Annotated in this window: 60 protein-coding genes, 1 tRNA gene and 2 pseudogenes (2 of these 63 running past the window's edge); 26 read left to right on the top strand and 37 right to left on the bottom strand. The window is 68.3% G+C overall.

The annotated features are described in order from the left end of the window. The 3 genes from ABFX45_RS25230 to ABFX45_RS25220 all read left to right on the top strand — a co-directional run. A protein-coding gene (locus tag ABFX45_RS25230; protein ID WP_346132485.1) for a mechanosensitive ion channel family protein crosses the window boundary here: on the top strand, positions 1–242 show its end. It extends 589 nt beyond the left edge of the window; 242 of the gene's 831 nt are visible here — the last part of the coding sequence; its start codon lies beyond the left edge, outside the window; the stop codon is at positions 240–242. A 139-nt stretch (positions 243–381) separates the two neighbouring features. Next, the gene (locus ABFX45_RS25225) at positions 382–765 is read left to right on the top strand and encodes a globin (protein ID WP_346132333.1); all 384 of its coding nucleotides are present in this window, start codon (positions 382–384) and stop codon (positions 763–765) included. A 57-nt stretch (positions 766–822) separates the two neighbouring features. Continuing rightward, complete coding sequence (locus ABFX45_RS25220) at positions 823–2415, top strand: glycoside hydrolase family 13 protein (protein ID WP_109640785.1); 1593 nt, start codon at positions 823–825, stop codon at positions 2413–2415. Positions 2416–2586: 171 nt separating this feature from the next. On the opposite strand, the pseudogene ABFX45_RS25215 reads toward ABFX45_RS25220, so the two are convergent. The 7 genes and pseudogenes from ABFX45_RS25215 to ssb all read right to left on the bottom strand — a co-directional run bounded on the left by ABFX45_RS25215 (position 2587) and on the right by ssb (position 16510). Then, positions 2587–3431 (bottom strand): annotated as a pseudogene (locus ABFX45_RS25215) (low temperature requirement protein A). Positions 3432–3547: 116 nt separating this feature from the next. Then, positions 3548–4174 (bottom strand): DUF8010 domain-containing protein, encoded by a 627-nt coding sequence (locus ABFX45_RS25210; RefSeq protein WP_109640878.1) that lies wholly within the window; start codon positions 4172–4174, stop codon positions 3548–3550. After that, positions 4167–4598 (bottom strand): acyl-CoA thioesterase, encoded by a 432-nt coding sequence (locus ABFX45_RS25205; protein ID WP_109640782.1) that lies wholly within the window; start codon positions 4596–4598, stop codon positions 4167–4169. Before ABFX45_RS25205 ends, ABFX45_RS25210 begins: the two co-directional genes overlap by 8 nt. Before the next feature lie 140 nt (positions 4599–4738). Further along, positions 4739–9679, bottom strand: a complete 4941-nt coding sequence (locus tag ABFX45_RS25200) for an NAD-glutamate dehydrogenase (RefSeq protein ID WP_346132330.1) — start codon at positions 9677–9679, stop codon at positions 4739–4741. 437 nt (positions 9680–10116) lie between these two features. Beyond that, positions 10117–14136, bottom strand: a complete 4020-nt coding sequence (locus ABFX45_RS25195; RefSeq protein WP_346132328.1) for an ATP-binding protein — start codon at positions 14134–14136, stop codon at positions 10117–10119. 18 nt (positions 14137–14154) lie between these two features. Continuing rightward, positions 14155–15831, bottom strand: coding sequence for an energy-dependent translational throttle protein EttA (gene ettA, locus ABFX45_RS25190; RefSeq protein WP_109640779.1), 1677 nt, complete (start codon positions 15829–15831; stop codon positions 14155–14157). A gap of 265 nt (positions 15832–16096) precedes the next feature. Beyond that, the gene (ssb, locus tag ABFX45_RS25185; RefSeq protein ID WP_112228353.1) at positions 16097–16510 is read right to left on the bottom strand and encodes a single-stranded DNA-binding protein; all 414 of its coding nucleotides are present in this window, start codon (positions 16508–16510) and stop codon (positions 16097–16099) included. 237 nt (positions 16511–16747) lie between these two features. Between ssb and ABFX45_RS25180 the strand changes: the two genes are divergently transcribed. Genes ABFX45_RS25180 through ABFX45_RS25170 form a run of 3 tightly spaced genes read left to right on the top strand, consistent with a single transcriptional unit; the run spans position 16748 to position 19078 of the window. After that, complete coding sequence (locus ABFX45_RS25180) at positions 16748–17356, top strand: TetR/AcrR family transcriptional regulator (protein ID WP_109640877.1); 609 nt, start codon at positions 16748–16750, stop codon at positions 17354–17356. Beyond that, positions 17349–18272, top strand: a complete 924-nt coding sequence (locus ABFX45_RS25175; RefSeq protein WP_109640777.1) for an ATP-binding cassette domain-containing protein — start codon at positions 17349–17351, stop codon at positions 18270–18272. The genes ABFX45_RS25180 and ABFX45_RS25175 overlap by 8 nt, the downstream gene beginning before the upstream one ends. An 8-nt stretch (positions 18273–18280) precedes the next feature. Then, positions 18281–19078, top strand: a complete 798-nt coding sequence (locus ABFX45_RS25170) for an ABC transporter permease (RefSeq protein WP_112228355.1) — start codon at positions 18281–18283, stop codon at positions 19076–19078. On the opposite strand, the gene ABFX45_RS25165 is transcribed toward ABFX45_RS25170, so the two are convergent. Continuing rightward, the gene (locus tag ABFX45_RS25165; protein WP_346132324.1) at positions 19075–21006 is read right to left on the bottom strand and encodes a bifunctional copper resistance protein CopD/cytochrome c oxidase assembly protein; all 1932 of its coding nucleotides are present in this window, start codon (positions 21004–21006) and stop codon (positions 19075–19077) included. The genes ABFX45_RS25170 and ABFX45_RS25165 overlap by 4 nt on opposite strands. A gap of 35 nt (positions 21007–21041) precedes the next feature. Here ABFX45_RS25165 and ABFX45_RS25160 point away from each other — a divergent pair, with 35 nt between their 5' ends. Beyond that, the gene (locus tag ABFX45_RS25160) at positions 21042–21557 is read left to right on the top strand and encodes a hypothetical protein (RefSeq protein WP_112228357.1); all 516 of its coding nucleotides are present in this window, start codon (positions 21042–21044) and stop codon (positions 21555–21557) included. Here the strand turns inward: ABFX45_RS25160 and ABFX45_RS25155 are convergent. Then, positions 21535–22698: an MFS transporter gene (locus ABFX45_RS25155; RefSeq protein WP_346132321.1), complete on the bottom strand. Its 1164-nt coding sequence runs from the start codon at positions 22696–22698 to the stop codon at positions 21535–21537. The two genes, ABFX45_RS25160 and ABFX45_RS25155, sit on opposite strands and share 23 nt — an antisense overlap. A 73-nt stretch (positions 22699–22771) precedes the next feature. On the opposite strand from ABFX45_RS25155, the gene ABFX45_RS25150 reads away from it, so the two are divergent. Continuing rightward, positions 22772–23851 carry a LacI family DNA-binding transcriptional regulator gene (locus ABFX45_RS25150; protein ID WP_109640773.1) on the top strand — a complete coding sequence of 360 codons (1080 nt, stop codon included), beginning with the start codon at positions 22772–22774 and terminating at the stop codon, positions 23849–23851. Between the two features lie 128 nt (positions 23852–23979). Next, a tRNA-Arg gene (locus ABFX45_RS25145) sits at positions 23980–24052 on the top strand. Between the two features lie 68 nt (positions 24053–24120). Here ABFX45_RS25145 and ABFX45_RS25140 read toward each other — a convergent pair. The 14 genes from ABFX45_RS25140 to ABFX45_RS25075 all read right to left on the bottom strand — a co-directional run bounded on the left by ABFX45_RS25140 (position 24121) and on the right by ABFX45_RS25075 (position 31883). Continuing rightward, on the bottom strand, positions 24121–25275 hold the full coding sequence (locus ABFX45_RS25140) for a site-specific integrase (RefSeq protein ID WP_346132318.1): 1155 nt from the start codon (positions 25273–25275) through the stop codon (positions 24121–24123). Between the two features lies 1 nt (position 25276). Continuing rightward, complete coding sequence (locus tag ABFX45_RS25135; protein ID WP_428834185.1) at positions 25277–25456, bottom strand: helix-turn-helix transcriptional regulator; 180 nt, start codon at positions 25454–25456, stop codon at positions 25277–25279. After that, complete coding sequence (locus ABFX45_RS25130) at positions 25453–26793, bottom strand: replication initiator (RefSeq protein ID WP_346132316.1); 1341 nt, start codon at positions 26791–26793, stop codon at positions 25453–25455. Before ABFX45_RS25130 ends, ABFX45_RS25135 begins: the two co-directional genes overlap by 4 nt. 105 nt (positions 26794–26898) lie before the next feature. Further along, the gene (locus tag ABFX45_RS25125; RefSeq protein ID WP_346132314.1) at positions 26899–27729 is read right to left on the bottom strand and encodes a hypothetical protein; all 831 of its coding nucleotides are present in this window, start codon (positions 27727–27729) and stop codon (positions 26899–26901) included. Positions 27730–27735: 6 nt separating this feature from the next. After that, the gene (locus tag ABFX45_RS25120; protein ID WP_346132312.1) at positions 27736–27954 is read right to left on the bottom strand and encodes a hypothetical protein; all 219 of its coding nucleotides are present in this window, start codon (positions 27952–27954) and stop codon (positions 27736–27738) included. 4 nt (positions 27955–27958) lie between these two features. Next, complete coding sequence (locus ABFX45_RS25115; RefSeq protein WP_346132310.1) at positions 27959–28174, bottom strand: hypothetical protein; 216 nt, start codon at positions 28172–28174, stop codon at positions 27959–27961. 5 nt (positions 28175–28179) lie between these two features. Continuing rightward, the gene (locus ABFX45_RS25110; protein WP_346132308.1) at positions 28180–28398 is read right to left on the bottom strand and encodes a hypothetical protein; all 219 of its coding nucleotides are present in this window, start codon (positions 28396–28398) and stop codon (positions 28180–28182) included. Then, positions 28395–28814, bottom strand: a complete 420-nt coding sequence (locus ABFX45_RS25105) for a hypothetical protein (protein WP_346132306.1) — start codon at positions 28812–28814, stop codon at positions 28395–28397. Before ABFX45_RS25105 ends, ABFX45_RS25110 begins: the two co-directional genes overlap by 4 nt. Then, positions 28811–29173: a hypothetical protein gene (locus tag ABFX45_RS25100; protein WP_346132304.1), complete on the bottom strand. Its 363-nt coding sequence runs from the start codon at positions 29171–29173 to the stop codon at positions 28811–28813. The genes ABFX45_RS25105 and ABFX45_RS25100 overlap by 4 nt, the downstream gene beginning before the upstream one ends. Next, positions 29170–29385 carry a hypothetical protein gene (locus ABFX45_RS25095; protein ID WP_346132302.1) on the bottom strand — a complete coding sequence of 72 codons (216 nt, stop codon included), beginning with the start codon at positions 29383–29385 and terminating at the stop codon, positions 29170–29172. Before ABFX45_RS25095 ends, ABFX45_RS25100 begins: the two co-directional genes overlap by 4 nt. A 1-nt stretch (position 29386) precedes the next feature. Continuing rightward, positions 29387–30748, bottom strand: coding sequence for an FtsK/SpoIIIE domain-containing protein (locus ABFX45_RS25090; RefSeq protein WP_346132300.1), 1362 nt, complete (start codon positions 30746–30748; stop codon positions 29387–29389). A gap of 89 nt (positions 30749–30837) precedes the next feature. Next, on the bottom strand, positions 30838–31026 hold the full coding sequence (locus ABFX45_RS25085; protein WP_346132299.1) for a hypothetical protein: 189 nt from the start codon (positions 31024–31026) through the stop codon (positions 30838–30840). Position 31027: 1 nt separating this feature from the next. Then, a complete protein-coding gene (locus ABFX45_RS25080) occupies positions 31028–31300 on the bottom strand; it encodes a hypothetical protein (protein WP_346132297.1) in 273 nt (90 codons plus the stop codon). A gap of 250 nt (positions 31301–31550) precedes the next feature. Further along, a complete protein-coding gene (locus ABFX45_RS25075) occupies positions 31551–31883 on the bottom strand; it encodes a hypothetical protein (RefSeq protein ID WP_346132295.1) in 333 nt (110 codons plus the stop codon). 112 nt (positions 31884–31995) lie between these two features. Here ABFX45_RS25075 and ABFX45_RS25070 point away from each other — a divergent pair, with 112 nt between their 5' ends. The 4 genes from ABFX45_RS25070 to ABFX45_RS25055 all read left to right on the top strand — a co-directional run bounded on the left by ABFX45_RS25070 (position 31996) and on the right by ABFX45_RS25055 (position 34691). Continuing rightward, complete coding sequence (locus ABFX45_RS25070) at positions 31996–32346, top strand: GntR family transcriptional regulator (protein ID WP_346132293.1); 351 nt, start codon at positions 31996–31998, stop codon at positions 32344–32346. Between the two features lie 202 nt (positions 32347–32548). Continuing rightward, positions 32549–33766 carry a helix-turn-helix domain-containing protein gene (locus tag ABFX45_RS25065; RefSeq protein ID WP_346132291.1) on the top strand — a complete coding sequence of 406 codons (1218 nt, stop codon included), beginning with the start codon at positions 32549–32551 and terminating at the stop codon, positions 33764–33766. 18 nt (positions 33767–33784) lie between these two features. Then, positions 33785–34270 (top strand): NUDIX domain-containing protein, encoded by a 486-nt coding sequence (locus tag ABFX45_RS25060; protein WP_346132289.1) that lies wholly within the window; start codon positions 33785–33787, stop codon positions 34268–34270. Continuing rightward, the gene (locus ABFX45_RS25055) at positions 34260–34691 is read left to right on the top strand and encodes an NUDIX hydrolase (RefSeq protein ID WP_346132287.1); all 432 of its coding nucleotides are present in this window, start codon (positions 34260–34262) and stop codon (positions 34689–34691) included. The genes ABFX45_RS25060 and ABFX45_RS25055 overlap by 11 nt, the downstream gene beginning before the upstream one ends. A 179-nt stretch (positions 34692–34870) precedes the next feature. Here ABFX45_RS25055 and ABFX45_RS25050 read toward each other — a convergent pair whose 3' ends face one another. Then, the gene (locus ABFX45_RS25050) at positions 34871–35374 is read right to left on the bottom strand and encodes a GNAT family N-acetyltransferase (protein WP_346132285.1); all 504 of its coding nucleotides are present in this window, start codon (positions 35372–35374) and stop codon (positions 34871–34873) included. Next, positions 35371–35640, bottom strand: coding sequence for a type II toxin-antitoxin system TacA family antitoxin (locus ABFX45_RS25045; protein ID WP_346132283.1), 270 nt, complete (start codon positions 35638–35640; stop codon positions 35371–35373). Before ABFX45_RS25045 ends, ABFX45_RS25050 begins: the two co-directional genes overlap by 4 nt. A 436-nt stretch (positions 35641–36076) precedes the next feature. Here ABFX45_RS25045 and ABFX45_RS25040 point away from each other — a divergent pair, with 436 nt between their 5' ends. After that, positions 36077–36568, top strand: coding sequence for a hypothetical protein (locus ABFX45_RS25040; RefSeq protein ID WP_346132281.1), 492 nt, complete (start codon positions 36077–36079; stop codon positions 36566–36568). A 150-nt stretch (positions 36569–36718) separates the two neighbouring features. On the opposite strand, the gene ABFX45_RS25035 is transcribed toward ABFX45_RS25040, so the two are convergent. Continuing rightward, entirely contained in the window at positions 36719–37621 is a 903-nt protein-coding gene (locus ABFX45_RS25035; protein ID WP_346132279.1) for a LacI family DNA-binding transcriptional regulator, read from the bottom strand. Positions 37622–37628: 7 nt separating this feature from the next. Between ABFX45_RS25035 and ABFX45_RS25030 the strand changes: the two are divergent. Both ABFX45_RS25030 and ABFX45_RS25025 read left to right on the top strand, forming a co-directional pair. Continuing rightward, positions 37629–38070, top strand: a pseudogene (locus ABFX45_RS25030) (ferredoxin reductase domain-containing protein); the annotation flags it as partial. 34 nt (positions 38071–38104) lie between these two features. After that, on the top strand, positions 38105–38470 hold the full coding sequence (locus ABFX45_RS25025; protein WP_109640757.1) for a hypothetical protein: 366 nt from the start codon (positions 38105–38107) through the stop codon (positions 38468–38470). On the opposite strand, the gene ABFX45_RS25020 is transcribed toward ABFX45_RS25025, so the two are convergent. Beyond that, positions 38467–39267 carry an NAD(P)H-binding protein gene (locus ABFX45_RS25020; protein WP_109640756.1) on the bottom strand — a complete coding sequence of 267 codons (801 nt, stop codon included), beginning with the start codon at positions 39265–39267 and terminating at the stop codon, positions 38467–38469. The two genes, ABFX45_RS25025 and ABFX45_RS25020, sit on opposite strands and share 4 nt — an antisense overlap. Positions 39268–39355: 88 nt before the next feature. Between ABFX45_RS25020 and ABFX45_RS25015 the strand changes: the two genes are divergently transcribed. Next, entirely contained in the window at positions 39356–40117 is a 762-nt protein-coding gene (locus tag ABFX45_RS25015; RefSeq protein ID WP_346132274.1) for an AraC family transcriptional regulator, read from the top strand. Here the strand turns inward: ABFX45_RS25015 and ABFX45_RS25010 are convergent. Continuing rightward, complete coding sequence (locus tag ABFX45_RS25010) at positions 40080–40763, bottom strand: LysR family transcriptional regulator (RefSeq protein ID WP_109640754.1); 684 nt, start codon at positions 40761–40763, stop codon at positions 40080–40082. The genes ABFX45_RS25015 and ABFX45_RS25010 overlap by 38 nt on opposite strands. Before the next feature lie 30 nt (positions 40764–40793). Beyond that, positions 40794–41357, bottom strand: coding sequence for a TetR/AcrR family transcriptional regulator (locus ABFX45_RS25005; RefSeq protein ID WP_109640753.1), 564 nt, complete (start codon positions 41355–41357; stop codon positions 40794–40796). Between the two features lie 86 nt (positions 41358–41443). Here ABFX45_RS25005 and ABFX45_RS25000 point away from each other — a divergent pair, with 86 nt between their 5' ends. Next, positions 41444–42082, top strand: a complete 639-nt coding sequence (locus ABFX45_RS25000) for a class I SAM-dependent methyltransferase (protein WP_346132271.1) — start codon at positions 41444–41446, stop codon at positions 42080–42082. Here ABFX45_RS25000 and ABFX45_RS24995 read toward each other — a convergent pair. After that, positions 42030–42833 carry a DUF3152 domain-containing protein gene (locus tag ABFX45_RS24995; protein WP_346132269.1) on the bottom strand — a complete coding sequence of 268 codons (804 nt, stop codon included), beginning with the start codon at positions 42831–42833 and terminating at the stop codon, positions 42030–42032. The genes ABFX45_RS25000 and ABFX45_RS24995 overlap by 53 nt on opposite strands. Before the next feature lie 79 nt (positions 42834–42912). On the opposite strand from ABFX45_RS24995, the gene ABFX45_RS24990 reads away from it, so the two are divergent. Next, positions 42913–43578: a response regulator transcription factor gene (locus ABFX45_RS24990; RefSeq protein ID WP_109640870.1), complete on the top strand. Its 666-nt coding sequence runs from the start codon at positions 42913–42915 to the stop codon at positions 43576–43578. After that, complete coding sequence (locus ABFX45_RS24985; RefSeq protein WP_346132267.1) at positions 43575–45296, top strand: sensor histidine kinase; 1722 nt, start codon at positions 43575–43577, stop codon at positions 45294–45296. The genes ABFX45_RS24990 and ABFX45_RS24985 overlap by 4 nt, the downstream gene beginning before the upstream one ends. Here the strand turns inward: ABFX45_RS24985 and ABFX45_RS24980 are convergent. Further along, positions 45280–46086 carry an NAD(P)/FAD-dependent oxidoreductase gene (locus ABFX45_RS24980; RefSeq protein WP_109640749.1) on the bottom strand — a complete coding sequence of 269 codons (807 nt, stop codon included), beginning with the start codon at positions 46084–46086 and terminating at the stop codon, positions 45280–45282. The two genes, ABFX45_RS24985 and ABFX45_RS24980, sit on opposite strands and share 17 nt — an antisense overlap. A 50-nt stretch (positions 46087–46136) precedes the next feature. Between ABFX45_RS24980 and ABFX45_RS24975 the strand changes: the two genes are divergently transcribed. Continuing rightward, positions 46137–46697 carry a helix-turn-helix domain-containing protein gene (locus ABFX45_RS24975; RefSeq protein ID WP_109640748.1) on the top strand — a complete coding sequence of 187 codons (561 nt, stop codon included), beginning with the start codon at positions 46137–46139 and terminating at the stop codon, positions 46695–46697. A 7-nt stretch (positions 46698–46704) separates the two neighbouring features. Continuing rightward, positions 46705–46974 carry a DUF2277 domain-containing protein gene (locus tag ABFX45_RS24970; RefSeq protein WP_109640747.1) on the top strand — a complete coding sequence of 90 codons (270 nt, stop codon included), beginning with the start codon at positions 46705–46707 and terminating at the stop codon, positions 46972–46974. Here ABFX45_RS24970 and ABFX45_RS24965 read toward each other — a convergent pair. Continuing rightward, the gene (locus tag ABFX45_RS24965; protein ID WP_109640746.1) at positions 46971–47228 is read right to left on the bottom strand and encodes a hypothetical protein; all 258 of its coding nucleotides are present in this window, start codon (positions 47226–47228) and stop codon (positions 46971–46973) included. The two genes, ABFX45_RS24970 and ABFX45_RS24965, sit on opposite strands and share 4 nt — an antisense overlap. A gap of 314 nt (positions 47229–47542) precedes the next feature. On the opposite strand from ABFX45_RS24965, the gene ABFX45_RS24960 reads away from it, so the two are divergent. After that, positions 47543–48193 (top strand): hypothetical protein, encoded by a 651-nt coding sequence (locus ABFX45_RS24960; RefSeq protein WP_233440129.1) that lies wholly within the window; start codon positions 47543–47545, stop codon positions 48191–48193. A 105-nt stretch (positions 48194–48298) separates the two neighbouring features. Beyond that, on the top strand, positions 48299–49024 hold the full coding sequence (locus ABFX45_RS24955) for a methyltransferase domain-containing protein (protein ID WP_346132263.1): 726 nt from the start codon (positions 48299–48301) through the stop codon (positions 49022–49024). Here ABFX45_RS24955 and ABFX45_RS24950 read toward each other — a convergent pair. Continuing rightward, a complete protein-coding gene (locus tag ABFX45_RS24950; RefSeq protein ID WP_109640868.1) occupies positions 49011–49652 on the bottom strand; it encodes an HNH endonuclease family protein in 642 nt (213 codons plus the stop codon). The two genes, ABFX45_RS24955 and ABFX45_RS24950, sit on opposite strands and share 14 nt — an antisense overlap. 63 nt (positions 49653–49715) lie before the next feature. After that, a complete protein-coding gene (locus ABFX45_RS24945) occupies positions 49716–50663 on the bottom strand; it encodes a methionyl-tRNA formyltransferase (protein WP_109640744.1) in 948 nt (315 codons plus the stop codon). Between the two features lie 92 nt (positions 50664–50755). On the opposite strand from ABFX45_RS24945, the gene ABFX45_RS24940 reads away from it, so the two are divergent. Together ABFX45_RS24940 and ABFX45_RS24935 are read left to right on the top strand one after the other, a co-directional pair. Then, positions 50756–52006, top strand: coding sequence for a lysine N(6)-hydroxylase/L-ornithine N(5)-oxygenase family protein (locus tag ABFX45_RS24940; protein WP_346132480.1), 1251 nt, complete (start codon positions 50756–50758; stop codon positions 52004–52006). Continuing rightward, complete coding sequence (locus ABFX45_RS24935) at positions 52003–53532, top strand: amidohydrolase (RefSeq protein ID WP_346132260.1); 1530 nt, start codon at positions 52003–52005, stop codon at positions 53530–53532. Before ABFX45_RS24940 ends, ABFX45_RS24935 begins: the two co-directional genes overlap by 4 nt. A gap of 1 nt (position 53533) precedes the next feature. Here the strand turns inward: ABFX45_RS24935 and ABFX45_RS24930 are convergent, their stop codons facing one another. The 3 genes in view from ABFX45_RS24930 to ABFX45_RS24920 are tightly spaced (at most 35 nt apart) and all read right to left on the bottom strand, a layout consistent with a single transcriptional unit that may run on beyond the window. Continuing rightward, positions 53534–53845 carry an ArsR/SmtB family transcription factor gene (locus ABFX45_RS24930; RefSeq protein WP_109640742.1) on the bottom strand — a complete coding sequence of 104 codons (312 nt, stop codon included), beginning with the start codon at positions 53843–53845 and terminating at the stop codon, positions 53534–53536. After that, the gene (locus ABFX45_RS24925) at positions 53842–54276 is read right to left on the bottom strand and encodes an SRPBCC family protein (RefSeq protein ID WP_211337656.1); all 435 of its coding nucleotides are present in this window, start codon (positions 54274–54276) and stop codon (positions 53842–53844) included. Before ABFX45_RS24925 ends, ABFX45_RS24930 begins: the two co-directional genes overlap by 4 nt. Before the next feature lie 35 nt (positions 54277–54311). Next, positions 54312–54864, bottom strand: the 3' portion of a protein-coding gene (locus ABFX45_RS24920) for a hypothetical protein (protein WP_109640741.1). Its footprint extends 257 nt past the window's final position; only the last 553 of its 810 coding nucleotides appear in the window; its start codon lies beyond the right edge, outside the window; the stop codon is at positions 54312–54314.

The following is a 54864-nucleotide window of genomic DNA, read 5'->3' as shown; positions in this document are numbered from 1 at the left end:
CGAACCTCGCGGAGGCCACCCAGGTGCTCGAGCGCAAGGTCGCCGAGGTGGCGGAGAAGGATCCGGTCAAGTCGGACATCACGGCCAAGCCCGACGTCCTCGGTGTCGAGAAGTTCACGCCGGACGGCATCACGTTGCGCGTGACCGTGAAGACGCGGCCCGGCCGGCAGTGGGCGGTCCAGCGCAACCTGCGGGCGCAGCTGATGCCCGCGCTGGAGGAGGCCGGCTTCACCGCCAAGTAAGACGCACGCGGCGCCGGGTGAGTTAGAACACCCATTCGAGACGATGATCACTCGGCGTCCTGCCAGCTCACGCCTGTGTGGCGGAACCAATAGCCGGGGCGGCCTGCGGGCGGTGGCTCGCGTGAGTCAGGATGGTTGTGTGGGCAACCCGGTGAGCTTCTTCGAACAGGTCGGTGGCGAGGAGACGTTCCACCGCATCGTGGCGCGCTTCTACAAAGAGGTGAAGGCCGACGACGTCCTGCTGCCCCTGTACCCGGAAGAGGACCTCGGACCTGCGGAGGAGCGCCTGCGACTGTTCCTCATGCAGTACTGGGGCGGCCCCCACACCTACTCGGAGAACCGGGGCCACCCGAGGCTGCGGATGCGTCACGTGCCGTTCAAGATCGGACCGATCGAACGCGACGCGTGGCTGCGCTGCATGCGGATCGCCGTCGACGAGGCAGGGCTCGACGAGGCCCACCGCAAGCAGCTCTGGGACTACCTGGAGATGGCCGCGAACAGCCTGATGAACAGCTGGTCTTGATCGCCCGTCACCCGATCGGTCCCTTTCGCAGCGAGACGAATGGCAGGATGACTCCCCGTGCGACGATCCTCCGACCTCACTCCCGAGATCGCCGAAGAGTCCGCCTGGTGGCGTGACGCCGTCTTCTACCAGGTGTACGTGCGTTCCTTCGCCGACTCCAACGGCGACGGCGTGGGCGACCTCGACGGCATCCGGTCCCGCCTCGGCTACCTGGAACTGCTCGGTGTCGACGCCCTGTGGCTCACCCCGTTCTACCGCTCGCCCATGGCCGACCACGGCTACGACGTCGCGGACCCGCGCGACGTGGACCCGCTGTTCGGCGACCTGGCCGCGTTCGACCGGCTGGTCGCGGACGCGCACGAGCACAACATCCGCGTGACCGTCGACCTGGTCCCGAACCACACGAGCGACCTGCACGAGTGGTTCCAGGAGGCGCTGCAGGCCGGCCCCGGCAGCATGGAGCGTTCGCGCTACATCTTCCGCGAGGGCCGCGGCTTCGACGGCTCCCAGCCGCCGAACAACTGGGTCTCCGTCTTCGGCGGCCCCGCCTGGACCCGCGTGCCCGACGGCCAGTGGTACCTGCACCTCTTCGCGCCCGAGCAGCCCGACCTCAACTGGGACCACCCGGAGGTCCGCGCCGACCTGGAGCACACGCTGCGCTTCTGGCTGGACCGCGGCGTCGACGGCTTCCGCATCGACGTGGCGCACGGCATGGCCAAGCCGGAAGGCCTGCCGGACATGGAGATCCGGGTGCAGGTTCCCGGCGTGCTGTCCGACGACGTCCACGACCCGCGCTTCGACAACGACGGCGTGCACGAGATCCACCGCATGATCCGCAAGGTCATGGACGGCTATCCCGGCACCATGGCGGTCGGCGAGATCTGGGTGAAGGACGACGAGCGCTTCGCCGCCTACGTCCGTCCCGACGAGCTGCACCTGGGCTTCAACTTCCGCCTGGTCGAGGCGGGCTTCGACGCCGACGCGGTCCGTTCCGCGATCGAGCACTCGCTGGGCGCGGTGGCCCTCGCCGGTACGCCCGCCACGTGGACGCTGTCCAACCACGACGTCGTGCGCCACGTGACGCGCTACGGCGGTGGCGCCCTGGGCGAGCAGCGGGCCCGTGCGATGACGCTGGTCGAGCTCGCGCTGCCGGGCGTGATCTACCTCTACAACGGCGAAGAGCTCGGCCTGCCGAACGTGGAGCTGCCGGACTGGGCCCTGCAGGACCCGACCTGGGAGCGTTCCGGCCGCACCGAGCGCGGCCGTGACGGCTGCCGCGTGCCGATCCCGTGGGAGGGCACCACGCCGCCGTTCGGGTTCTCCACGGCCGTCAACACCTGGCTGCCCCAGCCGAACGAGTGGGACCACCTCACGGCGGAAGCTCAGCTGGAGGACCCCGGTTCGATGCTGTCGCTGTACCGCCAGGCGCTCGAGCACCGGAAGTCCAACGCGGCTTTCGCGGGCGACGAGCTGGAGTGGTACGGCGCCCCGGCGGGCTGCTTCGCGTTCCGGCGCAAGGGTGGCGGCCTGATCTGCGCGCTGAACACGTCCGGTGCGTCGGTGCCGCTGCCGCCCGGTCAGGTGCTGCTGTCGTCCGGTCCGATGGACGGCGACCAGCTGCCTCCGGACACGGCGGTCTGGCTGGTCTGAGGCTGACGCCTCGGGTGTGGTCTCACGCCCGAGGCTTGTCCTCCACCGCGAGCAGGACGCCGAACACCAGCACGAGGGTCGCGACCTGCGCGATGGCCAGCCACAGCCCGACCGGCACGGTGGCGAGCGCGGCGATGGCAGCGATGATCCGGAAGCGGTTGGCTCCGATCTTCAGCCGCCACCGGAAGTAGATCTGCCCGGCGAGGAAGAGCGCGGCTCCACCGCCGAGCGCCAGGGCTCCGCTGAGGTGCTCGGTGGCGTGCCCGATGGTCTCTTCACCCCGACGCACACGACGACGATGCCGAGCAGGAGCGGCGCATGCGCCCAGCCGAACGCCGACAGGGCCGCGCGGGCCCGGTCGGACGGCGCCATCGCCGCGAGGCTGTGCTCGGCGCGCAGGTCCTGCTCGCCGCCGAAGTGGCACCACCACAGCTGGTAGGCCAGCGCGAGACCCAGCAACGCCGCCACCACGAGCTCCAGGTTGAGCGGTAGCCCAGCCGCGCCGATGCCGATCGCGATGATCACCACCAGTCCGTGCCGCTCGACGAAGTGGGCCGGCCTGATCCGGAACTCCCCGTGCCGCCGGTTGACGTACGGCGACACGATCATGAGCACGACCGCCGCCGACCAGGCGACCGCTCGCCAGGTGCTGGGCAGGAACCCGCCAGCGAACACCAGGCCCGCGGACCCGAGGTTGAACGGCGCCAGCCGCGCCATGGCCGCTGCCGAGCCCGGCCCGCCCGCCGAGATGAACAACCCGGAGTGCACCAGGTTCACGATCAGGTAGCCGACGCCGAAAGCGATCCCGGCCGCACCGAAGGCGTTCGGAATCGCCAGCGCGATGACCAGGAACCCGCCCATACCCGCGATGAGCAGCAGCCGTCGCACCGTGGTGTTCGGCGGGACGGCGTTCGTGAGCCAGACGTAGCCGAAGTACATCCAGAGGATCACGAACAGCATGATCACGACCTGCGCGAAGCCGAGCGGCGACGTGTCGTCGGCCAGGTCTTGGTCAGCTGCGTGATCGTGAAGACGAAGACCAGGTCGAAGAAGAGCTCCAGCGTCGAGACCTTGTACTCGCGTGCGGTTCGGCGGACACGCGCGACATCGTGCCGCGATCATCCGCTCCGAATCAGACGATCAACGGCAGCATCGAGTGCCGGCGCCGGACCACCGCGCCGTACCTGGCGTCGATCCGCAGCCACGAGTCGGTCGCGGTGACCCGCACGTCGCCCTCCTCGCCGAGAAAACCCATGCCGGACAACGCGAACAGGCACCGCAGCGGAATCTTCACGTCCAACCCGGACCCGCTGACCGTCAGCACCGTCTGGTCCAGCAACGAGGCCGGCGGCGTGCCCTGCGGGCCGGTGTTCTCCCGTGCCACGGCAACGCCCTCGTCCGCGAGCTTCGACACGACCTCGACCGGCAGCCGGTCGACCATGAGCCAGCCCTCCGCGGGCGGCAGGGCCGAGCGCCACATCAGGTCCTTGGCGGGGCCGGGATCGATGCGCTCGTCGCGCATGACCGCGAGGCCCGTCAGCAGCTCCGATCCCGACACCGTGACGTCGGCCGGATTCGCCTGTCCCGCAACGGTTCGCGTGGCGAGCGTGTCGAACGGCGTGGCTACCCACGCGTCGAGCAGTTCTTCGTTGCGGTTGCGCAGCCGCACCACGGTCTGCCCGTCCAACCGCACGGCACGCGCCGCGAACGCTCCGAGATCGTCTCTCTCGGCCGCGTCGGCCAGCACCAGCTCAGGCACCATTACCCCCTGCTCGCCATCCGGCGAGGAAGTCGCGCTCGGCGTCGGTGAGACGACGCGGCCGCGCGGTGGTCACGTTGTAGGGCACCATGAGCGTCTCCGCCTTGGTGACCACGGGACTGTTCGCCTCCCGGCTGCCGCGCACCACGTAGTCGAGGGTGAACGACGCCGACTTCAGGTCCCGCACGGACATCTCGACCACGATGTCCTCGCCGGTGAAGACGATCGGCGCGAGGTAGTCGACGAAGAGCTTCGCCACGACCATCCCCTCCGCCATCTCCTTCACCCCGTGGCGGGCCGCCTCGGTGAACAGCAGCTCGATCCGGGCCTCTTCCAGCAACGTCACGGTGTTCGCGTGGTTGACGTGGCCGAACGCATCCATGTCCGACCAACGCGGTCGCACACCAGTGACGAAGACACCCATGCAGGGACCCTACCCAGCACCACGCCCGCGTCACGAGCCGCCTCCTCGGCGGGCTGTTCGCACGGTGTTCGAGTCCGTGGTGCTCTGATACGCGTCGGGGCGCCGCGGAGGGATCTCCGCAGCGCCCCGTTCCGGCGTCTCTACCTGACCATGCTCCGCACCTGACGTGCGGCGACGGACAGGGTGGCCAGGTCCAGCTGGCGGACCCGGTTGATCTCTTCCAGCGCCCCGCGCGAGCGAGCCAGGCGGGAGGCGTTGGCCTGCTCCCACTTGGCGATCTTCTCGCTCGCCGTGTCGCCCAGGTCGCTCGCCCTCAGCACGTCGAGGGTGATGGCCCGCAGCGACGAGTAGAAGTCGTCGCGGAGAGCCAGGCGGGCCAGGGCGTGCCAGCGGTTGCCGCGCTCCAGGCTCGTCACCGAGTCCAGCATGTGGTCGATGTCGAGGTGGTCGGACAGCGCGAAGTACAGCTCGGCGGTCTCCCGGTGCGAACGCTCCGGGCCCATGCCGGCGGACGGGCCGATCTCGCGTTCGGCCAGCTCGGCGATCTCGGTGACGTCGAGCAGGCCGTACATGTAGAGCAGCGCGGCGACCTTGCGGGCGAGCTCGGCAGGGACGCCCTGCTCGACGAACCCGTCCGCCTTGCCCGCGACCACGTCGTACTCCTTGCCCTGCAACAGGTCCAGGGCGGAGGGGCTGAGCTCGGAGACCACGCCGCGGAAGCGGTTGATCGTCGAGCCCACCGCGAGCGGCTGCGGGCGGTTGGAGAGCAGCCAGCGGGACGCGCGGTCCAGCAGGCGACGCGTCTCCAGCACCATGTTGTCCTGCACGGCCGTCGGCACCACGTTGTCCAGCGCCTGGATCTCACGCCAGATCGCGGGCAGGTCGAAGACCTCGGTGACCACGGCGTAGGCGCGGACCGCGTCGGTCGCCGACGCGCTCATCTCCTCGGCCAGGCGGAACGCGTAGGACACGCCGCCGCCGTCGACCACCTCGTTGACGACCACCGTCGTGATGATCTGCCTCGCCAGCGGGTGGTTCGGGATCGCCGCGCCGAAACGCTCGCGCAGCAGGGTCGGGAAGTAGTCCGGCAGCTTGTTCTTGAACGTGTCGATCGTCGGAATGTCGCTCTGGAGCAGCTCTTCCTTCAGGGTGAGCTTGGTGAACGCGAGCAGCGTCGCGAGCTCCGGCGAGGTGAGGCCGTCGCCGTTCTTCTCCAGCGCCTTGAACTCCGCCACGCTCGGCAGCGCCTCCAGCTCGCGGTTGAGCGCGCCGCGCGCCTCGAGGTCGGCCGTGAGCCGCGCGTGCACCGACAGCATCGGTGCGGCGTGCGCCCGGCTGACGCCGAGAACGTTGTTCTGCGAGTAGTTGTCGGCCAGCACGAGCTCGCCGACCTCGTCGGTCATCTCGCCGAGAACCTGGTTGCGCTGCTGCTGCTCCAGCGATCCCTCCCGGACCAGGTGGTCCAGCAGGATCTTGATGTTGACCTCGTGGTCGGAGCAGTCGACGCCGGCGGAGTTGTCGAGCGCGTCGGTGTTGACCTTGCCGCCGGTGCGCGCGAACTCGATGCGGCCGCGCTGGGTAAGGCCCAGGTTGCCGCCCTCGCCGATGACCTTGACCCGCAGGTCGGCGCCGTTGACGCGGATCGCGTCGTTGGCCTTGTCGCCGACGTCGGCGTGCGACTCGGTCGACGCCTTGACGTACGTGCCGATGCCGCCGTTCCAGAGCAGGTCGACCGGCGCGAGCAGGATCGCCTTCTTCAGCTCCGGCGGGGACAGCTTCACCACGCCTTCCGGCAGTCCCAGCGCGACGCGGGCCTGCTCGGAGATCGGGATCGACTTCGCCGACAGCGGGAAGATGCCGCCGCCCTCGCTGATCAGCGAGCGGTCGTAGTCGTCCCACGACGAACGCGGCACGTTGAACAACCGCACGCGCTCGGCGAACGACGTGGCGGCGACCGGGTTCGGGTCGATGAAGATGTGCCGGTGGTCGAACGCGGCCACGAGCCGGATGTGCTCGGACAGCATCATGCCGTTGCCGAAAACGTCACCGGACATGTCGCCGATGCCGACGACGGTGAACTCCTCGGTCTGCGTGTCCACACCAAGTTCGCGGAACGAGCGCTTCACGCTCTCCCACGCGCCCTTGGCCGTGATGCCCATGGCCTTGTGGTCGTAGCCGATCGAGCCACCGGAGGCGAACGCGTCGCCCAGCCAGAAGCCGTAGCTCTGGCTCACGCCGTTGGCGATGTCGGAGAACGTCGCGGTGCCCTTGTCCGCGGCCACCACCAGGTACGTGTCGTCGCCGTCGTAGCGCACGACCTGCGGCGCGGGCACGACCTCGTTGTTGATCAGGTTGTCGGTGAGGTCGAGCAGTCCGGAGATGAACATCTTGTAGCAGGCGATGCCCTCGGACATGAAGTTCTCGCGGTCGATGCCGGGGTCGCCCGTCGCCGGGATCGGGCGCTTGACGACGAAGCCGCCCTTCGCGCCGACCGGCACGATCACCGCGTTCTTCACGGCCTGCGCCTTGACCAGGCCGAGGATCTCGGTGCGGAAGTCCTCGCGGCGGTCGGACCAGCGCAGACCACCACGCGCGACGCTGCCGAAGCGCAGGTGCACGCCCTCGATCCGCGGCGAGTACACGAAGATCTCGAACTTCGGCCGCGGCGCCGGCAGGTCCGGGATCGCCTGCGGGTCGAGCTTGACCGACAGGTACGGGCGGCCGTTGCCCTCCGCGTCGCGGAAGAAGTAGTTCGTCCGCAGCGTGGCGTTGATCAGCGTGAGCAGGCTGCGCAGGATCCGGTCCGCGTCGAGGCTCGTCACGTCGTCGATCAGCTTGCCGGTCTCGACGACCATCGTCTCGGTGCGGTCGGCGCGCGTGGCGTCGTCGAGCCGCGGGTCGAACCGGGCCTCGAACAACGCGACCAGCGCGATCGCCACGCTCGTGTGGCTGAGCACCGCGTCCTCGATGTAGTCCTGCGAGTACGGCGTGCCGGCCTGGCGCAGGTACTTCGCGTAGGCGCGGAGCATCGCGGCCTGCTGCCAGGTGAGCCCGGCCTGCAGCACCAGCGAGTTGAACCTGTCGACCTCGGCCTCACCGCGCCACACGGCGGCGAACGCGTTCTGGAACCGCTCGCGCACGTTCTCGAGGTCGGCCTCGGACAGCTGGGCCAGCGCGGCCTCGTTGATGCGCAGGCCGAAGTCGTAGATCCAGCACTGCACGCCGTCCTCGCGCGCGATCTCGTACGGCCGCTCGTCGACGACGATCACGCCCATGCGCTGCAGCATCGGCAGCACGTCGGACAGCGTGATGCCCTCACCGGTGACGAACAGCTTGAAGCGCCGCTCCCCCGGCTCGGCGTCCTCGGGCACGTAGAAGACCATGTCGAGGTCGCCCTCGGCGAGCGCCTCGATGCGCCGGTAGTCCTCAAGCCCGGTGCTCGCCGGAAAGTCCTCCTTGTAGGCCTCCGGGAACACCGAGGCGAACCGCTGCCCCTGCTCGGTGGCCGACTCGGCACCGACGCCGTCGTCACCGACGACGGCCTCGACCATGCGGTCGTCCCAGCTGCGCACGGCCTCGGCGAGCTTGTTCTGGATCGCCTGGGTGTCCGGCTCCAGCACGCGGGCCGGATCCGTGTGCACCATGAAGTGCACGCGGGCGAGAGCGGACTCGCCGATGCGCGCGCTGTACTCCAGGTTCAGGCCACCGAGCTCGGCGAGCAGCACCTCCTGCATCGCGAGGCGGCTCGTCGTCGTGTAGCGGTCGCGCGGCAGGTAGACCAGGCACGAGAAGAAGCGCCCGTACGGGTCACGCCGCAGGAACAGCCGCAGCCGCCGCCGTTCCGCGAGCGCGATGACGCCCGTCGTCGTCTGGTAGAGCGTGTCGGCGTCCACCGAGAACAGCTCGGTGCGCGGGTAGTTCTGGATCACCTCGAGCATCCGCTGCCCCGAGTAGGACTGCAGCGGGAAGCCGGCGCGGTGGATCACGTCGCGCACCCGGCGCTCGATCACGGGGATGTCGAGCACGTCCTCGTGCAGCGCCGTGGTGCTGAAGACACCGAGGAACCGGTGCTCACCGGAGACGTTGCCCTCGGCGTCGAACGTCTTCACGCCCACGTAGTAGGGGTAGACGCTGCGGTGCACGCTGCTCTGCGCACTCGCCTGGGTCAGCACCAGCAGCTCGGGGCTGAGCGCCTGCGCGCCGTTGTCCGGCCCTGCGGTGAGGCTGCGCGCCGCGAGGCTGTCCTGCCGCAGCACACCGAGCCCGCTCGCGAGCACGGCCCGCAGCGCGGGTTCGCCGTCCTCCCGCACCAGCTCGTACTGCCGGTAGCCCATGAAGGTGAAATGCCCGTCCGCGAGCCACTTGAGCAGCTTCGCGCCGTCCGTGGTGGCCTCGGACGAGTCCTTCTCGAGCTCGTCGGCCAGCTGCAACGCCGTCGACACCATGCGGTCGGTGTCCTCGACGACCTCGCGGACGTCGTTCAGCACCGTCAGCAGCCGGGTCTCCAGCTCACGCGCCCGATCGGGGTCGGTGATGAGGTCGACCTCGATGTTCATCCACGACTCGGCCAGCGCGTCGGCGGGCGGGTCGGACGGATCGGCGGTCGGCAGCACCTCGGTGCGCTCACCCGTCACCGGGTCACGCCGCACGACGACGATGGGGTGCACGACACGCTGCACCTGCACACCACCACGCGTGAGCTCGGACGCGACCGAGTCCACGAGGTAGGGCATGTCGTCGGTCACGACCTGCACCACGGTGACCGGGCACTGCCACCCGTCGGTGGCCCGTGTCGGGTTCAGAATGCGCACCACGGCGCGTCCGGGAACGCGGCTCTCAGCGACCTGGTAGTTCGATCGCACCGCTCCGACCAGGTCCACCGGGTCGTCGTCGATGACTTCCTCGGCGGGCACGTGCCGGTAGAAGAGGCGGATCAGATCAGCGAGTTCGGGGGCATTGGCGGCGGCCCGTTCGATCAGCTCGTCACGGACCTGCTCAGGACTGGCCGGTCGACTCCCGCCATCCGCGGCGGTTACCGCGGAGACGTCGTCGGTTCGGGTCGGGGCTCCAGTCGAGGTCATCTTCAGGCGACTCCACGCTATCCGGCACCTCTGTGTGCCGGGTCCGCCCCCACCCTAGATGGGACTGGGGCCGTCACCGGCAACGGGAGGGGCACTGACGGACCACTGAATCGTGGGCTGAATCGAGTCACATCATCAGTGGCGACAAGGCGTTCCGCATGCTGGACCACCCGTCCACGGCGACAGCGGCGGGCGGCCCACGTCGATCCTCCGGATCATGGGCCCGGCGGCCTCTTCCTGGCCGCCGGACCGAGAAACTCACACGCCCGGCCGCACCCGGCCACCCGACCAGCGGGTAGGCCCCGGCACTCCGGGTGCACATCTCCCGGCTCCGGCATCACGTGCCTGCCGGAATCACACGTCCGGCTGGAAATGTGCTTCCGCTTCCGGCCGCGCCCGTTCCAGCAGATCTCGGAAACTCGACGACCGAATGCGGATCACGTACCTGGCAGGGTCCACCCCGCGGGCCCGTCCGGCCGGACGGGACGGATGGGACCGGTGGTCTCGTTGTCCGGCGTGGCACCCACGGGGACGATCGGACCGGTCTTCTCCTGCTCTGATTCCGGCCGCTCAGCACCGAAGGGTGTTTCCGGGCCGGGCTGGGCAGCGGGTTCCGCCGAGGGCTGCTGCGGAAGGAAGTACGCCGGAGCGTCCGCAGGTTGTAAGACGGGCTGCTGCGACGCCCCCGGCCGGAACACGGAGTCGCTGGGCTGCGCCGCGCCGAACTGGCCGGGGCTGTAGAGCGAGTCCACACCGGGCTGCTCGGTTTCGGGCCGTTGTGCCGAGTAAGGCTGGTCCGGCACGTCGGATTGCCCGGCGTCCGACCACTTCGAGGCGCTCAGGTCGGAGGCATCGAGCTGCTCCTCGTCGGACCGGCGGCCGGTTTCGTAGGCGACGAGCGCTTCGGCGAGCAGGTCGGCGAGGCTGAGGTCGCTCGGCTTGCGGCGACTGCTGGGACGGCCCGATCGGGTGCCGGACTCGTCCTTCTCCGTGGCCGGCTCGCCGTCGGCCGGCGTGGTGAGGCCGGACTCGGCTGCCGCCTCGCTGTGCGTGGCGGTGCCGGGCTCGGTGATGCCGAACTGTGGGGTGGAGTCCGGTTGGGTGGCCGGCTCGGACTCCGTGGAGAAGAAGTCGTACTCCGGAGGCGAGCCGGGCTGGGTGGGTGAGCCGAATCCGGTGCTGGAGGCCGGAGGTGCCGGATCGAAGCTGAGGCCGGTGGGAGAGCCCGCGTCCGAGCCGAACCCGGCACCCACGCCAGGATCGCCGGACACCCCCGAACCGAACCCGGCACCGGTCGCGGAGTCGGCAGACGCGGCTGATCCGAACCCGGCGCTTGCGGCGGGATCCGCGGACCTCGCGGCCGGATCGAAGCCGGTGTCCACGTCCGAGTTCCCGAAGCCGGTCGGGTCCGATGGGGTCGGCTGGCTCGCACCGGTGGGGATGTTGGGTTGGGTGGCCGGCTCAGAACCGGCGCCGGTTCCCGGACCCGTGAACATCACCAGGTTGGAGCTGACGTCGTAGTCGGGCGCGATGTCGAAGTTGGCCCAAGCACCCGGATCTGGCTGGGGCCCCCCGTCGGTGGCGTCGGGCTGGGGGATTCGGCTGAACCCGGCGCCGGTGGGATCAGACTGCGCGGAAGGGCCGGGCTGGGCAGGCGTGGCCGGGTCGGGCTGGCCGACATGAGCCGACTGCGTGCCGAAAGTGGATTGCGGCCCGAAATTCGTCTGCGCGCCGAACGTGGGCTGCGCGCCGAAGCTGGTCTGAGTCCCGAAGGTCTGTTGCGTGCTGAACCCGGTCTGCGTACCGAAGCTCGGCTGACCACCAGGGCTGGGCTGAGTGCCGAAGCCGGACTCCGCGCCGGAGCCGGGATGGCTGCCAAAGCCAGGGTCCGGACCGGAGCCGGACTGCGCGCCGAACCCCGGCTGGGTGCCCTGGCCGGACTGGGTGCCGTAAGCCTGGTCTGACGAGAGGTTCGTGCGGACCGGGGTGGTCGGGAGGGTGGAGGTGTCGTCCTCCCGCTCCACGTCCGCGGAGCTCAGGAACGTGCTGGAGAGCAGGTCCGGCTCCGGGGAGGGCGGGATCTCGTCCGGGGTGGGCACCGGCGGGATCGGGTCCGGGATAGGCGGGAACGGCTTGCGCTCCGGGTTCGGGGTGGGGTCCGGCGTCGGCTGGGCCGGGTCGGGGGGTTCCGCGGGGTCTGGGGACGGGATTGATGCCGTTGACCACTGCGGCGTGCTGAAGTCGAAGCTCGTGTAGTCCGGGGTGGGGAGCTTGCGCTCGTCCTGGTCCGGCGGGAAGGTCGGGAAGCCGGCGGCCGGGGTGTGCAGCGGGTACGCCGCGTCGTCGGTGTGGGGGCCGAGGTCCGGGGCCGCTGGAGGGCGGGAGAACGCCGCGGCCAGGCCCGAGCGGGACGGTGTGTCCGCGGTGCTCGGGTCGGCGAAGTAGGCCGGGCCGGTTGAGGTCTCCGGCGCGGAGTGGGCGCCGGGGTCGGCGAAGTAGCTGGGCGACTGGTCGTCCTGGCGCAAGCGGGACGGTGGTTCGACTCGCCACGACGGGGTTTCCGGCTGGGCTTCGGTGTCCGGGGCTCGGCGTCGGCCGCCTGCTCGCAGGCCCTGGGCCTTGAGCATGTCCATGACGCTCTCCGGCTGGGCTCTGGAGGCCTCCTGGCGGGCTGCGGCCTGGCGGGCGGCCTCTTCGGCTGCCTCGCGTTCCATCCTGGCCTGGCGGGCGGCCTCTTCGGCTGCCTCGCGTTCCATCCTGGCTTGGCGGGCGGCCCCTTCGGCTGCCTCGCGTTCTGCCGCGGCTCGTAGTTCGGCGCGGGCCTGGCGCTCTGCCTCGATCTGGCGGCGGGCCTCGCGCTGCAGCTCCATGAGCTGTTGCTCGACCTTGCGCTTGCGTTCCTGTTCCGGCGTCAGCGCAGGGGTTTCGGCAGGCGCGGGTGGTGGTGGTGTCGGGGCGGTGGCAGGGGTGGACGGCTGGTCGTCGTCGATCTCGCCCGCGGCCACTCGGGCGGCGCGGCGGCGGCCGCTCACCATGGCGCCCGCGGAGGCGATCAAGCCTGAGGCCGGGACTGTGCGGTCTGATGAGGATGCTGCTGGAAGTTGGGGTTCCACTGGGTCCGGAGTCTTGTCGTCGGGTTCGCCGAACGGCTGGACCATGCGCCACCGGTCGGCGGCGTGCTGGCGTGCCGCGGACAAACCCTCCACGGTCATGTCTTCGGCAGCTCTGCGGGCGCGCTTGACCTTCAGTCCGTCGCCCTTGCGGACCTGGACCGGGCGCCACTGTCGGAGCTGTTGTTTCAGTGCGGCGGACAGGATGCCGTCGGAGACCATCTGCATGCCGTCGATCGGGCGGAGCAGGCTCGCCAGCTGCTGGTGCAGGTCGGCCGGCTGGCGGTGGACGCCGGAGAACTCCGCGGCGAGGCGTGCGCGCACCGCGTAGACGGCGCGGGCCCGGCGGCGTTCGGCGGCGTGGGCGGAGCGCAGGTTCGTGAGCGCGTCGGCCAGGTCGCCGGACACCTCGTGCACGTGGGCCAGCGCCAGCAGGCTTTCCGCGAGGAGCGTGTCGAGCTGGTGGCGTTCTGCGCTCGCGGCGGCTTCGCGAAGCATTTCGCGGGCCAGCGCCACGCGGCCCGCCGGCAGGTGGACACGTGTGGCGAGAGCAAGGCGGAGCCAGCCCGTCGTCGACGCCGACGGTGCGCGCACCGGGCGGTCGAGCATCGGGGTGCCGACCTCGCTCGCGTCGAGGAGGCGGTTCGCGTCCATCAGCGCGAGCACCAGCTCCAGCGTGAGGCGGCCCATGCCCTGGCCGCTGTCCGCCGACGGGTCGGCGAACCGGCTGAGCAGGTCGAGGCCTTCGCGGGCGGCGCCGATGGCGGCGGCGATGTCGCCCCACCGGCGGTGCTGGGCCGCCTGCACCGCGCGGATCAGGCCGCGAAGCAGCAGGCGGGTGTCGTCGTCGAGCGTCGTGTCGGCGACGTAGAGTTGGTCCGCCTCCGCCAGCGCCTGCGTGGGTTCGTCGCCGCGGCCGACCGTGACGAGGCATTCGCTGGCCTGCACCAGCGCCGAGGCCCGCAGTTCCGCGGGCACGTCCGGCGCTTCCAGCACGGGCGTCACCGCGGCGAAGCCCGTCAGCGGTGCTCCCACGGACCGCGCGCACGCCGCGAGTTCCACCCGCAGCAGCCACGCGGTCTCGTGTTCACCGGCGGTCTCGGCCGCCTTCAGCGCGTCGATCGCCCGGTCGGCGATGCGGACGCCGCGACCGACGCGGTTGCCCGCGAAGACCACGACCGACTCCGCGCGGAGCCGATCGGCTTCGTCGTGACGGGCGGAGGCGAGCGCGAGTGCGCGCTCCCCCAGCACCAGAGCGAGCTCCGGTGCCCGCCAACGCAGCCGCCAGGCGGGCACGACCAGCGTGCTCACCTCGACGTTCGCCTGCGTCTCGCCCCTCGCCGCCACGACGTCGCCGTTGCCCTCTCAGTCCCGTGTCAGCTTGCGGTACGTAACACGGTGCGGACGGGCCGCTTCGGCACCCAGGCGCTCGATCTTGTTCTTCTCGTAACCTTCGAAGTTGCCCTCGAACCAGTACCACTGCGACGGGTTCTCGTCCGTGCCCTCCCACGCGAGGATGTGCGTGGCGACGCGGTCGAGGAACCACCGGTCGTGGGAGATCACGACGGCGCAGCCGGGGAACTGCTCGAGAGCGTTCTCCAGCGAGCCCAGGGTCTCGACGTCGAGGTCGTTCGTCGGCTCGTCCAGCAGGATCAGGTTGCCGCCGATCTTGAGCGTGAGCGCGAGGTTCAGGCGGTTGCGCTCACCGCCGGACAGCACGCCCGCGGGCTTCTGCTGGTCCGGGCCCTTGAAGCCGAACGCGCTGACGTACGCGCGGGACGGCATCTCGACGTTGCCGACGTGGATGTAGTCGAGTCCGCCGGACACGACCTCCCACACGTTCTTCTTCGGGTCGATGCCACCGCGGTTCTGGTCGACGTACGACAGCAGGACCGTGTCGCCGACCTTCACGCTGCCGGCGTCCGGCTCCTCGAGGCCGACGATGGTCTTGAACAGCGTGGTCTTGCCGACGCCGTTCGGGCCGATCACGCCCACGATGCCGTTGCGCGGCAACGTGAACGACAGTCCGTCGATCAGGACCCGGTCGCCGAAGCCCTTCTTCAGCTTGTCGACCTCGACCACGACGTTGCCCAGACGCGGGCCCGGCGGAATCTGGATCTCCTCGAAGTCGAGCTTGCGGGTCTTCTCCGCCTCGGCCGCCATCTCCTCGTAGCGGTCGAGACGCGCCTTGGACTTGGCCTGGCGGGCCTTGGCGCCGGAGCGCACCCACTCCAGCTCGTCCTTGAGGCGCTTCTGCAGCTTCTGGTCCTTCTTGCCCTGGACCGCGAGACGCTCGGCCTTCTTCTCCAGGTAGGTGGAGTAGTTGCCCTCGTAGGGAATGGCCCGGCCGCGGTCGAGCTCGAGGATCCACTCGGCCAGGTTGTCCAGGAAGTACCGGTCGTGGGTGACGGCGAGGACGGCACCGGGGTACTGCGCGAGGTGCTGCTCCAGCCACAGGACGCTCTCCGCGTCCAGGTGGTTGGTGGGCTCGTCGAGCAGCAGCAGGTCGGGCTTGCTCAGCAGCAGCTTGCACAGCGCGACACGGCGGCGCTCACCACCGGAGAGCTTGGTGACGTCGGCGTCCGGCGGCGGGCAGCGCAGGGCGTCCATCGCCTGCTCCAGCTGGGAGTCGAGGTCCCACGCGTTGGCGTGGTCGAGCTCCTCCTGGAGCTTGCCCATCTCCTCCATCAGCTCGTCGGAGTAGTCGGTCGCCATCAGCTCGGCGATCTCGTTGAAGCGGTCGAGCTTCACCTTGATCTCGCCCAGGCCCTCCTGGACGTTGCCGAGAACGGTCTTCTCCTCGTTGAGCGGCGGCTCCTGCTGCAGGATGCCCACGGTGTAACCGGGGGACAGGTAGGCCTCACCGTTGCCGGGTGTGTCCAACCCCGCCATGATCTTGAGCACGCTCGACTTGCCGGCGCCGTTGGGACCGACCACACCGATCTTCGCGCCGGGGTAGAACATGATCGTGACGTCATCGAGGATGACCTTGTCACCGTGCGCCTTGCGCACCTTTTTCATGGTGTAGATGAACTCGGCCATGGCGGCGATCGTAGAGCGGTGTCCGGAGGCCACTGACCTCGGTCGCCGACAAGCAGCCGTTCAGCCCCGGATCGAGCGCCACGCGAGTCGGTGACCAGCCCGTTCCATTCGAACATGAACAACTGTCGGCGATCGGTCCTCGTCGGCTCCGATCTACGAGCTTCCCTCCTTCTCGGATCGCGGTGCGTACATCTTGTCCGGCGGCGCTGCCGGATCGGGTGGGATCGGGGAACTCCCGTGTGCGGTTGCCCCGAAGGGCGCAAGATCAAAACGGCACGGGTTCCTCGGCGAGATCATCGCTCACCCGCGGTTCAACGACGGGAGCGGAGCCGAGTGACTGCACACGGCTCAGATCCAGCCCGACGTGGAGCGCGTCCAGGTTGACGGCCGTCCGTTTCACGTCGTCCTTCTCGTAGTGACGCATGCGCAGCTTGCCCTGGACGATCACGGGATCCCCCTTGGACAGCGCGGTCTTCACGCTGTCGGCGAGCTTGCGCCAGCACGACACGCCGAGCCAGAGCGACTCCCCGTCCTCCCAGTCGCCGATCGAGGTGTTGTACCGGCGCTCGGTCGACTGGATGCGGAAGTACGCGTTGGTCTTGCCGTCCTCGCCGTACTTGTACGAGATCTCGCTCGCCACCTGACCAACGACGGTGACCAGCGTGGAATTCCAGGACATCGGGTTCTTGCCTCCAGGGTCGCGGGGTTGCTGCTCCAGGTTGCTCCGGGAGGGGTGGAGGCGAGCGGGGTGGACGGGGATCTGTGGATTACTCGCGGGTTGTGGACAGGTCGGGATCTTCGACGGCCACGAACCGCGGAATTGTCGGACCTGTGTGCTAGAGCGGCACTGGAGCGCGCGAGTGAGTGAGCGCCCACTCATTGACATGAGTGAGTACTCACTCATACAGTGGTGGGCGTGTCAGAGGAACCACGCCGCCGCCGCGCCCCCGCGATGAGCCCGGAAGATCGCCGCGAAGCGATCCTCCAGGCCACGTTGCCGCTCGTCCTGAAGGCCGGCGCGAACGTCACCACCAGCCAGATCGCCGCCGCGGCCGGTATCGCGGAAGGCACGGTGTTCCGCGTCTTCAAGGACAAGGCGGAACTGCTCGACGCGTGCATCCAGCGCGCACTGCACTCTGACGAAGAGGTCGCCCGCCTCGCGGCGATCCCGGCGGACGTGCCGTTGGAGCAACGACTGACCGCGGGTGTCGCCACGTTCAGCGGCTACCTCGACCGCATGTGGGGCGTCATCGGCGCGTTGCGCGAGTCCGGCTACCAACCGCGCGACGAGGACCACAAAAAGCACAAGGGACCGCCGATCGGCATGCAGCAGCTGACCGAAGCGGTCGCCGGCCTGTTCGGCGACGCGGACCTGCGCGTCGGCCCCGATCTCGCCGCGCGGATGCTGCTCGGCGCCGTCTTCACGAACCGCATGGGCGCGGGCTTCGGTCAGATCGCCGCCGAACCCGCCGACATCGTCGAACTTTTCCTGCACGGCGCACTCAAGGGGGAAACAAATGAGTGAGCTCATGATCGAAGCCACGGACGTGAGCAAGCGATTCGGTGACGTGCACGCACTCGACGGCGTGAGCGTCACCGCGAAGAAGGGCACCGTTCTCGGGCTCCTCGGCCACAACGGCGCCGGCAAGACCACGCTGGTCAACATCCTCACGACGATGCTGCCGCTGTCCGGCGGCAGCGCGCGCGTCGCGGGGTTCGACGTCGTGGGACAAGGCCACGAGGTCCGCAGCCGCATCGGCCTGACCGGCCAGTTCGCCGCCGTCGACGAGCAGCTCAGCGGCCACGACAACCTGGTGCTGATCGCCCGTCTGCTCGGGGCCGGCCGCAAGCAGGCCCACCAGCGCGCGGACGACCTGCTGGAGCAGTTCGACCTCACCGACGCCGCCAAGCGCAACGCCAAGACGTACTCCGGCGGCATGCGGCGGCGTCTCGACCTGGCCGCGTCCCTGGTCGGCCGGCCAGAGGTCCTGTTCCTGGACGAGCCGACCACCGGCCTCGACCCCGCGAGCCGCCTGGCGATGTGGGAGATCGTCGAGAAGCTCGTCGCGGACGGCACCACCGTGCTGCTCACGACGCAGTACCTCGACGAGGCCGACCGGCTCGCCGACACGATCACCGTGCTGTCCCACGGCAAGGTCGTCGCGTCCGGCACCAGCGCCGAGCTCAAGGCCCAGGTCGGCCAGCGCACGGTGACCGTCACCCTCGACTCGGCGTCCGATGTGGACACCGCGCTGAAGGCGATCAACGCGGTCGGGCTCCACCCCGTCGCAGAGGGTCTCACCCTCACCACGCCCGTGAGCGCGTCACGAGATCTCGCGACGGTCGTGCGCGCGTTGGACGACAACGGCTTGGAGGCCCACGAAATCGGCCTCGCAGAGCCGACCCTGGACGACGTCTACCTCACTCTCGCCGCGAACTAGGGGGAATCATGGCGACCTTGACCTGGCACGGCAGCAGCTATCCGACACAGGTTCTGGTGCTGACTGGCCGTTCTCTGCGCGCACTCCTGCGCACGCCCGCACTCGTGTTCTTCAGCGTGTTGCAGCCGTTGATCATGCTGACGCTGTTCAGCCAGATCTTCAGCAGCATCACGTCCACGGCGAACTTCCCGCCGGGCATGACCTACATCAACTTCCTGCTGCCCGCGATCCTCGTGAACACCGCGATGCAGTCCTCTCTCGCGTCCGGCATCGGACTCGTGCAGGACATGTCGAACGGTGTGCTCGCGCGGTTCCGTTCGCTGCCCATCAGACCGAGCACGGTTCTGTTGGCCCGCAACCTGTCCGACGCCGTCAGGACGGCGTTCCAGCTCGTGCTGATGATCGCGTTCGGCGTGCTGGTGTTCGGCTTCCGGCCGGACGGCGGCATGCTCGGCACGCTCGCCGCCCTGGGCCTCGCACTGGTCGTGGGATGGGCGCTGAGCTGGGTGTTCATCGCGATCGCCGCGTGGGTGCGCAAGGCGGAGCTGATGCAGACCGTCGGCTTCCTGGCGATGTTCCCGCTGATGTTCGCGTCCAGCGCGTTCGTGCCGATCAACGGCCTGCCCGGCTGGCTGCAGGCGATCGCGAAGGTCAACCCGCTGACCTACGCGGTCGACGCCGCCCGCAGCCTGGCGCTGGCCCACCCGATCACCGGGGTGGCCGGAGCGCTGGTCACGAGCGGCGCGATCGCGGCGATCGGAGCGTTCTTCGCGGTCCGCGGCTTCCGCAGGCCCCTGTCCATCTAGTCCTTGCCCGCCATCTTGCGGAGCATCGCGTTGTAGGCCTCGAGGTCGGCGTCGCCATCGGCGTCGGCCTTGCGGTCCAGCCTCTTCGCCTCACGGGAGTCCTGCCGCGCCCACTGCGTGAGCAGGGCGACCATCACCACCAGCAACGGGATCTCCCCCGCCGCCCAGGCGATGCCGCCGCCGAGTCGCTGGTCCTCCAGCAGGTTCTGCACCCACGGCAACGACAGGTTGCGGTAGAACTGCTCGCCGATGACGTTCGCGGAGCTCATCAGCACGACGCCGAAGAACGCGTGGAACGGGATCGACGCGAACAACAGCCCCAACCGGCCGAGTGGCGGCAGCTTGTTCGGCGACGGGTCCACGCCGATCACGGGCCAGTAGAAGACGTAGCCCGCGAGGATGAAGTGGGCGTTCATCGCGAGGTGCGCCCAGTGGAACGGCAGCGCGGCCTCGAACAGCCCCGAGAAGTACAGGGCGTAGAAGGAACCGACGAACAACGCCAGCGCCACGAAGGGGTTCGTCAGGACCCGCGCGACCGGTGAGTGCACGAAGGCCAGCAACCACTCTCGCGGCCCCGGCACCTCTTTGTTGACCGGCAACGCGCGCAACGCCAGCGTCACCGGCCCGCCCAGGACGAACAGGATCGGCGTCAGCATGGACAGCACCATGTGCGCTTCCATGTGCACGCTGAACATCGCCGGCGAGTACCGGCCCATCCCCGACGACGTGGCGAACAAGAGAGAGAAACACCCGCACAGCCACGCAACGGTCCGCCCGATCGGCCACTTGTCGCCGCGCTTGCTGAGCCGGCGCACGCCCAGCAAGTACAGCAGCGCGAGAACCAGCGCCGCCGTGCCGTAGATCAGGTCGAAGCGCCAGTCGAAGAGGATGCGCGCCAGCGTCGGCGGCCCGTCGAGGTCGTAACCGATGGCGATCTCCGTGCGGCTGGGCAGTTCGACGCTGCCGCCGGGAGGAGGCGTGCGGGCCAGCGCCACGGCCAGGCCGATCGTGAACATCATCAGCAGGACTTCGAGACCGGCGAGCTTGAGCAACGCGTGGGGCTTCCCGTCGACCACGCCCTTCACGCCGCGTTCGCGCTGGAAGTAACCGAACACGCCGAGCAGCAGCAGGCAGGCCACCTTGCCGAGCGTCAGCCAGCCGTACGTCGAGGTCACGAGGTCGACCGGTGTGATGCGCACGAGCGCGTTCACCACACCCGAGACGGCCATGACGATCCAGCAGACCAGTGCCAGCTTCGAGAACCTCGTGGCGGCGAGGGGAAGGTGCGCCCCGCCACGCCTGCCGTGCGCGAGCAACGCGATGAGGCCGCCCACCCACAACACCGCGGCGACGAGGTGGAACAACAGGCTGTTCGTCGCCATGTCGTGCGAGCCGCCCGACGACGAGTGGCCGGTGACCGCGACCGGCACCAGCGCGAAGATCGCCAGGAACAGCAGCACCGTCGTCCACGCCCACGACAGCACCAAGCGGCAGCCCAGTGCGAGCAAGCTCACGATGATCGCCGTCAGCAGCCACGCCTTCGACTGCTCCAGCAGCATCGCAGTCGCGATCATCTGACTGAACGTGAAGTCACCGACCGGCCGGTCGATCGCGGCCGCCGTGTTGAACGGCACCGACAACACAGCGCCGACCAGCCACACGAGCGCGAACCACCCAGCCGTGCGCATCGCGGCGTAGCCGTCAGCTGCGAGAGTGCCGGACTTCTGCGGTGGGACGAGGAACGCCGCCAGCAGCAACGAGCCGATGGTCACCACCGCGCCGGTCTCGGTCAGCACGCGCACGACGAGCAACCCTGTCGGAGGGTTGGGCGAGAGCGCGCTCAACGCAACGGCGACGAGTGCCGCCACCGCGAAGCCGATGACGACGAGGGGCACCAATCCCGTTCTGGTGGAGCGTTCGATTGCCACATCCAGGAGCCTACGACCCTCTAGTGTTGCGCCGTGTGAGCCGTTCTCTCCTCCTCCTTCTCGCCCTGTTGGCGGTTGCCGGTTGCTCCTATCGCATCCAGGGCGAACCCGTCGCGGCTCCACTGCCGCCGCTCGCGATCGCGACGCCGCGCAAGACGGCCGGCATCGACCCGTGCGGGCTCGTCACGGAGAAGGACCTCAAGCCGATCGGGACGCTGCAGTTCAGGCCGGCCCCGCGCGCCGAGATGCCGAACTCGTGCCTCTTCACGCTGAAGGAGAACGCGTACGTGGTGGTGGCGGTCCCCTACCGCTCGTTCGACGAGTCGAAGAACACCCAGAAGAAGGGCCGCGAGGTCCAGACCGCCAAGCACGCCACGTGGCTCAGCTGCGGCCAGCAGGAGAAGGACATGGTGTGCACGGCGACCATCGCCGTGACGCGCAACGAGTCGCTGTTGGTCGCCGTTGGCATGAACGGCGCCACTGAGACCAAGGCCCGCGACCTGCTGGAGCCGATCGGCCAGGAAGCACTCAGACGGATGCCGGCTGCCTAGCGGCCCGCCTGGCGAGCCACGTCGCCGGGATGATCAGCGCGGTGACCAGCGCCACGAACCCGAGCGACACCACGAGAGAGCTGACGTGCGCGAGCCCGCCCACGATCGGCGGCCCGGCGAGGAACCCGGTGTAGGCGATCGTCGTGACGAGGCCGAGCTCGCGTTCGCCGCCGCTGCCGTCGGCGCGTTTGCCGGTTTCGCTCGCGAGGTCCATGACCACGGGGAACGAGAACGCGAGCCCCAGCCCGGCCAGGCCGAACCCGAGGTACCCGGCTGCGGGAACTGGCACGGTGGCGGTGAGCGCCAGCCCCATCGCGGCGAGCCCACCGCCCGCGGCGAGGAGTCGGTGGGGCCCGAGCGTGCGTTGGATCGGTTCCCCGAACCACCGTGCGAGCGCCATCGTGATGGAGAAGCCCGCATAGGCGTATGCACCCGCCGCGTCACCCATGCCGCGCTCACGAACCATGAACAACGCCGACCAGTCTGCCGCCGCCCCTTCCGCGATGGCACTGCACAGCGCAACGCTCGCCAACAACCAGAGAACCGGGCTCTTGAGCACGTTGCTACGTTCAGTGGCTTCTTCCCTATGGCGCTCCCCCACTCCTCCGGGAATCTTCTTCGCGATGAGCGTCGTGATGATGAGCCCGACCACTGCGGCCATGAGGAAGTGCTTCATGGGTGTCCAGTGCGCCTGAGCGGCGGCGGCGCTGCCCAACGACCCGATGAGGCCGCCGAAACTGAAGCCCGCGTGGAACTGCGGCATCAACGACCGTTGCAGGTCACGGACGACGACGACCGCAGCGACGTTCATCGACACGTCCATCGCTGCGACGCTCGCACCAAGCGCGATGAGAGTCAGCCCGAACTGCACCGTTGACTGCGATAGCGCAAGCACGGGCAAAAGGAGCGGACTGAGGAGGCTGCTCGCTATCAGAACCCCGCGCGACCCGTGAACCGCGCAGATCCGTGCGGCGACCGGTGCCGTGACGGCCAGGCCGACACTCGCCCCGAGCAGCGCCAGGCCGAGGCTGCCCACCTCTGCGCCGATCTGCTCGGCGAGCGCGGGCACGCGAGAGGCCCAGGTGCCGAAGACGGCGCCGTTCAACAGGAAGACGACGAAGGTGGCCAGGCGTGGGGACATGCGTTCCAGCATGACTGAAGCGCTTCAGAGTCGCCAGGTAATTCGGTGCGATCTCTCGCATACGATGCTTTCCGTGGAGTCCGATCGCCGACGCAGGCCGACGCTGGACACCGTCGCCGCAGCGGTCGGGGTTTCCAGGGCAACGGTGTCGAACGCGTACAACCGGCCCGACCAGCTCTCGTCGTCGTTGCGCGAACGCATCCTGGAGACGGCGCGCTCTCTGGGCTATGCGGGCCCTGATCCCGTTGCACGCTCTCTGGCCACACGGTCGTCAGCTGCCGTGGGTTTCATGCTGCCGCAGGGCCTGTCCGGCGCGTTCTCGGATCCGGCGCTGTCCATCGTGCTCGACGGCCTGGCCTCAACCGTCGACGGCCACGACCACAGCCTCGTCCTGATGCCCGGTGACTCCACGGGAGGCCCACGTCCCTCGATCGTGTCACGCGCACAGGCGGACGTCATGGTGGCGTACTCGCTCCCGGACTCCGCACCGGCGTTGGACGCGGTGGCCGCCCGCGGGCTTCCGCTGGTGGTGATCGACCAACCGGTGCTGCCGGGCTCGGCACGGGTCGAGGTGCAGGACCACCTGGGCGCATCGCTCGCGGCGTCGTTCCTGCTCGAGCTCGGTCACTCCTCGTTCGGCATCCTGACGTTCTCGTTACACCCGGACGGCGTATCCGGCCCCGTTTCCCACGAGCGCCGTTCGGCCGTGCCGTTCCGCGTGAGCCGCGACCGCCTGGGCGGCTACCTCGACACTTTGGCAAAAGGCGGGGTCCAACCGGACAATGTTCCGGTGTGGGAGGCGCGCGGCAGTGATCGCGAGCTCGGACGTCTCGGCGCGCGGTGGTTGCTCACCCGCACGCCACGCCCGAGCGCTCTGCTGTGCGCGTCGGACCAGCTGGCCTTCGGCGCCCTCCAAGCGGCCCGCGACCTGGCCTTGACCGTCCCGCGAGACGTTTCCGTCGTCGGCTTCGACGACGTCCCCGAAGCGACCTACAGCGACCCGCCGCTGACTACCGTGCGTCAACCCCTGGCCGAGAAGGGCCGCAGAGCGGGCGAGCTGGCACTGAAGTTACTGGCCGGCGGCAGACCGCCGCGGCCCACGAGACTCGATGTTTCCCTCGTGCAGAGAGCCTCGACGGCCCCACGGACGTGATACGCGTCACGTTTAGAGCGTTTTCGTCACCCATTTGGACGTAGGGCGGAAACAGTCGATCGACTTCGGACGATGTGTCCGTTGGGGGCAGCGGCGACCACGGTTCGTGGCCGCTTCGGTCTCCTCAAGCCTCCGTAGCTCAGTGGAGAGAGCGAGGGACTTCTAATCCCGAGGTCGCAGGTTCGAATCCTGCCGGGGGCGCAAAAATGCTGGTAGAGAGCTTATGGGCCGATCTTCTAGGAGATCGGCCCAGTGCTTATCCAGCAGTTTCACTCAGTCGGCTTCAGACCTTCCAGGGCGTCCGCCGCCCGGTGGCCCACCGACTTGCGGTTCATGTAGACGTCCTGAGTCATGCTCACCTGTGCGTGACCGAGGTAGTCGGCGATCTCCCGCGCGGACAGGCCAGCCGCATCGAGCTGCGTCGCGACGAGGTGTCGAAACGCGTGCGGATGCAGTCCTTCCCACTCCGAGCCCGCGAGCACCCCGCGAAGCGCCTTACGAGTGTTGTCCGGGTCGCGTAGCGAGCCCGAGGAGGACGGGAACACCCACTCGCCGGTCGCGGTCTCCCGACGCTTGCGGAGCACGTCCATTGCCCAGTTCGGGATCTTCAACGTCCGCATGCCCGCCATCGACTTCGTGTGTGGCTGGACGAACAGCCCGACGCCCGTGATCCGAATCACCGTGCCTTCCAGTAGGATCACGCCCTCGTGCTCACGGACGCGCGTCCAGTCGAGCGCCAGGAACTCACCAAGCCGAGGACCGACCGCCGCGTGCATGTCCACCAGGTCGATCAGGTCGAGACCGGGCGCCCGCTTGTGGTCGACCAGGTACGCCCGCAGCCGCAGGTAGTCGTCCCACTCGATCTTCGTGAGCTTCTTTCTCACCGGCTTGACCTTCTTGCTCTCCCCCAACGCCGCGACCTCGCGGACCGGGTTGGTGGGGATCGCGTCGTACCGGACGTACAGACCCATGATCGCCGTGAGCACGACCTTCGCGTGCTTGGCACTCCCGAGCCCCGCCGTGTCGCGGATCGTCCTCAGCACCCGTTCCGCCGTACCAGTCGTGATCTCGCGGCCCATGAGCGAGCCAACAGCGCCCTTGAGATCGCGATCCCAGGACTCCCGATACGTGCGCTTGGTGCGAGCGGCCTTCTTCGACTCGTCCAGTTCCGCCAGGTACTTCTCTGCGACCTCGGAGACCTTCGTACTGTCGGTGACTTCCTCCCCCACCACGGCGCGGGCACGATCGCGCAGGGCTTCCTTCAGCCGATTCCTGGCCGCGTTCTCGGTCTTCCCGGTCCGCTCGACTGGACGCGTGACACCGTCGTAGTCGCGGTAGTTGGTGAGCGCGCGGACTTTGCCGGCCGGAGTGGGGACGTACCAGATCTCGCCGTACGTCCCCAGCGGCATCGGTTGGCGCGGCATCTCAGGCCGCCCCCTGTGGCTGCGCCTCGAACCACGCCTTGACGTCCTCGGGGACGTAGCGGACGTACTTGCCGATCCGACGTCCAGGCGGGCCGTAGTTCTTCGTCCGCCACTGGTAGAGAGTCTGGGCAGGCACACCGAGAAAGTCGGCGACGTCGTTGATGCCCCACAGCTTGCTCATGATCCGGTCTCCCTTGCGTAAGTGCGTTGGCGTTCTTCCCTTCGGCCTTCTGCGATGGCCAGGGCGAGTTCACGTTCTTCGGGGCTGGCGTAGCCGGTGGCGGCGTACTGCCAGTCATTGACGACCACGACGAGTGCGGGGTCGAAGCCGAGGCGGTCGAGGGTCTCGGCAGCGCGGAACTCACGGCGTTCCTCGCGCAGGTGCTTAAAGGTGGTCGAGTAGCGCTGCGACTTGCTCAGGAAGTGGCCCCGGAAGCCGAGCATGTGCGCCCATCGGCGCAGCTTGAGCTCCTCATAGAGCGGGTTGGCTCCGAGGTCCCAAGCGGTTTGGATCATCCGGCGGTGGTGGTCGGAGACTCGCAGCAGCTCGATATCCAGTTCGGACCGGATGGGCTTGTCCGCAGCTTCGCTCTTGCCGGTGCCCTTGGTGGCGTACTTGGCCACGTAGGAAGCCAGGCGAGATTCACTGATCTCACCGTCCTCTTCGACGTTGTGAGCGTTGCTAGCGCGGATCTGCCGGACGTCGACCTGCTCGCCCCACACGACCCGAAGCGGCGTGCCGTCCGGCCGTGGCACGTCCAGCGCAACAGCGCGGGCAGCCTCGCGGATGCAGTGCTCAAGGAGTTCGGTCGTGGCCCACAGCGGGGTGGCGTCGGTGGCGCCCTCGGGTCCGTCGACACGCACGACAGCGTGAAAGTGGACCAGGCCACGACGCTGGTACTCCGCGACCTTCGCGTACGAGACGCGAGCGTGGTCGCCGAACTCGCGCACGGTGAGCCCGACCGACTTCGCGAGCGTGCGGCGCAGCGCTTGGGCGAAGCGTGCCCACAGGGCGCCCACGTTGGCCTGCCACAGGATCGTGCCGACGTAGTCGTAGTTGTCTGGGTTGATCGGCGTACCGATATTCGGGTCGGCTGGGTGGTGGTAGGCACCGCAGCCACAGGGGACTGTCTTGCCGCGTGCGGTGCGGCGAGCGCTGTGGACCTTGCCGAAGCTCGGGGCGGTGAGCGTGGCGAACACGCGAGGCTTCTCACCCACCGTGGCAGGGATGCCCTTGGAGCCGCCCGCGAGCCCGGCATGCAGCAGGTGGTAGGCGTCTGCGGCGTAGCGGTCCGAGCAGGCCGGGCAGACGGACTCGCGGCGGTTGCCGCACGGGACGAAGACGTTGCCGCCGTAGTGCGCGAGCACGTTCCCGGTTTGGGCGTGGTGGAGCTGCCAGGCTCCGAACAGCGTAATGGGCTGAGCGCAGCCACCGATACGGACGACCTTCTCGCGCCAATCCTGGTAGTCCGCCTCACGCAGGCGAGCGGCGATGCGGTCAGCGAGCGAGAGCACCACGACGGTAGTCCTCCTTTCGTTGGGGCAGCGTGAGAAGCGGGGCACGGCTCGGGGAAGTGGCCGTGCCCCGCTCATGTGGGCAGGTGAGGGGTTGTCCTGCCGGGGTCAGGTGAAGGCGTGCCCGTTGCGCTGCTGGACCTCTGCGGCGATCTGAGCAGCCATCGCGGGCGCGACCTTGACCACCTCGCGGACGTCCTCAGCGGTCAGATCACGGCCCGCCGCAGCAACTTCCGCAGCTTTAGCCCGCACTGGGCCAAGTACGGATTCAGGTAGCCGCAGCGGTTTCGCTGTCGGCGGCACGACGCGCGGCACTGGCGCTACGAGTGCGGTCGATGGTTCGGCCGGCCGCGCGGTGCGGGCGTCGCGGTAGGCGCGGGTGATGGCCTCGTTGAACTTGTGCTGGATCACCGGCATGACTTCGGCGACGCCGAACACCACCACGGGCACGATGATGTGGATGGCGAGGTTGCCGCCGTCGAACGGTTCGGTCCCGGCCAGCCAGGGTGCGAGCGCGGGCCAGACGTTCATCACCAGCGTGGAGGACAGCAGTACTTTCTTGAGCCGCCCGGCCCAGACGTCAGTGAGGGTGAGGCCACGCGAGAGGATCTCGGCCTCGAACATCAGCAGCATGATCAGGATTCCCGCGAGCATCGGTTCGGCGAGCCACGCGGCCCACCACAGTGGGTCGGTGTGGGTGCGGTGCCCGGCCAGGAAGTCCTGGACACCAGCGGTCGTGAACGCGAGACCGAGCGCGAGGAAGAACCACATGCCGCGCGTGATCGTCCGCCGCTGGGCTTCGATGCGGACCGCGACCATGTCGGGGTCGTCCACCAGGCCTCGCAGGTGGGCGGATTCGGCCCTCTTACGGCGCAGGTCAACGACTCGTTTCGTGACCCCGGCCGCCTCGTTGATCTCGTCAGAGTCGTTGTCCTGCATGGGGTTTCAGCTCCCTTCGTGGAAATGGCGTGCGTTCCAGCGCCACTCGGCGGCAGTGGCTTCGAGCAGGCCCGCGACCTCATTGCAGATCTCGGCCGCACGCGTGTGCTCGGCCGTGGTGGGTTCCTCGCGCCGTTCAGCGAGCCCTTTGGCCAGCAGCGCGGAGAGTTCGTCGGTGAGGTGTGGAAGGCGTGCGTCGAGTTCGTGCATGGCCTCGTTGAGCACGGGTTCACCGTCCTTCGCGATGCTCAGCCGACAGCCGCGCCCAGTGATCGGACTCGTCGGCGTAGAGCACCCGCAGCTGGTGAGCGAGTTCGGCCGCCTCGGTCGCGTAGGGCTCGGGCAGGGTGCCGTTGTCGTCGGCGTGGTGGCGGATCAGGTCGTCGTAGTCGTCAGCGAGCCGCCGCACCGAGGTGGACTCGCCGGGGCGCAACACTGCGGTCATCGCGCTCAGATCCTTTCCCTGTCGAGGTCGGCGAGACGCCGGTAGTACTCCGACAGCTGCCCGTACAGGCCGGAGATCTCGTCGGCGACGTTGGCGAACTGCCGCCGCTCATCCGAGGTGACCGGGCCGTGACCGATGCGGTAGCAGCGCATGATCAGGTCGTTGCGTTCGTCGAGGAGCTGTTCCACGCGGGCCATCGCGTCGAACGCGTCGTCGGTGATCATCGGGGCCTCCTGATCCGCAGTGCCGACCAGCGCTCCAGCAGGCCGTTCCCGCCCGGTGTGAGGGTGAGCCGGTGCACCTCGCGGGTGATCGCTCCGTGGCGCAGCGGCAGGACCGGACCGAGCCGGGCGAACCGTTGCGTGAGAAGGCTTTCCGCCACTTCTGCCTCAGCGTCAGGTGCGTAGCGGCAGCGTTCGCCCGGCTCGATACGGACGATGCGGTCGTTGTGGTCCAAGCGCCCGTAGCGGCCGTCACGGATCTCTGCGAGAAGCTCGGCCGCCAGGTCGGGTTTGCCGCCGAACCCGAACGCACGCGCGGCCTGGCGCGCCAGGACGGTAGCCGCGGCTTCGATCGAGTTACCGCTGAACAGGTCGATCTGACCAGGGTCGTTCGCGGCCGGCAAAAAGCGTCGGGTCATGACCGCTCACCTCCACGCACCCGCTCGTGGAAGTCGCGGCCGAGGGTGGAGCTGATGAACAGCGTCAGCACGTGGTCACGAGGAGGCCAGCCGTCCACGTTCACCCACCGGCCCCGGCCGGGCACCAGCACGCGAGCCCCGAGCAGCGCGGTGACGGCGTGCTGGTCGCCGAGGTCGAGCCGAACGCCGGTGCGGGCGTCGGTGAGCCGGTAGGCGCGGTCGAGGGTGAGCGAGAACCCCAGCGCGTTGTCGTCGACCTCCGCAAGCAGCCGCAGCACCGTGGCCGGGTCGAGGTCGCGGCAGCGGGCCAGCCACGAGGCCGGGGAACCGGGACCCGTGAGGCGGGGCAGCGTGGTCATCGTGACCACCGCCGGTCGGTCTCCTCGCGCTGGTACAGGCTGCCCAGCGTTGCTTTCAAGCCCCACAAGCCCAGCCCGACAGCGAGCACCGCGAGAATGAACGCGCCGTTGAAGCCGCCCCACAGGTACAGCACGACCAGCACGGCCGCGCCGACGGCGGCCCATTTCACGATCTGCCAGCACGCCCAGAAGGCGAATCCGATCCTCCACATGTCAGGCCACCACCTTCAGGCCGCCCGCGCGGCCGGTCGTCACGAAACTGATCAACTCGCCGATCTCCGCGTCGTCCACATAGGCCGCGCGCACCCGCATGGGCAGCCGCGACTTCGGCCGCAGCACGTAGCCGATTCCCGCCGTAGCGGGGTCGTTCGGAATCTCGTCCGCCAGCGCGCCACGCAGCCGGGCGCCGTCGCCCAGGACCATGTCCGGGTGTCCGGCCGTGGTGACCCGCAGGCAGATCCGCACGGTGAACAGGTCCCGGATCGGCACCGTGTCCTTGGTGGGCTCCTGGACGTAGCCGAGCATCGAATGCCCGGTAGCCCGGCCCTGTGTGCCCACAATGGACAGCAACTTGCGCAGCTCCTTCGCGACCGCGTAGTCACCGAAGGACAGCAGCGCGCCCAGCTCGTCCATCACCAGCAGGTTCAATGGCGTCTCCACGCTGGGCGTGAACTTCCGCTTTCCCTGCTCCGCCAACGACTCCTCGGTCTCCCGCAGGTCCTCCACGAACGCACGGACCACCGAGACGCAGTCGTCCAGATCCGAGGCGTAGGCGTGTGAGATGCCCTCGGCCTTGGTCAGCTCCATGCGCTTGGGGTCCAGGGTGTGCAGCCGCACGAGGCCGTCGCGGATCATCGGCGCGAGCGAGCGCAGCGGACCCCACGCGAGCGAGCCCTTACCCGAGCCAGTCGCGCCCGCGACGAGCCAGTGCTGACCGATCAGCGGTTCGCACCAGTCCCCGCCGAACTCGTTCTCACCGAGGAACAACGCGGACAGGTCCACCGCGTCGCTGTCCCACAACATCGCCGGGGCCTCGATCACCTCAGTGAACGACTCGCGGCGTTGCACGATCAGCGCGAGCACCTGCGGTTTGATCCGCTCGACCCCGACCCGTTCGGCGTTGAGCGCCACCGTGAGCGCGTCGGCCTTGTCCTGCCACTGCGCGGGAGTCTGGCCCGGCACCATGCGCACGTAGACCGTGTCCACAGTGGCCGACGATGACCGCACCTTGATCACACGCGGGACCTGCTGAACGCCGGTCTTGCGATGCGCCGGAGCCAACTCGCACGCTGTGGTGACGTCACGCCAGCGGCTACCGGAGTAGCGCGAGAACCACCGGCGCCGCAACGACCGCAGATGCGGGGCCGCGAACCGGTCGAAGCTGTCCGGATGCGCCCGGTACCAGGCCAGCAGGCCCGCCGTGGTGCTGCCCACCGCGACACCGGTCGGAGTCGGCCCGAACTGCAGCGCAGACCCCGCCAGCGCCAGCGGCACACCAGCCTCGACCGGGTTGCGTACCGCCCACTTGATCGCCCGGACCTCTCCCCCAGGCTTGCGATTCGAATAACTCTTCATATCAACCCCTTGTGCGTGATCGGGTCGGCGAACCAGCCCCGGCAAATCACGCGGATTCATCGGGGCCGATCACGCCATCGGGAATTCCGTCACTCGGGACGGACTTTCGGAGCCACGTCGGTCACTCCCACCAGCAAATCCCCGGTGGCCAGACGTGCCCTCTCGTACAACCTCTTGAACTTGCCGGAGTTCGTCGGGATGCCCCGCAGCGTCTCCCGCAGCTGCGTCATCGCGGCAGTCAGTTCCTCGGTCGCGTTGTCCACCTGAATGCGGCTCATGTCAGAGGCCCCATTCCCGCGACACCAGGTCGCCCTCGTGCTTCTTGGCTTCCTGGCGGACCGAGTCCAGCGCGGCGAAGGCCTTACGGTGCATGGACTTCAGCTCGTCCTGCGTCGGCACCGTGAACCCGGTGTGCGTCGCGGAGTCGTCCACCCGGTCGATCACCTTCATGACCGTCGTGAACGCTTCCTCGACCATGTCCATCGCGCCGATAAACTCGCCGTACTTGCGAATAGCCCGCGCATTACGGATGTCAGCGATGATTCCGGCCATTCGTTCACCCTTCCTTTTCGTTGAACCACGAAGACCCCCGGAAACGGGCTGTACAAGACACTTCAGCGCCGGGGGCCAACGTCATCCCCGGTGCACACGGCACCGGAAAAAGGCATGGGTGTATCCACTATGGAATTCTCAAAGGACGAACGGGAACCACTGCTATTCGGCAACGCCGCCTATCCCGCGTGGATCACGCAAGGTGGTTCGACGGGCCACAGAGGCCCTGCACTACGGACGCACGGGGGCGTCAGGCGAGCTTGCGCAGCCCAAGGGCGCGGTACGCGACACCCGCGACGTTCTCGCCACGGCCGTTGCGGAACGAGTAGAACGACGCGCGAGGGTCGATCAACTCGACCGAGTCGCCGTCCTCGAACTCGTCACCGGGGTCGGTCGACAACGTCACGCGGATCTCCTCCCCCTTCTGCCCCGGCTGCTTCTTGAACAGCGACACCACGTACTGGCTCGCACCGTCCTGGTCCGTCACGATCTCGGTGTGACCGTCGACCTCACGCGTCTTCAGCTCCGGCGCCTCGGTCAACATCAGACGCGTCTCCGACATGTCCAGCTTCTGGTTCTTCATCGCAACCTCCATCAGTACGTTGACCCACACTAATATAGCTCAACCTATGTCATCACTTCCTGCTCCGATCGGGTGATCTATGTCAGGCTGGTGCAACGACTAGAATCGAGGAATGAGCGAGACCGTGGGCGTTGCCGCCTACCAGCGCGTCGTTAACACGATCAAGGCCGCAATCCGAGGCGGCAGTCTTGCGGTGGGAGACAGGCTGCCTGGAAACCGCGCGCTTGCCGACGAGCACGGTGTAGCTCTGGGCACTCTTCAGAAGGCACTCAAGGTGCTCCAGGACGAGGGCTGGCTGGTGACCACCCCGACGGTCGGTACCTTCGTCAAGGCCATCCCCGATCAGGATGAGCGCGGTGGCGATCTCGCCGCGATCCTGAGGCAACTCGACGTGCTCCAGGCCAAGGTGGACGACGTATCTAGCCGTCTTCGTCGGCTGGAGGACGCTGCGGAGCGCTCGTGATCGCGCCCTGTTCGAGGACACTCAGCCTGGCATCCAGGCCGTCCACGTGCGCTTCCAGGCGTAGGAGCCTTCGGAGGATCGGGGCCAGTTGGTCCGGGTTCGCGTTCATGTCATCAACTCTCATCCTTCGAGCTGACCTCAACCCGGAAAAACTTTCCGGGGTCCCTCGCGCGAAGTTCGAGAGGCTTGCTTCATGCGTGGCATGACGGAGTCCCTGACCATCGGTGAACGCGTCGCGTGGTACCGCCGCAGGCGCGGCCTCTCACAGGAGGTTCTCGCAGGCCTCGTCGGTCGCACTACCGACTGGCTTCAGAAAGCGGAGAACAACCGTATCCAGCTCGACCGCTTGTCGCTGATCCGAGCACTTGCGGAAGCCCTAGATGTGCCCGTAAGCGATCTGCTTGGTGAGCCGACGCTGCTCGACTGGACCTCTGAGTCAGGCACACAGACCGTGCCGGCATTGCGTGCCGTCCTGATGGACTACAGCCAGCTATCCCCACTGCTGTTCACCGGACCGCAGCACGGTGACGTCATCGGCCCGGACGAGCTCCAGCGGCAAGTCGGCAGCATCTTCTCCGCCTACCAGGCGTCCAGGTTCGGGTATGTGACCGCACGTCTCCCCCAGCTGCTGAAGGACGCTGTCAGCGCGAGCCGAGCCCATGAAGGTGTTGACCTCCAGCGCGTACGCGGCCAGCTTGCGCTCTGCTACCAGGCAGCCGCGTCAGTGCTTACCAAACTCGGAGAGGCCGATCTCGCGTGGGTAGCCGCAGAGCGCGGCTTGCGCGAAGCCGAAGCAGCCGGGGACCGTCTGATCCTCGGATCGTTGCTCCGATCCGTCACTCACAGCCTTCTCTCGACAGGCCAGTTCATTCCCGCGGTGAGCTTGGTTGAGCGCGCTTCGGACGTTCTTCGGCCCGAGCTTCGTTCTGCGGACGGACCGCTGCTCTCGATCTACGGCTCCCTGTTCCTCGCAGGCGCCATGGCGGCCTCACGCAGCGAAGATCGTGCGACCACGCGCACTTTCCTCGACGAGGCCCAGCACGCCGCCGATAGGCAGGGCACCGACGCCAACCACCTGTGGACAGCTTTCGGGCCAACGAATGTGGCAATCCACCGCATGAACACGGCCATGGAGCTAGGAGACGTGCAGGTCGCGCTTGATCTCGGCCCTACACTCGACACCTCCGGACTGCCCCTCGAACGGCAGGTCCGGCATGCGCTCGATCTCGCTCGTGCCTACAACTTGCGTAATCGATCCGACGACGCACTCGCGATCCTCCTAGATGCCGAGCAGATCGCCCCGGAACAGGTGCGTCACCACTACCTCAGCCGCCAACTCGTGTTGTCGTGGATGCGCACGCAACGCACCAGCCCCACGTCGTTGCTCGCGGGACTCGTCGACCGCATGAAGTTGCGCTAGCCGCGTAGGGTCGTCCTCGTGGGTAACACGGCAGACAACTTCGCAACGCCTCGGATGGCTGCCGGGGCGTTGTTCGTTGACGGCGACCGAGTGCTGATGGTGCGGAAGACCTACGGCGAGCGCTGGGACCTCCCCGGCGGCTATGTCGACAACGGGGAGTCACCTGCAGCCGCGTGCAAGCGCGAGATCTCGGAGGAACTCGGACTCGACTGTCAGGTCGTTCGACCGCTGGTGATTGACTGGGCGCCTCGCGAGTCCGAAGGCGACAAGGTGTTGTGGATCTTCGACTGCGGCCAGCTTGGTACGGAGTCAGCACGTATCCGCCTCGACCCGACTGAACTCGATCATTGGGAGTGGGTCCCGATCGAACGTGTCCCCGACCGCGCGATCCCTCGGCTGGCACGTCGCATCCGGCACGCCTACGACGCCTACACGTCTGGCGAGGTCATGTACCTCGAACACGGAACCCTTCCCGTTCCGGTGGGTGGCGAAGGTGCCGGATGACCTGCCGAAGCACTCTGTGAGCGTGGCAGGAGTCGTAGTCGACAGCTCCGACCGCGTGCTTGCCATCCGACGCCGAGACAACGGCGACTGGCAGGCACCAGGCGGAGTTCTTGAACTCACCGAGTCCTTTGAGGACGGCCTACGCCGCGAGGTCGCAGAGGAAACCGGTGTCAGTATCGAGGTCGAACGGCTCACCGGTGTCTACAAGAACCTGACTTTAGGCGTCGTTGCCCTTGTTTTTCGTTGTCAGCCAACGACCTCTGCAGCCGAGCGCACCGACGAAGCATCCGAGATTCGCTGGATGAGCCTGGACGAAGTGCGTGAGTATATGAGCCCGGCGTTCGCCGTCCGGGTTCTGGACGCGTTCGCTACTCAGACCAGCGTCCGCACTCACGACGGCGTGAACCTGCTCCGCGCCTAGACCCTCTGTCCTGTGTGTTCAGAGTTTCTTTACTTCATCAAGGCGGCCCCTGCCGGGGCCGCTCGCGCCGCTGTGCCATGCCCGTTCGGCAAGGGCCAGGGGCCCGGCTCCGCCACCCTGACCCGCCGACGGGCAGAGGCGCGACCGACCCCGGCAGCCGCCGCAGTGAATAGTCTTCGCTAGAGACCGAGTTCGAGTTTCACGGTCGCAACCTTGATCACCAGTCGCCGCGAGTTGTTCGCCACAGGCCGGAATCCATAGTGCTGATAAAATGCAGCCGCCTGGTCGTCGATCGCGTCCACCGCGATCAGTCGACCCGACACGATGTCAGCGGCCTCGACTGCCTTAGTCAGTGCGTCGTGCAGCAACTCGCCACCGTGCCCTTGGCCGTGCAGATCTTGGTCGAGGGCGAGCTTTGCTAGCAGGTATCCCGGGACCTCCGTGTTCAGTCCACCAGCAAGCTTCTGGCTCAGGCCTTCACGCGCGACAAGATGAGGAGTGATCGCGTAGTAGGCCACCACGCGATCACTACCTATCGGTGTCCACACGTAGGTCCTAGCCGTACCGCGTTTGCTCGCGTCCACGGCATGAACCTTGAGCCACTCATTAAGAGCAGTGACACCACAGTCGAACTCCATGAGTTCGTGCTGCTCATCAAGCGGTGAAGATGCCCAGTCGTTCACTTGCGCACGTACCCCCGATAACCAGAATTCAGTTTGGCTAGGTTCGGCGCTCGATCGGCCACGTCCAGTGCAGCCATGAGTTCATCAAACTGCTCAGCAGGCATGATCGTTACGTCGGCACGGGTTAGCACCTTGTCCGCTGCGTTAGCAGCAGCCTCGACGACGAACGAGCTCGTAGTCTGCCTGTTCAGTTCAGCTGCCCGCTCAACACGGGCTTTCACAGCTGGATCTAGCCGTACCTCCAAGCGCGCTTCCTTGATCGACATACAGCCCCTCCGACAGCGTTTATACGGGAACGCCACATCGAGTGTACGGCACTTGTACGGACAGAGCGAGGGGTCATGGTGTCGCCTAGGCGACAGGAGGTACTCAGGTACGTCTAGCTGCGCGACGCATCCAGGCCCGCCATAGGCCCTGCGAACAGGGGAAACACGCCCACACGGGCCCGGACAGAGAGTCCCCCGCCACCCCTGCTCCCGGCAATCGTTTAACACCTGGAGGGGTGTGCCAAGAGCGCTTCGCGTCGCTGCGCGATGGCCTACGGCCACTCTTGACACACCCCTCCAGGAGCTAAGCGCAGCAGGGACAAGGGGACCGGGGAGGAGTGGTCGCCACATGCAACGGTGACGATCTTGCGGTTACCTGCGATAGAGACAGACGTCAGCGACAGTGCTGACGGGCCGTGCGCCGAGAGGAGCTCCCATGAGCGAGGAACGCGCTGTTCGGATCATGAACGCCATCGGCGGTGACTTCCATGGACCTAGCTCCGACCTCATTTGGCGTATCGAGACTCTGCTTGGCGCAGAAGACGAGGTCTACGTCGATGCACGATTGATGTCCTTCGACGGCACTCACGGCGGGGTAGCCGTGGTTCTCACGCCAACCCGCGTGATTCATGCGAAGTGGTCAGCTCCAGCTCAGCGTGACGGTCGTCAGTCAACCGCACGTGTCGAGACATGGGCACGGAAGGGCTTGCTGACCGCAAGCATTGACGCCGGCCAGGAAGGCGACGGGGTCAACGCAGACGGTGACTGGGCACGCGACTGGGGAGAGGATTGGCCGTACGGCGGCGTGCTGAGCCTCTGGTACGAGGGGCGCGAGCAACCGCTTAAGCTCCCACTCGACAGCAGGACTTCCCGCAGGAAGCACTTCCGAACGCTCTTGCCTGCTCTTCTAGCTGATCTCAGTCAGTAGCACAGACGAAGATCGTTTCCAGTGGTTATCTAGGTCAAACGACGCCAGACAACCACCAACGACCGTCCAAACTGACCCTCCAGATTCGCGATCCGCGCACGTCAGGGGCTACGACGGCAGACGACCACGAACACCGCGAGATGTGGCTCTCTAATCCCGAGGTCGCAGGTTCGAATCCTGCCGGGGGCGCTCCACGAAGTGGCCTCTGACCTGCATGGACAGGTCAGAGGCCGTTTTCTTTTCGATCTTGCGTCTGGTGGAGTAGCGAGGGATCAGCACCGGCTGCACCAGCCGGCGCCGTTCCACACCGGTGCGCGCGTTGATCAGAGCGATCAGCAGGTCGACCGCCTCATCCCCCACCCGGTCCGGCCGGAGGCTGACCGTGGTGACGGCCGGAGTCGTCGTCGCGTAGTCCGGATCTTCGCTGATGCACGCCACCAGCAGGTCCCGCGGCACCCGGAGCCCGTGCTGCCGGGCGGCGGCGAGGATGTTGTGGCCTGAGTCGGAGTAGACGCCGACGATGGCGTCGGGTCGCGGATCGCGGTTGAGCAGCCGGCCGACCGCGTCGCGTTCGGTCGTGAAGTAGTCGGGCAGTGAGGCGTACTCCTCGACGAGGGCGGGCAGGTCTCGTTCGGCGCACCAGGACGCGTAGGTGCGGCCGATCAGGTGGGGGTACGCGTCGTCGTGGAGGGGCTGGGTCAGGCCGATGTGGCGGGCACCGGCCTTGGTGAGGTGGTCCAGCAGGAGGCGCAGTGCCGCGTCGTGGTCGGCGTCCACCCACGCGTCGCCGCAGCGGGGTTCGGGTGGGCGGCCGTCGCTGACGATCGGGATGCCGCGCTCGCGCAGGAGGGCGCGCACCGGGTCGTCGGCTCGTGGTGCCACGTGGATGACGCCGTCCATCGGCGTGTTCAGCCACATGCACGGCGACAGTGAGCTCGGCATCACCATGAGCATGTAGCCGCGTTCGTGGGCCGCTGCCATCGCGCCCAGCGCGAGCTGGGCGAAGTACGGGATTTCGGTGTACGGGACGGGGAGGTCGCCGTACGTCGTCATCGTCAGGCGGCACCTCCCGGTCGGGAGCCGTGCGTTCGTCGAGGGGCCGTACGGGGCCGTTCACCTCGTTGCATCGGACGCGGCCCGGCGCGCTGCTCATCGCCGGAGGGGTGGGGATCACGCCGATTCGGGCCCTGCTGGAGGAGGAATCGGCCGGCGACGTGGTCGTGCTCTACCGGGTGCGCAGCGAGAGCGACGCCGTGCTGGCCGACGAGGTGCGGGCACTGGTCGAGGAGCGCGGCGGGCGTCTGCACCTGCTCACCGGTCGCACGGCGGAAGGGCTTTCGCCGTTCGAGCCGGAGAGTCTCCGTGCCCTGGTCTCCGACATCACCGAACGGGACGTGTACGTCTGCGGCCCGCCCGCGATGACCTCGGCCGTGCTCAGCTCCCTGCGCGCGCTGAAGGTTCCCCGCCGGCAGGTGCACTCCGAGCGGTTCGGCCTGGCCTGACGAGCGACGGCGGAAGGGCTGGTTAACCTGCCGTGTGGACAAGACGCGGTTGGGCATCGGGCTGGTCATCGGCGTGCTCGTGGTGCAGACGCTGGCCTGTCTGGTGTGGAGTCCTGATGCGACGCTGACCGGGATCGGTCTCGCCTTCAACGCGGTGGCCGCGGTGTCGGCCGGGTTGTTCGTGCGGCGGGGCGGGCGGGCTGCCTGGGTCGTGGCCGGGTGGTGCGCCGGGTTCTTCGGCTGGCACGTGGCGGGGCTCGGCGAGCTGGCCGGCTGGTGGACGACCGGGATGGACGCGGCGTTTCTCGTGGCGTCGCAGTACCAGGTCTCGGTCGTCTACCAGGCGGTGATGGCCACGGCGGCCGGGTTCGCCGTGCACCTGTTGTTGCCTCGGCGCTAGCGCCAGGTGTTGGCCACGTAGGTGTCGAAGCTGGTGGCCGGGCGACCCAGCAGGCGGCTGACGTCGTCGGTCGGGGTGGCGAGCAGGCCGTCGCGCATGGCCTCGAACATGCCGTTCAGTTCGGCTGTCTCCTCCTCGGAAACGCCGTAGGACAGCAAAGTCTCGCGGTACTCGGCCGGGGTCAGCTTGACCAGTTCGATGGTCGGGGAGATCTTCTGCAGCGCCGCGGCGAAGGTGATCGCTTCGGGGCCGGTCAGGTTGTAGGTCTGGCCGTCGTGTTCGCCGTCGGACGTCAGGACGACCGCCGCCACCTCGGCGATGTCCTGGACGTCCACGAACGGTTCCGGCGTGTCGTCGACCGGGAGGGACAGGCGGCCGGCCCGGACCTCGGACTCCCAGATCTCCTCGGAGAAGTTCTGGTTGAAGTTGTTGGCGCGCAGCACGGTCCAGGACAGGTCGCTGGCGTGCAGTGCCCGTTCCGTCGCGGCCATGCCCTGGAACAACTGCTCGGGGGTCTCGTCGAGGCCCCGGCCGGAGAGGGCGACGAGACGGCGGACGCCTTCGGCCTGGGCCAGTTCGACGAACGGGGCAGCCGCGGCCGGGTCGGACGGGGCGATCACGTAGGCCGCGGTGACGCCGTGCAGGGCCGGTTTCCAGGTGGACTCGTCGGACCAGTCGAAACGGATCGCGCTGGAGCGGGAGACCGGGCGGACCTCGACGCCGGACTCTTCGAGGGTGCGGACGACGCGGCGGCCGGTCTTGCCGGTCGCGCCGATGACCAGGATCTCTTGTGACATGGGACCAAGCCAACGCGACGGGGCCGCGATCGACCATGGGTGAAAGTTCATCGATGATGTTCGATCGTTCTTCACTATCCTGGGTGGCATGGAGGCGTTCGACGAACTGCTCCGCGAAGTGCGCGCGGATGGTGCTGGGGTGCGTCGGGTCGAGGTGGCCGGGAGGGAGGTGGTCTCGGGCCTCACGTTGTACGCGGTGGCGTCGGGTTCACTCCGGGTCCTGGACCAGACCGCGAAGGCCGGGGACATCGTTGTGGTGCAGGGAACCGTTGCCGTGGAAGGGCGTGCGACGGTCATCAGCGGTACGTACGACGTGGTGGGGGCAGTGGCGCGCCGGCTCACGGCGGTGTTGCCCGCCGCGTTGGTCGCGCCCGGATCCGACGAGTGTGCGGACTTCTACTCGAACGTCGGCACCGCGTGGCCGGGTGTGGTGGCGGATCGGCTGCTGGACTGGATGATGGTGTGCGCGCTGCGGGAGTGGTTCGACCGCGAGCACGGCACCGGGTGGCTGGCGGCGCTCGGGGACGAGGTGGTCGGGCCGGTCCTGCGGGCGATGCACGCGGAGCCGGCACGGGCCTGGACGCTGGCGTTGCTGGCCAAGGAGGCAGGGGTGGCGCGGACGACGCTCGCCGGGCGGTTCGCGCGGCTGGTCGGGGTGCCGCCGCTGACGTACCTGACCGAGTGGCGGATGGCCCTGGCCGCGGACTTGCTGACGGAGTCTTCCGCGACGGTGGCCGCGGTGGCGCGGCAGGTCGGGTACGCGGACGCGTTCGGGTTCAGCGCCGCGTTCAAGCGCGTGCAGGGCGTGAGCCCTAGCGAGTGCCGCAGCCGGTGCGTCGCGACTGCGTGACGTCCAGGCAGCAGCGGACGAACTCGGCGGCGGCCTCACCGGCGTCCGGCAGCCAGGCGACGCCGACCTCACTGGGACTGATGCCGGTCACCGGTACGCAGTCCACGATCTCGTCCCGGTGAGCCAGCGGATGAGCGGAAGACAAGGCCGCGCAACGAGGTTCGGTGAACAACGACCGGACGCCGAACGCATCCTGGCCGGGGAAGGGCAACCGCAGCACCGCGACGGGCACCTCGGCGCTGGCGAGGCCCGCGGTCGGGTCCGTCCACGACGCCTGCCGCAGGTCGACCTGCCAGTCCGGCCTGCGTCGCGCGAAGGCGGCGACGATGTCCGGCGTGGCCTCGTTCGCCGCACCGGCCAGGAAACCGACGCGCAGCACACGCGCGGCGCTCCTGGTGTCGCGCACCGCGGTGTCCCAGTCGGCGAGCACCGGTGGCACCCGCGCGGCGAGGGTGTGGCCGGCCTCGGTGAGCGTCATACCGGTGCTGGACCTGGTGAAGAGCCGCACGCCCAACTGTGATTCCAGGTGCTTCAGCTGCTTTGTGAGCGATGGTTGTGACACGAAGAGCCGATGCGCCGCGCGCGTGAGGTTGCCCTCCTCGGCGATGGCGGCGAAGTACCGCAGCAGTCTCGTGTCCACGTCCATGCCGTCAGGTTATGGAGATGGACATCAACCTCAGGTGAGCACACGAGAGAGTTGGTGATCTACCAAGTCTTCCGCAGCTTCCGGCGTGACCTGACCTATCAGCACCTGAAGCATCAGGCCGTCGACGAACGCCAGCAACGCCATCGCGTCCCGCTTCGGATCACCGCCGGGACGCACCGCGGTGATCATCCCCACCAGCCACGCCACCATCTGCTCGTTGCCCTCGTGCAACGGCACTCCGAGACGCGGCTCGACCACGGCCTGCGCCAGGAACGCCGCGAGCACCGGGGCCTCCGCGCGGGCGGCGGGACTCAGGGGCAGGAGCTCGAGCAGGATCGCGCGCAGGTACTTCGCGGGGTCGTCCGAGTGCACCGCGCCCAGGCGGGCGGCCACGCGTTCGCTGATCAGGTCGAACGCGAACATCAGCATCTCGTCCACGGTCGCGAAGTAGTGCTGGACGCGCCCCATGGACACGCCCGCCTCCGCGGCCACGTGACGCAGGCTCACCGCGTTCAGGCCTCGTGCGGCGATCACCCGGCACACGGCGTCGCCGATCTGGCGGCGGCGTTCGTCGTGGTCGACCTGCTTGGGCATGCGACATCTCCAATGCGATCGCATTGCATCCTACGCACGACCTGTTTTACGATGCGTTCGCATTGCAAAAACGTCAGGGGGACGTCATGCAGCTCTGGGACTTCGCCGCACTCACCTACTACCGCGTGCTCGACCGGTTCGCAGGGACGCTCAACACGCTCGCGGTCGACAAGCTCGAACTGGAGCCCGGCGAGGCCGTGCTCGACATCGGGTGCGGGACCGGGGCGTCGATCCCCGCGCTCGTGGAAGCCGTTGGGCCGCAAGGACGTGTGGTCGCGATGGACTTCAGCCCGCGCATGGTGGCCATCGCCAGGAGACGGGCGGCGAAGTGGCCGAACGTCGAGGTGCGCCTGGCCGACGCGTGCAGCACCGACCACGGGGCCGGGGAGTTCGACGCGGCGGTGGCGCTCGGGACGTTCAGCGCGATGCCCGACGTGCCTGCGGCGATCGCGAACGCGGCCGACGCGCTGAGGCCGGGCGGGCGGTTGTTCGTGTTCGACGTGCGGCTGGCCAGGAAGACGCGGACGACCCGGTTCCTGCGGGCCGCCTACCGGAGGATCGCCGGGTTCACCGGCGCCGACGTCGTCGAGGAGCTCCGGAACGTGTTCGAGCGCGTGGAACCGGTGTTCCGGGTCGAAGGTGAGACCACCACGGTGGTCATGGCCAGGAAGCTCACGGATACGGCCACGGGTTCGGCGTGCACACCTTGCCGTCCTTCGGGATGACCGCGCCCTGGGGAACGCCGTTCGTGATGCGGACGATCTCGTCGTTGGACACGCTGAACGTCTGCTGCATCATCACCGGAGCGGGGGCACCCGAAACCTCGCAGGCGCGGTGGCCCTGGCCGAAAGCGTGGCCGGTTTCGTGGTTGACCACGTACTGGCGGTACGAGGTCAGGTCCGGGAGGAACGCGACGGCGCCGCGGAACCAGCGGGCTGCGCTGAGGAAGACGAGGCCGCCCTCCCGGCACGAGACGTCGACCGGGATTTCGTAACCGCACACGGCACGCGCGGTCTGCTGCGAGGTCAGCCTGATCCGCAGCGAGGCGGGGCCGGAGACGCGTTGGACCGAACGGGCGCCGCGCGCCGTCCAGCCGCGCGGGTCGGCGAGAGTCGCGTCCACGAAGGACGCGAAGGCCTGTTCGTCGACGGTGATGCCGTCCTCGACCTCGACGGCGTAGGTGCGCAGCGGGCCCGTGCCGACGACCGGACCCGATCCCGGGACCACGTGGAACGTGCCGGTGCCCGACACCGGGTATTCCGGGCCGTCGGGCAGCTCCGAACTGGAGGTGTAGACACGAGGTGGCGGGGCCGCGGAGGAAGGTGGGGCCGGAGAAGACGGGGCCGCGGAAGAAGGTGTGACGGAGGACGGCGTTGTGGTCGGGGCGGCCGCTGGGGAAGTTTCGCCTGCCAGTTGGGATGTCGTGAGCAACAGCGCGGTCAGTGCCGTCGCCCCCAGGACCAGGTGCACCTTCATGACGACAAGCCTCGCCGGAACTGATGAAGAACCTGTTTACGTTCCGCTTGACTGTCGTGAAGGACTGCATACTGCAGTGGTGTGTGCCCACATCCTCGTCGCCGAGGACAACGTTCACCAGGCGGAGCTCGTGCGCCGGTACCTCGAGCACGACGGGCATTCGGTGGTGGTCGTGCACGACGGCCGGGCGGCGATCGACGAGACGCGACGGCGGAACCCCGACCTGCTGGTGCTGGACGTGATGATGCCGCTGGTGGACGGCATCGACGTGATGCGCGCCATCAGGACCGAGTCGGACGTGCCGATCGTGCTGCTGACCGCACGGTCCACTGAGGACGAGGTGCTGCTCGGGTTCGACCTGGGTGCGGACGACTACATCACCAAGCCGTTCCGGCCGCGGCAGATGGTGGCGCGGGTGCGGACGATCCTGCGGCGCACCGGGCGGGCGCGCGAGACCAGCGCGACAGTGCTCAAGGTCGGCGACCTGACCATCGACCCCGTCCGGCACGAGGTGCACATCAAGGACGAGCTCATCAGCCTCACGCCCGCGGAGTTCCGGTTGCTCGCCAAGATGGCAGCGCAGCCGCAGCGGGTGTTCACGCGGGAGCAGTTGCTGGAGGACGGGTTCATCACGGCACGCACGGTCGACGTGCACATGATGAAGCTGCGGCGCAAGATCGAACAGGATCCGCGCCGGCCCGAGCGGCTGCTGACGGTCTACGGGATCGGGTACAAGCTCGCATGAAAAGCCTGCTGGTCCGGTTCTTCCTGTTCTCGCTGGTGATCGCGGCGTGTTCGATCGCGGTCACGGCGTGGCTCGCAAGCCAGGCGACGACCGGCACGATCCGCCAGCAGCAGGGTGAGGCGCTCGAGACGGACGCGCAGATCTTCGACGAGGTGCTGAAGTACGCGGCCACGCACGACAGCTGGGCGGGCGCACAGTCCGAAATGGACAAAATCGCGCGACAGCACGGCCGCCGCATCGCGCTGACCGACCACAACGGCAAGAAGCTCGTGGACACCGGCGACGCGAGCTCGCCACAGCTGCCCATCACCCCCAAGGCGATCGTCGACCCGCTCAACGTCAACGGCAAGATCGACCCGAGGGCGGTCGGGCCGTTCAAGCTCACCGACAAGGAGCACGACAAGCTGCACGCCTATGCCACGCAACTCTCCTCGTGCAACCCGCACATCAAGATCGTGGAGGCGCCCAACGGGCGGCCGCGGCTCTCCAACGACGAACCCGGCCGGCCCTCGTTGTGGGAGCAATGTGAAGTGGGCAACCGGCTTTACACGCTCACGGCGACGGAGATCGCCGCGTACGGGGAGCTGCAGACGCTGTTCTCGGAGTGCCTCGCCACGCTGCCGGGAGACCCGCAGATCCTGAGCAAGAGGCCGCCCCAGGTGACGTTCGACTGGGAGATCACGACGGTCCGCGACTCCTCGCCGGAGGTGGGCGCGTGCATGGAGACCGCGCGGCGCACGCAGCTGGAGCCGTACGTCGCCGACCAGGCCCAGCTGTTCCTCACCCCGCTGACCGGCGAGGAGCCGAGGTCGATCGACCTGTCGACGACCGGCGTCACGCGGATCACGCTGGTGGCACTGGGAATCCTCGCGCTGGCGGGGTTCGCGTCGTGGATCACCGCGACGCAGCTGGTGCGGCCGATCCGCGCGCTCACCGCCGCCACCAAGCGCACCGCGGAGGGCGACCGCACCGCGCGGGTGGACGGCGGCGCGGGCGAGATCGGTGAGCTGGCCAAGTCGTTCAACGCGATGTCCGAGAAGCTCGCCGAGACCGAACGGCAGCGGCAGGCGTTGGTCAGCGACGTCGCGCACGAGCTGCGCACGCCGCTGGGCAACATCACGGGCTGGCTGGAGGCGACGCAGGACGGGCTGGCGGAACCCGACCCCCACCTGATCGACATGCTGCTGGAGGAGTCCCTTCTGCTGCAACGACTCGTGGACGACCTGCACGACCTGGCGCAGGCCGACGCCGGCACGCTCAAGCTCCACCGGGAACCGATCGCGCTGGACGACGTCGTGGACCAGGTCGTCAACGCGCAGCAGAACCGCGAGATCCTGCTGCGCGCCGAAACCACGCCGGTGCACCTCACCGCGGATCCGGTGCGGCTGCGGCAGGCGCTCGGCAACCTCGTCGCGAACGCCGTCCGCTACACCGCACCCGGTGGTGAGGTCGTCGTGAAGCTGTTCCAGGTCAAGGACAGGGCGGTGCTCGAAGTAGCCGACACCGGCAGCGGCATCGCACCGGACGACCTGCCGCACGTGTTCGACCGGTTCTGGCGCGCGGACAAGTCCCGCAGCCGCACCACGGGCGGCAGCGGGCTCGGCCTCGCGATCACCCGGCACCTCGTGGAAGCCCACGGCGGCACGGTGTCGGTGACCAGCGAGCTCGGTGAGGGCTCGGTGTTCCGCATCGAACTGCCGCTCAGCCACCAGCGGTGATCAGGTCCATGTTGATCATTCCGGCGGCCTGGGCACCCTGCGCGGCGGCGACGATCACGATCGCGGCCGGGTCGGTGACGTTGCCCGCCGCGTAGACGCCCGGCACGCTCGTGCGGCCCTTGTCGTCCGTGCGCACGAACGGACCGACCATCGTCTCCTCGGTCTCGGCGCCCAACGCCAGCAGGAACTCGTCGCGCGGTTTGACCGGCGCGGAGTAGACGAGCGCGTCGGCAGGGATGCGCCGCGAGCCCGAGATCACCGCGACCAGGCGGTCGTCCTCCACCTCGATGCCGTCCACCGACGGAACGTGCGTGACGTCGGCCGACCACTGCCGGACCAGCGCGACCTTCATCTCCTCGCCGAACACCACGAGCCGCTGGTCGCGGACCTCGTAGCCGTGGCAGTACGGGCAGCTGAAGACGTCGCGGCCCCAGCGGTCCCGCAGCAGGTCCGGCACCTCGTCGACCAGGCCCGTCGCGAACAGCAGCCGCTTCGCGTGCACGGTGCGCCCGGTCAGCTCGACCGCGAACCCGTCATCGAGCTTCGCGACACCGCGGACCGTGTCGTTGACGATCTCTCCGCCGTAGCCCTCGACCTCGGCGCGACCGTGCTTGAGCAGGTCCACCGGCGAGAGCCCGTCACGAGAGAGGTAGTTGTGCATGTGCGCGGCCGGCTTGTTGCGCGGCTCGGCACCGTCGACCACGAGCACGCTCCGGCGTGCCCTGGTCAGCATCAGAGCGGCACTCAGCCCGGCCGCTCCCCCACCGATGATCACCACTTCGTAGTCCATGACTGAACTGTGCGGTCGACAGGACAGTTTTGGCAACGTAAGTTGCCAATATGGCAACAACCGTGGGGCAGAGGCTCGCCGCGCTGCGAGCCGAGCACGACCTGACGCTGGCCGCGTTGTCCGAGATGACGGGCATCTCGAAGTCGACGCTGTCCCGGCTGGAGACCGACCAGCGCAAGCCGACGCTGGAGCTGCTGCTGCCGTTGTCGCGGACCTACCAGGTCTCGCTGGACGACCTCGTCGGCGCGCCGGAGGTCGGTGATCCACGCGTGGTGATGAAGCCGCGCGAGCTCGCCCACGGACGGGTCGGCATCCCGCTGACCAGGTCGATCGGGCCGCTGCAGGCGTGGAAGATGATCATCAAGGACCCGGTGCTGCACGAGCCGCGCGTGCACGAGGGCTACGAGTGGTTCTACGTGCTGAGCGGGCGGATCCGGCTGCGGCTCGGCGACAAGGAGGTCGTGCTGCGCGCCGGCGAGGTCGCGGAGTTCGACTGCCGGCAGCCGCACTCGTTCAGCAGCGCGGACGGCAACCCCGCCGAGATCATCAGCCTGTTCGGCAAGCAGGGAGAACGCATCCACACCCGCGCGGCGCCGCCGAAGGGGCCATAGTGGAGCCATGTGCCGAAACATCCGGGTGCTCCACAACTTCGAACCGCCGGCGACCTCCGACGAGGTGCAGGCCGCGGCGCTGCAGTACGTGCGGAAGGTGAGCGGGGCGGCGAAACCGTCGGCGGCCAACCAGGCCGCGTTCGACAAGGCGGTCGCGGCGGTGGCGGCGGCCACCCAGGAGCTGCTCGACGCGCTGGTGACGACGGCACCGCCGAAGGACCGTGAGGTCGAGGCGGCGAAGGCCAAGGCGAGGGCCGCGGAGCGGTACGGGCGCTAGTTCCGGACGCGGGTGTCCAGGTACATGCAGATCAGCTTGGCCGCGACGCCCGCGGAGCCGACGATGAACGCCTGGTCGGGACCGAGCGTGAGGGCGATGGTCCACAGCAGCAGCGCGATCAGCACGAGGATGACCGTCACCTGCACGGCGTGCGGCCACTGGGCGAGGTGGACGAGCCACCTCGTCGGCTGCCTCGGCTGCGGAACCTCCACGTCACCCGCACTATCGGGTGAACGCTCCGCCTTGACCGCCATCTCTCTCCTCGCTCCGTTTACTCCTGCTGGACCTATTCTCCTTAGTTGATCTTCTACGGAGTGTTACTTCCGCTCGTCGTGCGGTGAGCGTTGCGTGAGCATCGCCGAACGGCAGACGAACGGTCATCGACGTGATCGGTTGCCGGTCCGTCACCGTCCGTTTACAGAATGAGGTCCACGTCGCAACTTTGTGTGCCACCCAATCGGGTAATCGTTCTACCCTGCGTAATCGTTACACCGTTCGGAGCAGCCCCGTTTTTGTCAGACCCCTCGGATAACGTCAGGTGAAGAGAGCGGTACGAGGGGAGAAAACGTTGCCGGACAACAACGTCAGCGTCACCGCACTGTCGTTCACCGAGTACGTCATGAGCGGCCAGCGTGGACGCATCAACATCGTGTCGGAACAGCGGGGGATGTATCTGACCGACGACCCCAAGGTGTGCGGGTTCTACAACCCGATCCGCGACGCCATGCGACGAGCGGTCAACTCGACCGAACCTGAACTGGAGCTGAAGAAGGCGATTCTGGGCGCGAACCGGACCGGACAGCCGCGCGCGTTCGAGGAGATCGCGGACGGGTTCCTGCCCTGGCTGGCGTCGTTCAAGGCCACCGGGGTGCCGGTCGAACCGGCGACCTACCGGGTCGGCGACCTCACGCTGAAGGTCCGCCCGCACCTGGGGCTGCGCAAGAAGGACGGCTCCACCTACGCGGTGCTCGTGCACACCAAGGAGGTGCCGCTGACCAGGGAGGCCGCGAACGTCGGGCTGCGGATCCTGCAGCACACCATCTCCGACACGCTGCCGGGGGCCACGCCGATGGTGCTCGACGCGCGGCGCGGCAAGGCCTACCAGATGCCGGTGCGGACGAACCTGGGGAAGCTCGACGTGCTGATCGCCGCCGAGGCGATGGGCTACGTGACGCACTGGCAGCTGTCCGGCCTGTTCGAGTCGGTCCGGGCGGTGTAGGGCAACGGGCGACGCGGCCCGTCTGGGGGTCGGGCCGCGTCGCCCCCGTTCTGCCGGGGGCAGAGTCCTCGGCGCGGGCGGACGGGCTGAGGCAGTGTCGGGGACATGAGCACGACAGGCCTGGGGTTCAGCGGCGAGGTCGCCGGCTACTACGCGAAGTTCCGGCCCGGCTATCCGCCGCCGGTCATCGACGCGTTGGTCGCCGAACTCGGGCTGACCGGCGGCGACGTGGTGCTCGACCTCGGCTGCGGCACCGGCCAGCTCGCCGTCCCGCTGTCGGCACGTGTGCGGCGCGTGCTCGCGGTCGACCCGGAGCCGGACATGCTGGCCCATGCGCCGAAGTTGCCGAACGTCGAGTGGCGCGTCGGCTCGGACGCGGACGTACCGGAGCTCGGCCGGTTCGACGCGGTCGTGGTCGGGCAGGCGTTGCACTGGATGGACCACGAGCGGCTCTTCCGGCAGGCCAGGACGCGGAAGTTCGCGATCATCGCCAACGGGACGCCGTTGTGGCGGCAGCACCCGGCGATCCGGCGCGTGCTAGAAGAGTGGTTCGGCAAGCCGATGACGGCCGGCTGCGGCACCGACGCCGATGCGCGCCGTCGGTATGCGGACGCACTGCGCGAAACCGGCCACGAACCTCGCGAGTGGACCGTGAGCTACTCGCACGAGCACACGATCGAAGAACTGGCGGGCAGCCTGTTCTCCGCCATGTCACCGAACACCCTGCCGGAACCGCACGAACGCCCGCAGTTCCAGGAGAGGCTCCGCGAGGCGATCGGGAACGACAGCTACGTCGAGCCGATCACGGTGGTGGTGATCAGCACGCCTTGAGCATCGAGGCCAGCGCGTCGTGCTCGGCCTGGTCCGCGGTGAGCTTGTAGGTGATCTTCACCGAGATCCAGTGCTGCGCGTAGGTGCACCAGTAGGCCTGTGCCGGCGGCTTCCACTTCGCCGGGTCCTGGTCACCCTTGGCGCGGTTGGACTTCGCGGTCACCGCGATGAGCTGGATGCCACCGAGATCGTTGGCGAACGTCTTGCGCTCGTCGTCGGTCCACTTGTCCGCCCCGGAGCGCCACGCCTCGGCCAGCGGCACCATGTGGTCGATGTCCGCCTCACCGGCGTCCCTGATCACCACGTTGTCGTAGGCACTGTTCCAGGTGCCGGAGACCGCCTTGCAGTCCTTGTCCGACTTGACGTCGGCGCCCTGGCGCTGCAGCACGATCTCCCTGGTGTCGCAGGAGTTTCCCTGCGAGGACCAGTGCGGGAAGCGGTCGCGGCTGTAGCCGGCCATCTTGCCCTCCGGCGCGATCGTCAGCGCGCCGAGATCGGACGAACCGACCGGAGCGGACCCGGTCGGCGCCGGCGGATTCTCCTTCGAGGACTGGAGATTCGTCAGGTACCAGCCCAGTGCCACGAGCAGCACGAAGACCACCAGTGACGTCACCGCCGCGCGATTCATGCGCTCATGATCGAGCATGCCGATCACGGACCGATCAACCGGCCTGTGATCGGCATGTCGTCGTCATGGACGCGACGTCAGGTACCCGCCCATGTTCTTGAAGTACTCGTGCGCTTTGAGCTCGGTGCCGTCGGCGGTCCGAACCTTCTTGACCAGCAACGCCTTGCTGCGCCCGCGCCGGGCCTCGGCACCGGCGACGATCGCCACGCCGTCGCCCTCGCGGTAGAAGATCCGGCCGGGAGTGCCGCCGTACACGGCCTGCGACACGTCCGCCTCGATGATCTCGAGACGTCGGCCGCGGTGGAAGCAGAACGCGCTCGGGTACGGCGCACACTGCGCGCGCACGAGCCGGTCCAGCTCCTCCGCGGTCCAGGTGAAGTCGATCCGCAGGTCCTCCTCCGCGCGCTTGTGGAAGAACGAGGCCTGCGAACGGTCCTGCTTGGTGAAGTCGGTGCGGCCGGAGGCGATCTCGGCGAGACCGTCGACGGTGATCGGGCCGAAGAGCTCCAGCGTCTTGGCGAACAGGTCCGCCGTCGTGTCGCGCGGGCCGACCGGGACCGCGCGCTGCAGCACGATGTCACCGGCGTCGAGCGTCTCGTCCATCATGTGCGCCGTCACGCCGACTTCCTTCTCGTCGTTGAGCAGCGCCCAGATCAACGGAGAGAAGCCCGCGTACTTCGGCAGCAACGAGTCGTGCACGTTCAGCGTCCCGTGCTTGGGCAGCGCGAAGACCTGCGGCGGGATCCAGGTGCGCCAGTTGCAGGCGACGATCACGTCCGGCTCGGCGGCCTTGAGCTTGTCGAGCAGCTCCTGGTCCTCCGGCCGCTCGCGGACGATCACCTCGACACCGTTCTCACGGGCCAGGTCCTCGACGGAATCGCTCCAAATCTTCTCGTACGCGCCCTCACCCCTGGGGTGGGTGACCACCAGGACCACCTCGTGCTCGGACGCCAAAAGTGCCTGCAGGGTGCGATGACCCCAGGTCTGGAACCCGAACATGACGACCCTCACGGGGTTCCCTCCTTCACTTCGGTGAGATACGGTCAGGCTAACCTAACCGATGGCTTGCCAGGGCAGCTTAGGCTGCCCTAAGTTCGGTGCTCATGCATCCGATCTACGACATCGTCGGCATTGGGTTCGGTCCCTCGAACCTGGCGCTCGCCATCGCTCTGACCGAGCACAACGAGCAGGCCGGAACCCCTGTCACCGCGGTGTTTCTCGAACGCCAGGAAGCGTTCGGCTGGCATCGGGGCATGCTGCTCGACGACGCCACCATGCAGGTGTCGTTCCTCAAGGACCTGGTCACCATGCGGAACCCGACCAGCCGTTTCTCGTTCCTCTGCTATCTCAGGGACCGCGGCCGGCTCGTCGACTTCGTCAACCACAAGACGCTGTTCCCGCTGCGCGTCGAGTTTCACGACTACTTCGAGTGGGCGGCGGCGCAGGTCGACGACCTGGTCACCTACGGCGCCGAAGCCGTTGGCGTCGAAGCGATCCAGGACGAACTGTTCGAGGTGACCACGGCCACGGGTGACGTGTACCACGCACGCAACCTCGTCTTGGCCACCGGACTGCGGCCGTCCCTCCCGGACGGCGTCGAGCTGTCGGACCACGTGTGGCACAACAGCCAGTTCCTGCACCGGATCGGCGAACTCAAGGACCCGAAGCGCTGCGTCGTCGTCGGCGCCGGGCAGAGCGCCGCGGAAGCCGTGGCGCACCTGCACCGCGAGTTCCCGAACGCCGAGGTGTGCTCGGTGTTCTCCCGCTACGGCTACTCCCCCGCCGACGACAGCTCGTTCGCGAACCGGATCTTCGACCCCGAAGCCGTCGACCACTACTACGACGCACCGGACGCGGTGAAGCAGCGGTTGATGGACTACCACCGCAACACGAACTACTCGGTGGTCGACGTCGACCTCATCGCCCGGCTCTACCGCACCGCGTACCAGGAGAAGGTCCTCGGCACCGAGCGGCTGAAGATGATGAACCTGACCAGGCTCGTGGCGGTCGAGGAGTCCGGGTCCGGCGCGCGAGCGGTGGTCCAGTCGCTCGTCACCGGCGAGCAGGAGCTCATCGAGACCGACCTCGTGCTGCTCGCGACCGGCTACGACGAGGCCACGCCGGTCCTCGGTTCGCTGGACGAGACCTGCGCACGGGACGAGCAGGGCCGTCTGGTCGTGGGACGGGACTACCGCGTGCAGTCGTCGTTGCGCGGCGGCATCTACCTGCAGGGCGGTACCGAGCACTCCCACGGCATCACGTCGTCGCTCTTGTCCAACGTCGCGGTGCGTTCAGGTGAGATCCTGGCGTCCGTGCTGACCAACACCCCTGTGCCGGTCCTCGCGACGGCATGAAGCTCGACCTGAAGCTGACCGGCTGCCGGGCCATCACCATGGACCCGGCGCATCCCGCCGCGCACACGATCGGCATCTGGCAGGGCCGGATCGTGGGGATGGAGGAGCAGATCGAGAGCCTGCCCGCCGCCGAGACCGTCGACCTCGGCAACGCCGTGGTGCTGCCCGGTTTCATCGACGCGCACACGCACCTCGCGTGGAACGGCCGGCGCACGATCGACCTGACCGGGTTGACGACAACGGCCCAGGTGCTCGACCGCCTCGCCGGTGCTGCCGGTGAGGGGTGGATCGAGGCGTCCGGCTACGACCGCCGGATCATGGAGGTGCCGCTCACCGCCGCCGATCTCGACCGGATCAGCGCGGGCAGGCCGGTGTACGTCGCCGACCTGTCCGGGCACGCGTGCGTCGTGAACTCCGTGGTGCTCCACCAGCTTCCGGGCATCACCAGTGACGGCTGGCTGACCGAGAACGAGCAGCTGGCCGCGCGGTCGTTGCGGCTGCCGTACTCGCTCGACGAGATCACCGCCGAACTGCACGAGAGCGCGCGGCAGGTGCTGGCCGAGGGCGTGACGATGTGCGCGGAGGCGGGCATCGGCGCCGGGCTCATCGCGAGCAGCCCGCTCGAAGCCGCCGCATACCAACGCGCACAGCTGCCGATTCGCGTGCAGCTCATGGTTTCCGCGTACGTGCTGCACGACGTCGCCGCGGATCCGGCGGACGGGATCCCGCGGGCGATCGACCTCGGACTGCACACCGGGTTCGGCGACGACATGCTGTCGCTCGGCGGCCTCAAGCTGTGGACCGACGGCGGCATGATCGCGCGCACGGCCGCGTTGTCCGAGCCGTACATCGGCACGGACAACTCCGGTCAGCTCGCGGAGTCCGAGGAGTTCATGCGGGCGGCGATCGTCGACGGGCACCACGCGGGCTGGCAGCTCGCGATCCACGCGATCGGCGACCGCGCGATCGACTTCACGCTGGACGCGGTGGCGGAGGCACAACGGCGACGCTCGCGCGCAGACGCCAGGCACCGGATCGAGCACTGCGGCCTCGTGCGCCCCGACCAGCTCGAGCGGATCGCGGCCCTCGGCCTGATTCCTGTTGTCCAACCGACGTTTCTGTGGTCCTACGGTGACGACTACAGCGAGATCATGGGCCCGGAACGCGCAGCCTGGATGTACCGCGGGCGGTCGTTCCTCGACCACGGCCTCACCGTCGCGGGCAGCTCGGACCGGCCGGTCGCGGACGGGGCACCGTTGCGCGCCATCGAGTTCATGGTGCGGCGCCGCTCGTCTAGCGGCCGCGCGGTCGGACCGGACGAAGCGATCACCGTCGAGGAGGCGATCCGCGCGTACACGCTCGGCAGCGCCTACGCGTGCCGCAAGGAGCACGTGCTGGGCAGCATCACGCCGGGCAAGCTCGCGGACCTCGTGGTGCTCGGCGACGACCCGCGCACGAGCGACGCGATCGCCGACATCCCCGTGCTCGCCACCATGGTCGGCGGCACCCTCATGCCGCAGCGCTGAACTACCCCTCGGCGATCTTCTTGATCGCCGCCAGCCGCCGATCCCACTGGGAGGCGAGCGAGGCCATCCACGTGGCGGTGGCGTCCAGCGCGCCGGACCGGACGGAGAAGTTGTTCTCCCGGCCGGCCCGTTCGGACGCCACCAGCTCGGCCTTCTCCAGCACGGCGAGGTGCTTCACGATCGCCTGCCGGCTCACCGGCAGCTCCGTGGCGAGCGCGGACGCCGAGACCGGCCCCTTCGCGGCCACGAGATCGAGCACCCGGCGCCGCATCGGATCCGCGAGCGCGGCTAGAACGTCGTCGACCTGACTCACTTCTCCAGGTACTCCCGCAGCTCGTCCAACTCGTGGCCCCAGCCGTCGACGTTCCCGGACGCGTAGCGCTCCTGGTCCTCCGACGGCAGGTCGAGCTGCGTGAACCCGCTCTCCACGACCTGCAGCAACGTGCCGCCGTCCACCGGCGTGAGCGTGAACTCGACCAGCGTGGCGTTGCCGGGCACCGGATCCGGCCCGAGCGGACCCGACCAGCGCCACGAGAAGAACGACTCGGGCTCGACCTTCTCGATGATCGCACGCCCGGTGCCGTGCTCCGTCCACGTCAGCGTGACCTCACCACCGGGCTCGAGCTCCGACACCGTCGCTCCGGCGTCACCGAACCACGTGCCGAGGTGCTCGGCCGAGGTCAGCGCGGCCCAGACGCGCTGCTGCGACGCGTTGATCAGCACGTCGCGTTCGATCCGGTCCACGTCCACCTCCTGCAACCGAGCGGTTGCAGAAAAGACTACTGCAGGTGGAACGTGGCGGCCAGCGTGGTGAGCCGGTCGGTGATGTCCGCGTGGACGTTCGTGCGCCGAACCCAGTTCTGACACCCGCTCGCCGCCGACGGCGGCGGACCGAGCGGCGACACCGCGTCCGTCACCCCGTACTCCAGCCGGTACGCGAGCACCGCGATCGCCGACTCCAGCCAGAACGACGGATCCGGTGTGGGAATCTCCCCCAGCCCGACCCGGAACCACACGGGCATCCGCGCGTACTGCCCGAGCGCCTCGGAGATGCGCCGGGCGGCCGCGTCCTTGATCTCCCCGCGAGCCTTGTCCCCGGCCAGCACCGCCTCGGTGCGCCACTCCTCACCACTGGCGTCCTCATCGGCCGCCAACCGGTCAGCGGCCCGCTTCGCACTCGCCTCGTTGGCGTTGATGAGCCACTCCATCTGCCGAACCTCGTGCGAAAGCGCGTCCCGCTCGAACCGGGGCACCCGCCCACCGTCCAGCTTGGACCGAGCCTCGTCCCGCCGGGCCTTGAGCCCGTCGAACTCGAGCACCTCCTGCTTGAGC

This window comes from Lentzea roselyniae (assembly GCF_039537795.1).
In the GTDB taxonomy this organism is placed as follows: domain Bacteria; phylum Actinomycetota; class Actinomycetes; order Mycobacteriales; family Pseudonocardiaceae; genus Lentzea; species Lentzea atacamensis.
This window is presented reverse-complemented; position numbering and strand designations above follow the sequence as displayed.

Excerpts from the sequence above, each read along its gene's own strand:
- ABFX45_RS25205 (WP_109640782.1), bottom strand. The coding sequence starts at position 4,598 with ATGGGTGTCTTCGTCACTGGTGTGCGACCGCGTTGGTCGGACATGGAT.
- ABFX45_RS25200 (WP_346132330.1), bottom strand. The coding sequence starts at position 9,679 with ATGACCTCGACTGGAGCCCCGACCCGAACCGACGACGTCTCCGCGGTA.
- ettA (WP_109640779.1), bottom strand. The coding sequence starts at position 15,831 with ATGGCCGAGTTCATCTACACCATGAAAAAGGTGCGCAAGGCGCACGGT.
- ssb (WP_112228353.1), bottom strand. The coding sequence starts at position 16,510 with ATGTCCTGGAATTCCACGCTGGTCACCGTCGTTGGTCAGGTGGCGAGC.
- ABFX45_RS25175 (WP_109640777.1), top strand. The coding sequence starts at position 17,349 with ATGAGTGAGCTCATGATCGAAGCCACGGACGTGAGCAAGCGATTCGGT.
- ABFX45_RS25170 (WP_112228355.1), top strand. The coding sequence starts at position 18,281 with ATGGCGACCTTGACCTGGCACGGCAGCAGCTATCCGACACAGGTTCTG.
- ABFX45_RS25155 (WP_346132321.1), bottom strand. The coding sequence starts at position 22,698 with ATGTCCCCACGCCTGGCCACCTTCGTCGTCTTCCTGTTGAACGGCGCC.
- ABFX45_RS25140 (WP_346132318.1), bottom strand. The coding sequence starts at position 25,275 with ATGCCGCGCCAACCGATGCCGCTGGGGACGTACGGCGAGATCTGGTAC.
- ABFX45_RS25135 (WP_428834185.1), bottom strand. The coding sequence starts at position 25,456 with ATGAGCAAGCTGTGGGGCATCAACGACGTCGCCGACTTTCTCGGTGTG.
- ABFX45_RS25125 (WP_346132314.1), bottom strand. The coding sequence starts at position 27,729 with ATGCAGGACAACGACTCTGACGAGATCAACGAGGCGGCCGGGGTCACG.
- ABFX45_RS25115 (WP_346132310.1), bottom strand. The coding sequence starts at position 28,174 with ATGACCGCAGTGTTGCGCCCCGGCGAGTCCACCTCGGTGCGGCGGCTC.
- ABFX45_RS25110 (WP_346132308.1), bottom strand. The coding sequence starts at position 28,398 with ATGATCACCGACGACGCGTTCGACGCGATGGCCCGCGTGGAACAGCTC.
- ABFX45_RS25105 (WP_346132306.1), bottom strand. The coding sequence starts at position 28,814 with ATGACCCGACGCTTTTTGCCGGCCGCGAACGACCCTGGTCAGATCGAC.
- ABFX45_RS25100 (WP_346132304.1), bottom strand. The coding sequence starts at position 29,173 with ATGACCACGCTGCCCCGCCTCACGGGTCCCGGTTCCCCGGCCTCGTGG.
- ABFX45_RS25095 (WP_346132302.1), bottom strand. The coding sequence starts at position 29,385 with ATGTGGAGGATCGGATTCGCCTTCTGGGCGTGCTGGCAGATCGTGAAA.
- ABFX45_RS25090 (WP_346132300.1), bottom strand. The coding sequence starts at position 30,748 with ATGAAGAGTTATTCGAATCGCAAGCCTGGGGGAGAGGTCCGGGCGATC.
- ABFX45_RS25085 (WP_346132299.1), bottom strand. The coding sequence starts at position 31,026 with ATGAGCCGCATTCAGGTGGACAACGCGACCGAGGAACTGACTGCCGCG.
- ABFX45_RS25080 (WP_346132297.1), bottom strand. The coding sequence starts at position 31,300 with ATGGCCGGAATCATCGCTGACATCCGTAATGCGCGGGCTATTCGCAAG.
- ABFX45_RS25075 (WP_346132295.1), bottom strand. The coding sequence starts at position 31,883 with ATGAAGAACCAGAAGCTGGACATGTCGGAGACGCGTCTGATGTTGACC.
- ABFX45_RS25070 (WP_346132293.1), top strand. The coding sequence starts at position 31,996 with ATGAGCGAGACCGTGGGCGTTGCCGCCTACCAGCGCGTCGTTAACACG.
- ABFX45_RS25065 (WP_346132291.1), top strand. The coding sequence starts at position 32,549 with ATGACGGAGTCCCTGACCATCGGTGAACGCGTCGCGTGGTACCGCCGC.
- ABFX45_RS25045 (WP_346132283.1), bottom strand. The coding sequence starts at position 35,640 with ATGTCGATCAAGGAAGCGCGCTTGGAGGTACGGCTAGATCCAGCTGTG.
- ABFX45_RS25040 (WP_346132281.1), top strand. The coding sequence starts at position 36,077 with ATGAGCGAGGAACGCGCTGTTCGGATCATGAACGCCATCGGCGGTGAC.
- ABFX45_RS25035 (WP_346132279.1), bottom strand. The coding sequence starts at position 37,621 with ATGACGACGTACGGCGACCTCCCCGTCCCGTACACCGAAATCCCGTAC.
- ABFX45_RS25020 (WP_109640756.1), bottom strand. The coding sequence starts at position 39,267 with ATGTCACAAGAGATCCTGGTCATCGGCGCGACCGGCAAGACCGGCCGC.
- ABFX45_RS25015 (WP_346132274.1), top strand. The coding sequence starts at position 39,356 with ATGGAGGCGTTCGACGAACTGCTCCGCGAAGTGCGCGCGGATGGTGCT.
- ABFX45_RS25010 (WP_109640754.1), bottom strand. The coding sequence starts at position 40,763 with ATGGACGTGGACACGAGACTGCTGCGGTACTTCGCCGCCATCGCCGAG.
- ABFX45_RS25005 (WP_109640753.1), bottom strand. The coding sequence starts at position 41,357 with ATGCCCAAGCAGGTCGACCACGACGAACGCCGCCGCCAGATCGGCGAC.
- ABFX45_RS25000 (WP_346132271.1), top strand. The coding sequence starts at position 41,444 with ATGCAGCTCTGGGACTTCGCCGCACTCACCTACTACCGCGTGCTCGAC.
- ABFX45_RS24995 (WP_346132269.1), bottom strand. The coding sequence starts at position 42,833 with ATGAAGGTGCACCTGGTCCTGGGGGCGACGGCACTGACCGCGCTGTTG.
- ABFX45_RS24985 (WP_346132267.1), top strand. The coding sequence starts at position 43,575 with ATGAAAAGCCTGCTGGTCCGGTTCTTCCTGTTCTCGCTGGTGATCGCG.
- ABFX45_RS24980 (WP_109640749.1), bottom strand. The coding sequence starts at position 46,086 with ATGGACTACGAAGTGGTGATCATCGGTGGGGGAGCGGCCGGGCTGAGT.
- ABFX45_RS24975 (WP_109640748.1), top strand. The coding sequence starts at position 46,137 with ATGGCAACAACCGTGGGGCAGAGGCTCGCCGCGCTGCGAGCCGAGCAC.
- ABFX45_RS24970 (WP_109640747.1), top strand. The coding sequence starts at position 46,705 with ATGTGCCGAAACATCCGGGTGCTCCACAACTTCGAACCGCCGGCGACC.
- ABFX45_RS24965 (WP_109640746.1), bottom strand. The coding sequence starts at position 47,228 with ATGGCGGTCAAGGCGGAGCGTTCACCCGATAGTGCGGGTGACGTGGAG.
- ABFX45_RS24955 (WP_346132263.1), top strand. The coding sequence starts at position 48,299 with ATGAGCACGACAGGCCTGGGGTTCAGCGGCGAGGTCGCCGGCTACTAC.
- ABFX45_RS24950 (WP_109640868.1), bottom strand. The coding sequence starts at position 49,652 with ATGAATCGCGCGGCGGTGACGTCACTGGTGGTCTTCGTGCTGCTCGTG.
- ABFX45_RS24940 (WP_346132480.1), top strand. The coding sequence starts at position 50,756 with ATGCATCCGATCTACGACATCGTCGGCATTGGGTTCGGTCCCTCGAAC.
- ABFX45_RS24935 (WP_346132260.1), top strand. The coding sequence starts at position 52,003 with ATGAAGCTCGACCTGAAGCTGACCGGCTGCCGGGCCATCACCATGGAC.